Raw genomic sequence first — 57,671 nt, 5'->3', positions numbered from 1 at the left:
CTCAACAAGGCGCAGGCGGCCTATGAAAACTATAAAACGCCTACAGAGCGTTTATGTGCCATTATTCAATCATTTGTAAAAGTATTTCATTTATACAAGCCGCATATCACGGTGTTTTACCAAGAAAGCACTTATTTAAAACCGGAGTATTCACAAAAAATCAATGAAAAACGTGATGAGTTTAAGCAGGTGATTTTCCGGGTCATTCGCGAAGGCATTGCCGCAGGCGAGTTTCGTCCAGAGCTTTCTGTAGAAATTACAGGCATGACGATTATTGGTATGGTGAACTGGACGTATAAATGGTATAAACCGGAAGGACCGATGACAATCGAACAAATTGCCGACTATTTTATTGATTTTATTTTGCATGCTGTCCTTACAGAAGAAGCTAAGCAAAAATCGGAAAATATCATTTATTTCATCAAAAACAAGCAAGCTTCACTCCGATCGTTTTAAAAAATGATGCTTACTGAATGTAAGTGTTGCTCGTGAAACAAACCAACTAGTCGGTCTTAAAACCATTCAAAACCGACTAGTCGGTTTTAGAATAATATGTTATAAATGGGGGAGAGAGAATGAATTTTGAACTGACAAAAGAGCAACAGATGATTAAAGAAATGGTAAGGGAGTTTGCCGAGAAGGAAATTGCACCAAACGCGGCGAAATGGGATGAAGAAGCCTATTTTTCTGTCGGAATATTCAAAAAGATGGGAGAATTAGGGCTATTGGGAATCCCGTTTCCAGAAGAATACGGCGGAGCTGGTGGCGATACGATTTCATATGCCGTCGCTGTTGAGGAAATTGGCCGTGCTTGTGGCGGGACAGGTCTTAGCTATGCTGCTGCTGTCTCACTAGGTGCAAGCCCTATTTACTATTTCGGCACAGAAGAGCAAAAGCAAAAATGGCTTGTTCCGATGGCAAGAGGAGAGGCGTTGGGAGCGTTCGGATTAACCGAACCGAATGCTGGTTCTGATGCTGGGGGAACTCGGACGAGAGCGGTGCTGGACGGAGATGAATATATCATCAATGGAGAAAAATGCTGGATTACGAATGCGGGGCATGCAAGGCAAGTAATTGTGACTGCAGTCACCGGAAAGGATGAGAGAGGAAAAAATATCATCTCTGCTATTATTGTTCCAACAGATACCCCGGGATTTACGATTCGATGCAATTACGACAAAATGGGTGTCCGTGCTTCCAATACGTGCGAGCTTGTGCTAGAAAATGTGCGTGTGCCGAAAGAGAACGTATTAGGGGATCCAGCAAAGGGCTTTAAGCAATTTTTATATACTCTCGATGGCGGCCGCATTTCAATTGCTGCTCTTGCCGTTGGAATCGCTCAAGCTGCGTTTGAGAAAGCGCTTCAATATGCGAAAGAACGCACACAATTTGGCCAATCCATTTCTAAATTTCAAGCGATTCAGTTTAAGCTTGCCGATATGGCGATGGAAATCGAATTAGCCCGCAATATGATGTATAAAGCGGCTTGGCTAAAAGACCAAGGGAAACCGTTTACAAAAGAAGCCTCTTTTGCTAAACTGTTCGCTTCTGAAGCTGGCTTCCGCATATGTAATCAAGCCATTCAGATCCATGGCGGATACGGGTACATGAAAGAATATGGGGTCGAGCGCCATTTGCGCGATATTAAGCTTATGGAAATTGGTGAAGGCACATCTGAAATTCAGCGGCTCGTCATTGCCCGTCAGCTTGGATGTTAAAGGCAGAAAAATGGCGCGGATGAAAATTTCATTCAACCAAAGGAGGCGCATGTTATGGCGGAGATGTTAGAGGTTACAGTTGGCAAGCTATTAGAAGAAAAAGCGAACGCTTACCCAGAGCATGAGGCTGTTGTGTATGCAGATCGCGGACTTAGAATGACATACAGGCAGTTTGATGAATATTGCCGTCTTGTTGCTCGGGGATTCATGAAGCTGGGCATTGAGACAGGAGAGAATGTTGCCATTTGGGCAACGAACACTCCTGAATGGCTGGCGTGCCAGTTTGCTACAGGTAAAATGGGGGCTGTGCTTGTAACGGTCAATACGAACTACCGCACAGCTGAATTAGAATACTTATTGAAGCAATCAGACTCTACCACGCTGATTTTAATAGAACGATATCGCGATTCCTCTTACATTGACACTATTTATGAGATTGCTCCCGAACTGTACGAATGTCAGCCAGGACAGCTGAAGTCGAAACGTCTTCCGCGTCTAAAAAATGTGATTGTTCTGGGGGACCGACGTTACCCAGGCACATACACGTGGAATGACATTTTGGCGATGGCCCATGACATCACCGAAGAGGAACTTGATCAACGAATGAACGCTCTCGACCCTCACGATGTCATCAACATGCAATATACCTCAGGAACGACGGGCTTTCCAAAAGGAGTGATGCTCAGTCATTACAACATTGTCAACAATGCCTACAACATCGCTCAATGCATGAAGCTTACAAAAGAAGACCGTTTATGTATTCCTGTGCCATTTTTCCACTGCTTTGGCTGCGTGCTTGGCGTCTTAGCATGCGTCTCTGTCGGCGCTACGATCGTGCCAATTCAAGAATTCAACGCGAAACAAGTGCTTCAAACGGTTCAAGATGAAAAATGCACAGCTTTACATGGCGTGCCAACCATGTTTATTGCCGAATTGAACGACCCTGATTTTGAAAAATACGATTTGTCTTCCTTGCGAACAGGAATTATGGCAGGATCAAACTGCCCAATCGAAGTGATGAAGGCGGTCATTGAAAAAATGGGAGCCAAGGAAATTACGATTGCTTATGGACAAACTGAATCTTCGCCCGTCATTACTCAGACAAGAACGGATGACCCTATTCATTTGCGTGTCGAGACAGTGGGGCGTGCGCTTCCGAATGTTGAAGTCAAAATTGTCGAACCGGGCACAAACAGGGAAGTGCCACGCGGGGTGCAAGGAGAGTTATGTACAAGAGGCTATCATGTCATGAAAGGATATTATAACAATCCGGAAGCAACGAGAGAAGCGATTGATGACGAAGGATGGCTTCATACAGGCGACTTAGCGATAATGGATGAAAATGGATATTGCCGCATTACTGGAAGGTTAAAGGATATGATTATTCGCGGTGGAGAAAACATTTATCCACGAGAAATTGAAGAATTTTTATATCGGCATCCGAAAATTCTAGATGTTCAAGTGGTTGGAGTGCCTGATGAGAAGTATGGGGAAGAAGTGATGGCGTGGATTATTTTAAAGCCAGGGCAAGCTGCAACAGTTGAGGAAATTCGTGAATTTTGCCGCGGAAAAATATCGCGTCATAAAATTCCTCGTTATATTGAATTTACGGATTCATATCCGATGACAGCGTCTGGAAAAATCCAAAAGTTTAAGTTGCGTGAACAGGCTAAACAAATTCTTCGTGCCAAGACAACCAATGAATAGGAGGAGTTGCATGTTTAAAAAAGTGTTAGTGGCGAATCGGGGAGAAATTGCAGCACGAGTCATTCGAACATGCCGGCGGTTAGGAATTCAGACGGTAGCGATATACTCAGAAGCAGATGCTGCTTCTCTCCATGTCAAATGGGCAGACGAAGCTTATTTAATCGGAAAGCCGCGTGTCAGTGAAAGTTATTTGAATATTGAAAAAATTATTGAAATCGCCAAAACGACGAAAGCGGAAGCGATTCATCCAGGATATGGTCTATTGTCGGAAAATCCGGCGTTTGCGCGTCGTTGTGAAGAGGAAGGAATCGTATTTATCGGGCCGAATGCGGATGTAATTGCGAAAATGGGAAGCAAGATTGAGTCGCGGAAAACGATGGCAGAGGCAGGTGTGCCGATCGTTCCAGGCATTTCGTTTCCGCTGCAAAATGTTGAAGAAGCAATGAGCACGGCAGCGACAATCGGTTATCCCATTATGTTAAAGGCATCTGCCGGTGGTGGCGGCATCGGCATGCAAATCGTCCATAATGAGGAGGAATTGCGCAAAGCGTTTGAAGGCAACCAAAAGCGGGCGACTTCTTTCTTTGGCGATGGGGCGATGTATTTGGAAAAGTATATTCAGAACCCTCGCCATATTGAAGTTCAGCTTCTTGCGGACCGCCACGGGAATTATGTGTATTTATGGGAGCGTGAATGTTCGATTCAGCGGCGCCATCAAAAGGTGATTGAAGAAGCTCCTTCCTTGTTTTTAGATGAGCAAACAAGAAAAAAAATGGGAGAGACAGCGATTCAAGCTGCCAAATATATCGGTTATACAAATGCAGGAACAATTGAATTTCTTGTTGACGAACAGAAAAATTTCTACTTTCTTGAAATGAATACGCGGCTTCAGGTAGAGCATCCAGTAACAGAGGAAATCACCGGTTTGGATCTTGTCGAAGAGCAGCTGCGCGTCGCTGCCGGAGAAAAGCTTGGCTATAGCCAAGAGCATATCCAGCGCCGAGGGCATGCCATTGAGGTGCGGATTTACGCGGAAGATCCAAAAACCTTTTTTCCATCCCCAGGAGCCATTACGGCCTTTCAATTGCCAGAAGGAGAGCATATTCGCAACGAAACAGCTGTTCAAAGCGGAATGGTGGTAACGCCATTTTATGATCCTATGATTGCGAAATTAATTGTGAAAGGCGAAAACCGAAAGGAAGCAATTGATCGCATGTTGCAAGCGCTCGACAGCTATCAAATTGAAGGAATTAAAACAAACATTCCAATGCTAAAAGAAGTATTAACGCACCCGGAATTTCAAGCGGGGCATACGACAACAGATTTTGTCAATCGTCATTTAAGCAATATTTCGATCAAAAAATAAGAGGCTCATGAAGTCTTCCACTTTTCTTCATTAAGAAAGTGGAAGACCTTCGATCATCAAGATTAGGAAATGGAGGAATAAAAAGATGAATCAAATTGTGGCAACAATGGCAGGAAATGTATGGAAAATTGTTGTTTCTGTTGGCGAAAAAATTGAGGAAGGGCAAGATGTCGTAATTTTAGAATCAATGAAAATGGAAATTCCCATTGCTGCAGAAGCAAGCGGAGTCGTTAAAGAAATTCATGTGCAAGAAGGCGATTTTGTCAATGAAGGCGACATTTTGCTTGAATTGGAATAAGAGGTGAGGAGCGTGGGCAACTGGCCGAAACACGTAACAATTAAAGAGGTAGGTCCTCGTGATGGACTGCAAAACGAAAAGACAGCCATTGCGACTGAAGATAAAATTGCTTGGATCAATCAGCTTTCCAAAACAGGGTTGACGTACATTGAAATCACATCATTTGTTCATCCAAAATGGATTCCGCAGCTCGCTGATGCCTTCGATGTTGCAACAGGAATTGAGAGAGTTCCTAGTGTTACATACGCTGCACTTGTTCCGAATCAAAAAGGGCTCGAAAAAGCTTTGGCGGCTCAAGTGGATGAAATCTCAGTATTTATGTCGGCAAGTGAGACACACAATCAAAGAAATATTAATAAATCCATCTCCGACACCATTCCTGTCCTAACCGCTGTTGTTCAGGAAGCAAAGCGTGCTCAAAAAACCGTTCGCGGCTATCTTTCAACGGTTTTTGGTTGCCCATATGAGGGGGAAGTTTCCGTTGAACAGGTAGCCGCTATATCAGAGCGGTTGTTTGAAATGGGGGTGGATGAGCTTTCGTTAGGCGATACGATCGGTGTTGCTACCCCGCGCCAAGTGGAAGCTGTACTCAACTCACTTTTAAAGAGATTTCCAAAAGAAAAACTAGCCATGCATTTTCACGATACGAGAGGAACCGCTTTAGCCAATGTACTGATTTCATTAGAAATGGGCATTACAACCTTTGATAGCTCACTCGGCGGATTGGGCGGCTGCCCATATGCTCCAGGAGCTTCCGGAAATGTCGCAACGGATGATTTATTATATATGCTTCATGGCATGGATATTGCTACAGGCATTGACGCCGCGCGGCTAACGGAAGCGGCGCTATTCATTCAAAACAAGATCGGTCGAGCGCTCAGTAGCCATCAGTTACAAACCATCGATTCGTGTTTGTCCTAATGAAGGAGAGTGATTGAATGGAACCTTCTATTCTCTATGAGGCGGCGAATGGAGTGGCGGTGCTGACCTTGCATCGCCCGCAAGCAGCCAACGCTTTGTCCACTGCGATGTTAAACGAGCTGAAGCAAAAGCTTGAGCAATTAAAATTTGATCGCTCGATCCGATGTGTAATTGTAACAGGAAGTGGAAGAAAAGCGTTTTGCGCTGGTGCCGACTTAAAGGAACGCGCCAGTATGACTGAAACAGAGGTGAGAAAAACGGTGGCGCTGATTCGCGATACGATCAATGAAGTTGAACAGCTTCCAGCACCGACGATTTGTGCCATGAATGGCGTTGCTTTTGGCGGTGGCCTGGAATTGGCGTTAGCCTGTGACATCCGCATTGCCTCTGATCATGTCCAGCTTGGATTAACCGAGACATCGCTTGGCATTATTCCGGGAGCCGGCGGAACTCAGCGGCTTCCGCGTTTAATTGGAAAAGGCAAAGCAAAAGAGCTCATTTTTACGGCCAAGCGGCTAACAGCGGCGGAAGCGGCCCAGCTTGGAATAGTAGAGTATGTTGTGCCTGATGAGCAGTTAATGGAAAAGGCGAATAAACTTGCCGAACAAATTATCCAAAATGCGCCGATCGCTGTTTCCCAAGCTAAAATAGCCATTAATCGAGGTCTGGAAGTCGATTTATATACAGGCTTGAAGCTGGAACAGATGGCTTACGAGATGACCATTCCAACAAAGGACCGTTTAGAAGGGCTGCAGGCCTTTAAAGAAAAACGGAAGCCTGTTTATAAAGGAGAGTAAAGGAGGAAGTGCGAGTGATCAACGAGCAAGCAAAAACGTTAACTGAGAAATTGGCGGAACAAATTGAAAAAATTGAACAAGGTGGTGCCATAAAGTACCATCAAAAAAATGCGGAGCAAGGCAAGCTATTTGTACGGGATCGTCTAAAGCTGTTATTTGATGATGGGATGCAATTTGAGGATGCTTTATTTGCCAATTGTCTTGCTGACGGCCTGCCGGCTGACGGGGTGGTAACGGGGATCGGCAAAATCAATGGGCAAACCGTATGTGTAATGGCCAATGATTCAACGGTAAAGGCCGGGTCTTGGGGATCACGCACCGTAGAAAAAATCATTCGCATCCAAGAAACCGCGGAAAAGCTTCGATGCCCGATGCTGTATTTAGTAGACTCTGCCGGAGCGCGCATTACCGACCAGGTGGAAATGTTTCCTGGCCGCCGCGGGGCAGGGCGCATTTTTTACAATCAGGTGAAGCTGTCTGGAAAAGTGCCGCAAATCTGTTTATTATTTGGTCCATCGGCAGCCGGTGGCGCTTATATTCCTGCTTTTTGTGATATCGTCATTATGGTTGAAGGGAATGCTTCGATGTATTTAGGATCGCCGCGAATGGCCGAAATGGTCATTGGCGAAAAAGTGACGCTCGAAGAAATGGGCGGAGCGCGTATGCACTGCAGTGTTTCAGGATGCGGAGATGTGCTTGTAAAAACAGAAGAAGAAGCGATCCAATTTGCACGCAAGTACTTATCTTATTTTCCGGCCAACTTCGCTGAAAAACCGCCGGTTGCCGAAGCAAAGCCAGCGAAGAGCTTTGAAAAAAACATCGAGGATATTTTGCCGTTGAATCAAAATGCGCCGTTTAATATGTATGATTTGATTGAGCGTTTTGTGGATGAAGACTCTTTTTGCGAAATCAAAAAGCTATTTGCACCTGAATTGATTACAGGACTTGCTCGCTTGAATGGACAGCCAATTGGCATCCTTGCTAACCAACCGCGCGTCAAGGGCGGTGTCTTATTCCATGATTCGGCTGATAAAGCAGCCAAATTTATTACTTTATGTGACGCCTTCAATATTCCGCTTTTATTTTTAGCCGATATTCCAGGATTTATGATCGGCACAAAAGTGGAAAGAGCAGGAATTATCCGACATGGAGCGAAAATGATTTCAGCGATGTCAGAAGCGACGGTTCCAAAAATTTCTGTTATCGTGCGGAAAGCGTATGGGGCCGGTCTTTATGCGATGGCTGGTCCAGCCTTTGAACCGGATTGCTGCTTAGCATTTCCTAATGCGCAAATTGCCGTGATGGGACCGGAGGCAGCTGTTAATGCGGTATATGCCAATAAAATTGCTGAGCTTCCTAAAGAAGAACAAGCGGCTTTTATTGAACAAAAACGGGAGGAATATCGCCGCGATATCGATATTTATCGCTTAGCGTCAGAGATGGTCGTCGATGGCATTATCGCGCCAAATCAGCTGCGGGAAGAATTGACTCGCCGTTTTGATGCCTATATGTCGAAATATATCGTCTTTTCGGAAAGAAAGCATGGAGTGTATCCGGTGTAATAAAAAATCAGGAATAGATACTTGCAAAGTAGCAAAAGATTATGTATGATAATAATCACCTGCTGCGTTGTACGTGACAGAATGAAGTTTCAACCGATGACTGTAAAGAGGGAGTTCCATATCGAAACGGGAATGTCATGCCTCGATAATCGGATGCGGAGGACGACAAGAACGTTTCTGCGAACACCCACCTAGTGGAGTGTGGTTGAGAAACTCCATTCAGAAAACGGCAAATCGCGGCATCTTTATTCGATCATACAAAAGCCGATCTCTTTCAGAGGTCGGCTTTTTGTTATATTGATATAGGTAAATTTTTATCTTTTTTGACAAAATTTTTATTTGTCTGAATGAGATCTTATTACGATAACAGTAGTTTTGCTTGTTTGATAAAGGACATACTAATCTCTGGAATGATAAAGACAAGATAGTTGATTTTTAATAAAAATATGCTATAATCAATTTTCGTATGAGAATAATTCGTATTGAAATTATTTAAATTGAAATGAAAGGAGGGAATCAATGAATCCATTAGGGCGTGACTTGATGTATTCCGTTTTTCGGATTCAAAAAGCGTTGTATCGTCTGGTTCGCGAGGATGCAACGCGAGTGGGGATCACAGAGCTGCAGCTCATTATTCTTTACACGCTGTTTAAACAAGAGAACGTCCGTTTAAATGATCTGGCGGAGAAGTTAAATATGAGCAATAGCACGGTCAGCGGGACAGTGGACCGATTAGTCAGTGCGGATTTGGTAATGCGCGAAACATCTAAAGAAGACAGACGCGCTGTAACCCTATACTTAACCGATAAAGGCCGAAAAAAGCTTAAAGAAGCGTTCAATGACGAGGATTCGGCACTGTTTCGACAGTTAAAACGCTTGACAGATGTAATCAGTAAGGAAGAGTTAGAACATCTCATATCGCTTCATGGCACTATTCGAGACATTTTGCTAGGGGAGGAATAAACGAGTGAATACAAGACGTCTCATTACATTGAATATCATTGTTCTTATTTTACTTGTAGCCGGCGGCTTTGCGGCTTATTATTATGTAAACGAAGCGACGAACTATATTAAAACAGATAACGCTCACGTTGACGGGCAGCAAATTGTGATTGCGTCTCCCGTTTCAGGAAAGCTGACAAATTGGTCTGCCGATATCGGAAAAAACTTTCGCAAAGATGATAAGGTTGGGGAAGTATCCGACGGAGAGCATACAATCTCTGTGACAGCGCCGCAAAATGTTACGATTGTTCAGCAAAGTGCTGTAGCGAATTCTTTTGTGGCTGCCGGGACAGCGTTGGCACGGGGATATGATTTAGATGACTTATGGGTTACTGCGAACATCAATGAAACCGATATAGAGGATGTAAAGGTTGGTCAAGACGTTGATATTTACGTTGATGCTTATCCAGATCGGAAATTTACAGGAACGGTTCAAAAGCTTGGCTATGCGACAGCAAACACATTCAGCTTGCTTCCAAGCTCCAATAATACAGGAAACTATACAAAAGTGACACAAGTTGTCCCTGTTACGATTTCCATTGATAACTACAGCGGAGCGGGACTAGTGCCGGGCATGAATGTCACCGTTCGCATTCATAAGTAGGTGATCAAGCATGTCTAGCTTTTTCATAGCCTATATTGTTTTTTCTGTTTTCGTACTAGCTGCATTGAACTATGCAGTAAAGAGAAAACGGAACGTCGCTACCCGTGTAGTTAGCGATGAAACGGACGTTGCTGTAGCTCCGGCGATGGGGGCAGAAGAACAGCAGCAGCCTCCTTCTGCTTCAGCTCATCAAGAAGAGTTAGGCAGCCGCGGGAAAGTAGTCGTCACCATCATGCTTGGCGCCTTCGTTGCCATTTTAAATCAAACATTAATCAATGTGGCATTGCCGCACATGATGAATGATTTTAATGTAGAAACATCGACAATCCAATGGCTTGTTACCGGATATATGCTAGTTAACGGCGTCCTGATTCCGATCAGCCCATTTCTAATCGCGAAATTTCCAACTAAAAAGCTGTTTCTCTCAGGAATGGCCTTTTTTGCGCTTGGCGCCTTCGTTTGCTCCTTGGCGCCTTCCTTTGGCGTGATTTTAACTGGACGCTTAATTCAAGCGGTTGGCGCGGGAATCATTATGCAGCTCATGATGGTCATTATGCTGAATATTTTCCCTCCTGAAAAACGGGGAATGGCAATGGGAACCGTGGGAATTGCAATGATGTTTGCCCCAGCGGTCGGCCCGACGTTATCAGGATGGATTGTCGAGCATTATTCATGGCGTCTGTTGTTCGATATTGTTCTGCCAATTGCTATAGTGGATATTATTTTAGCGTTTATGTGGCTGAAAAATACGCCGAAAACAGCCAATCCAACGTTGGATGTTCGAGGAGCTATTTATTCCACTCTCGGCTTTGGGGGAGTGCTGTACGGTTTTAGTGAAGCAGGAAGCAATGGCTGGGGGAATACAGAGGTAGCCGTTTCCATTGTCATTGGTGCTATCTTCTTGGTTCTGTTTATATGGCGCTGCTTTACAGTGGAGCATCCTATTTTGAATTTACGGGTATTTAAATATAATATTTTCACCTTAACAACTGTCATTGGCTGTGTCATTAATATGGCTTTATTTGCCGCAATGGTGCTGCTTCCGGTTTATTTGCAAAATCTTCGCGGTTTTACTCCGTTGGACTCCGGTTTGCTTTTACTGCCGGGAGCCATTGTCATGGCGATTATGTCGCCGATTTCCGGAGCCATCTTTGACCGAATTGGCGCTAGATGGCTAGCAATTGTTGGGCTTGTTATTACAGTTGTTACAACATGGGAATTTAGCCGATTGACGATGGACACACCCTATTCGCATATTTTATGGCTGTACATTTTCCGGATGTTTGGCATGTCCATGCTATCGATGCCAATTATGACGGCAGGATTGAATGTGCTGCCGCGTCATTTGTATAGCCATGGAACGGCAACAGCGAATACGCTGCGCCAAGTCGCTTCTTCCTTGGGAACTGCTTTTCTTGTGACGGTTATGTCGAATCGCTCCAAGTTTCACGCTGAAAGCTATCGAAATGAAATGACACTGAATAATCCGACGATAGCAGACCTAGTTGCTCAATTGAAGCATTTCATCCCAAGTGATGAAGCCGTCACTCAACTGTTGTACGGAATGGTGCAGCAACGTTCAGCTGTTGAAGGAATTAACGATGCATTCATAGTAGCAACAGGACTTGCTTTTTTAGCGTTGATTTTATCGTTTTTCTTAAAAGGGAAAAACAAAGATCGCGCCTCATCGGTTTAACAAAAAGGGGAGTGCAGCCGATCTTTGCTTCGGAAAACCACTTCTGTTGCCTTGCTGTGAACAACAAAAAATGCGGAGAAGCGTAAACAGCTTCTCCGCATTTTTTGTTCTATCCTATGTGCGGTGAACATATAGTATAGGAAAAGTTGCGGAAAAGGAAAGGAGAAGTTTTTATGGCCCATTTTGGTTCAAAAGGCTGGCTTGTTCAACAATTAAAGGATATCGGCATTCGCCGCCACCCGATCGGACAGAAGAAGGTAGAAGCGTACAAGGCTTCCGTTTTATATGGTCTGTATCAAAAATATGCTGCCAAACGTGTTGATTCACAAGAAAAAAATGCTTAAAATAGAACTAACAATGACCCTATAATAAAGGAGAGCAATACGAAATGATTCATCAGACATGGCTAAATCGCCCAACGATCAAAAAAGTAACATGTGTACATACAAATGCAGAAAAATATGTTGTGAATCGTGTGTTAACTGAGGGAAAGACGTATGACGTAAAAAATGAAACGGAAGAATTTTACTTTATTGTTGATAACACGGGCCAAGTAGGAGGATTTTATAAAGATTATTTTAAAGAGGCGAATTAATCGCCTCTTTATTTATTAGCAAAATATATCTCATGTTGAGCTTGATGGGAACGATCTGTATAAACGCATTTCACAGATGGAATGAATGATTCTAAAGAGCAGTGGCTAGGCATAAGAACGTATGTTTGATTTAGCCGTCATTCATGCGGCAAAGGCGGCCCATTGTTTAAGAGATGTTCAAGAGGAAGAGGGATTCAAAAATGCTATTTCAGGCTATTTGGTAAACTTCCGTTCTCCTGATGTACTGATGGATAGCTTGACTTTAACATCTTTTAATGTATCTTTCTTTAATGGCAAGGCTTTGTCTACCGTTATTCTTTTCCATGCAGCAGGGTTTTCCCGATACAATATCTCGGACAAATTTAACATGTCAATATCATATTTTCGTCCGAGCTCGTATAAATCTTTGATCTCTTTTTCAATCGTTTTTTGAGCAAGGTCAATAAGCTCTTTTTCGGTTAATGGCTGTAATACTTCAATAATGCTTCCTTGTACTTTGAGTTCAACGGTAAATTCCGGTGTGCCTTTGTTCATTTTGTAAGCGATTTTTGCTTTTGGCCCAAGTACAACAACAGAGGCGACGACTCTTTTGCCTTTTTTTATATAAATGGGCGTTCGAGAGATCTTTTCTTCTACCCAGCGGATTCCCATAATTTTAGACCGGTTAAAGCATTTTTGCACCTCGTGCTGGCGCATAAAGCAGATGCCGGATAAGGTAAGCATCGGCTTTTTTTGATGGTTTTCTTCCCATGTTTTTTCCGAAATTCCCAAATAAGGAACTCTTGCGGTTTTTCCCGGTTCGTTTAGATCGGATTCGAAGCGGTTTAAACGAATGGGCCGGATAAAAGAGCTTTGCTGGAAAATATCCTCCGGATTGCCGAGCAAGGAGAAATAAACAGATGCTTGCAATAATGGAACGGTAGAAAAAAGCTTGTCTAATGGTTCTTTTGTTGCATACACCCATAATGTATGGCGAATTTCATTATATCGATCAATCAAATCTAAAACATCCTTAACAGGCTTTGCCTTTAAAGCACGCTCCGTAAAGACAATTCCTTTGATTTGTCCCCATGATACCATTTGTTGAATGGAAGGATAAATATTATCCGTAACAATATTAAAGGTTTCTCCTGTTGCTTTTCCTACTGCTGTGTCTACTCTTTGCTGTCCGCCGCCAGCATTCGTTTTAGCGAGCCCGGTAAAATTGATGAATTGCACATAGACGATAAATTTATGGTCTTTATAATCCACTCCCATCGCATGCACATAGACAACGTGGTCAATGTCCTTTGTTCCCCAGCATCCGGTTAATAATGTAAGAGAAAGCAGCAAGGGGATGGCACGTTTTAGCATTAGTTGTTCTCCCCTTTTGATGTATTATCCTTTGGATACACTACTTCCGCTCTATTTCTAAATCTTTTCCAAACAATGGTCGTCAATACTTTTAAAATATCGCGTGTAGGAGGCGAGAGCGGTGTTAAATAAGGGATTCCAAATGTTGTAATATTGGCTACATAGGTTAATAACAAAAAGAGAGAAACGATAAATCCGAATAAGCCGAAGAACGCCGAAAAAACAAGAACGATAAACCGCAACAACGTGACGACACCGGATAAGTTTTGGTTGACAAGCGTAAATGTAGCGACGACGGAAATCGCTGTTACGACAAGTGTAGGGGGAGCGGCCAGTCCAGCGTCGATCGCCGCTTGCCCGATAATGAGCCCGCCAACGACAGATAAGGTTTGCCCGATCGCAATCGGCAGCCGCATCCCGGCTTCCTTAAAAATTTCGAACAACCCAAGCATGAGAAACATTTCCAATGTAACTGGAAGAGGAACGCCCTGTCGGGAAAGAACGACTGTAGCAAGCATGGTAAACGGCAGCTCATAAGGATGGAATGCCGTTAAGCAAACCCAAAATCCCGGCAGATAAATCGCTAAAGAAATCCCTAGCAGCCGTAATATCCGTTGGAAAAAAACAAAGATAAAAGCGGTATTGTTATCCTCTGATGTATTTAATAAAAAGGTTAAATTCGCCGGACCGATCGCTGCTGTGGGCGCACCGTCGACAAGGAGGACAAAGCGTCCGTTTAATAAACAGCTGACAGCAAAATCGGCTCTGCCGGTGTAACTGAATGTCGGAAATAAAGAAAAGCGGCGATCCCCAAGCAGTTCTTCAAGCTGATTCGTGCCTGTCATAATATCAATATTGAGATTCAATATTCGTCTTCTTGCTTCATCAATGATTTGCGTATTGGCGATATCTTTAATATATAATAACCCCACTTTTGTTTGGCTTCTTGTCCCGACAATAAACAATTCATAAGATAGTTGATGGGATTTGACGCGTTTGCGGATCAGCGCGACGTTTTTAGAAATTTCTTCGATAAATCCATCCTTTGCCCCTCTGATCGATACTTCTGTATTCGGTTCTTCCGGGTTTCGGTTGGGCGGATTGGCCAGGGTTAACGAATATAAAACGTCCGCTTCTTGAAAATATACGAGCAAATCACCGTTAAATAAAATATAGTTCATATCATCAATCGTTACTTCTTTTCCAAGAAGTTCCATAGGCATCAATTTGTTAGCCTCGATTTCCTCTACCGTTTGACAAGGATAGTCGCGGCACATTTCACGAAACATCGGAAAAATCACTTGCCTAAGCTGCCGTGTATCGCATAATTCTTCACAATACACAAAGACAAGCGTCAGCGATCCACTGCTGCTTTTGGCTGGTTGAATTTTAGATGTCAGAATGGCCACATCTTTACAGTTAGAGTAAAAATAGCGAAGCGATTCTTCGGTAACCAACATTGTTTCTTTACCGCTATGATCATTATTCTTTTGCGCGGATTGTGCGGCTCGTAACGGAATTTGCATTATGATCCTCTCCTTGTTTTTATGTATGAAATGAATGCTAATATCCCGAGCAAGCCAGATAGGCTTAACATGAAATATAAAGAGAATGGTAAAATAAAGTGATTTAATACATATAAAAATTGTGGATCACTTACAGGCAGAAGTGAAAGAGTACAAATGACCACATAGACAAAAATCAAAATCCAGCGCCGTGTTTGTTTGTTTGATACCGCGAACAACTCAGGGATTAAGGCTGTGGCAAATGAAATGCGAATAAATGCCCCTGAGAGCCATTGATAAATGGAAAGGAAATCAATATGTTCAATATAGGTTCCTAAGTTCACTAACCGCCATTGCTCAAAGGCGGGATAACGTAATACTCTTGCATTTCTTGGACCAAATTCAATGATGGCGCCGATTGTCGGGCCAATGCTTAAGCTGGCTGCGAAAATGCCAATAAAAAGAAGTCCAAGAAACGGAAATTTTGGCTGCAAACGGTGCTGCATAAACAAGATCATGATAATTTCCGCATAGCCTGCCCCTGTATAAATCATTCCCTTTAATACCGGATCCCATCCGTTTTCCATAATAGGCTTTAGCAAGGAATAGTCTTTGTGCGGTACCGTAGAAAGCATGACTAAAACTCCAAAAATCACGACGAACGGCAAAACAATGCCGGATGTTTTCGCGATGGAATCAATGCCTAGATAGGCGTTGTAAAAGCAAAGTCCTACTAATAAAAGGATAATGATCCAGCTTGGTGTTGAAGTTAAATACGTTGTTGTTGTGAATGTAACCGTGTCTTTTAACGTGACATAACTGATGATGACTAATAATAACGTGCCGGAAAATGACACAATATATGTGATCACGCTAGAGAATTCGTTTTTAAGCCAGATGAATAAATTGGTTTGTTTGGACTGTTTCATAATGAAATACAAGAGGACCATCCATACAGGCAACAGTCCAAGTGTTAAGATGGCTGAAATCCACGCATCGCGATGGGCGGCATCCAATAAAAGTGGGATGACGATCACGTGGTCCATCAATCCGACGGATAACAGAAAAATAAATAACACCTGTACGATGCTTAACGGATAATGGTTCACAATCGGCCACCTTCTTTCGGAAATCAGAGAATTTAGGATACTAGTTTTTCCCGGTAAAGGAGAATATATTCTTTGCGAAAAATAGGTGTGGAAAAGAAAGAAAAATTTGATACAATGAAACAAAATATAAATTTGGCAGAGGAGGAAGAGGAATGAAAAGAACATTGTTTGAAAACGATCAGCCAGCCGCTTGCTTCTAAGACGGGGCAAGCTGGCGTATAGGTATGCTCCGTCTTGCGTGCAGAGAATGATCTTTAACGAAAGACGGAGGTTGATAAACGATGAAAAAAACATTGATGGGGGCTTTGTATTTATCGGTTGCATCAAGCATTTGGGGAGGAATGTATGTCGTCAGTAAATATGTGCTCGACTATGTTCCGCCGTTTACACTGGTGTGGTTGCGCTATGTGATCGCTTTTACCGTTTTGTTTGGCGTCTTACAGCTGCAAAAAAAGCGAGTTTCTGTGAAAGCAAATGATTGGAAGTGGATTGGCTGGATCGGCGTCATCGGCTATTTTATTTCTATCTCCCTGCAATTTATTGGAACAAAACTGTCGGATGCGCATACGGGAGCGCTCATTACATCCGCTACCCCGGCTTTTATTGTTTTATTTGCTCGCTGGCTGCTGCATGAAGCGATCACTGTAAGAAAAATCGCAGCTCTTGTGTTAGCGACAGCTGGGGTCATTGTTGTCATTGGCCTCAGCGGTGGAAAAGAATCATCGATTTGGGGCAGTGTGATATTGGTCGGAGCAGCGCTTACTTGGGCGCTGCTGTCAGTGTTAGTAAAGATCGCTTCCGCTCGACTTTCAACGTTAGTTATCACAACTTACGCGATTTTTGTGGCACTTATTTGCACCACTCCAATGATGGTATGGGAGCTTGTGAGACAATCTGTTTTTTTGCTTCATCCGCCTATCGTTTTTGGTGTTCTGTATCTTGGTGTGGTGTCTACAGCAGGAGCCTTTTTCCTTTGGAATAAGGGAATGGAAATGATGGATGCGGGAGTCGGTTCCTTATTTTTCTTTTTCCAGCCGCTTGTCGGTTCCCTATTTGGCTGGTTATTTTTACATGAACGGCTGAGTGAAGCATTTTGGTATGGCGGTGCTTTGATCATTGCCGGAGTAGTGATTGCTGTGCTCGACGAAAAGAAGTAGTTCTGGACGACATAGGAGGAGAGAAATGGTGTCGAGTCGTGCCAAAGGATTAATAATGGTTATATCAGGTGCGGCGCTTTGGGGATTGTCTGGAACGGCGGCGCAAGTATTGTTTCAAGAAAAGCAAGTAACGACGGAATGGCTTGTTGCGGTAAGGATGCTGCTGTCAGGGATCGCTTTGCTTGCTATAAGTGCATATAAAAAGTTGCATCCTTTGTCGATTTGGAAAGAAAGAAGCAGCGCCAAGCCATTATTATGGTTTGGCCTAATCGGAATGCTTGGCGTGCAGTATACGTATTTTGCTTCGATTGCTACAGGTAATGCCGCTACCGCGACATTGTTGCAATATTTGGCGCCGATTTATATTGTGCTATATTCCATCATAAAAGAACGACAAAAGCCGTCTAAAACAACGAGCGCAGCCATTTTGCTTGCAATTGCTGGCACATTTTTGCTAATGACGAATGGAGTGGCCAATGAGTTAACCGTCTCATTGGTTTCCGTGATTTGGGGAGTGCTTTCTGGCGTAGCTCTAGCATTTTATACATTGTCATCTGCGCTGCTATTGAAAAAATGGAATTCGCTGATCGTCGTGGGCTGGGGCATGATGATTGGAGGAGCGGCGATGTGCCTTATTCTCCCGTCTATTTTTTCGACGAATATCATTTTTGGAATGGATACATGGCTTTTAATTCTATTTGTTGTTGTTTTTGGCACATTGATTGCTTTTTTGTTATTTGTAGAAAGCATTCGTCATTTATCGCCTACAGAATCAAGCTTGTTATCAAGCGTAGAGCCGCTGTCTGCTGTGGCAGCCTCGTTTGTATTTTTGCATGTTTCTTTTGGAGAATGGCAAATGGTAGGGGCGTTATGCATTATTGGCACGGTAGGGATGCTTTCAGTTAAAAGGGTGCAAAAAAGCATTTCATAGCATCTGCGTGCTTAAGGACGGAAACGTGAGCAAAGAAGCCGCGCGCATGTATTCGACTGCTTCGTATAACTGTGTATATGGAGAAAGATGAAGCATAGGGAGTTTAGTTGCTCCCTATGTTTCTTTTTTTGTTCAAGATGTTTTTTCGATATAAATTCTATATGAAGCAGCAAGAGAATTGGTGATGATGCTTGAAGTTGGTATCGTTTTTTGGCTTTGACCTTATCAGAACATGGATTTTTACACATACCGTTCGATCTTTAAGTTGTTAAATCAGGAGCAAAAGGCTATTGACGTTATCTATCCATTCACGCGGATCAAGCTTTAGGAAACATGATGGTGGTCAATGTTCCGTGGCCGACTTCACTTTGAATCTGCCACGTTCCGTTCATCGTCTCAATTAATTTGACTGCAACCATGGATCCTAATCCCGTTCCTTTTTCCTTTGTACTAAAATAAGGCTCACCAAAACGGCTGATTTGTTCTTTGGTCATGCCGATCCCTGTATCTTGGACGGTAATAATAATCCCGTTCTCTTGAACCGTTGATGAAACAGTGAGTATACCGCCGTTCGGCATCGCTTCAATACTATTTTTCATTAGATTAAGAAAACATTGTCGAAAGTGCTGGGCATTGCCGATGATCGACCCCGGCTGCAGCTTTTCTTCAATTTTGATTCCATTCATTTGTGCGATCGGCTGAAGCATATGAATAACATAGCATAGCTCCTGGTCGACCATTAATGGTTCTGTTTTATTGGTCGATGGCTTGGCAAATGTTAAGTAATCATTAATAATCGTCTCCGCCCGATGAATCTCCTCAAGAGCAATATGCATGTATTCGTCTTGAGTCTCCTTTGGAACAGACTGTGATTTCATTAATTGAATAAAGCCTTTCACGACAGTCAATGGATTGCGCACCTCGTGGGAAATGCTTGCAGCAAGCTGGCTGACGATTTCCATTTTTTCTACTTTAATGAGCTTCGACCGCATGATAATTGCTTCCTTCAATGTTTCCATAATGTAAACAACAAACAACATTCCGAACGGAGGGATGAGAATAAAATCGACAATATAAGATTGAGTCACTTGAAAATCAGAGATGGCTATCGCAATTCCCGTTGTCAAAACAGCGAGAAAAAAGGTCAGGCAGACCGAAGTATATAGCTTGCTCGTCCGGTTTAATCGCTGAAAAGCGGGAGAGACAAGGGCTGCCACGATAAACATCGTTACATAAACGACGACAGTTAAAAATTGAAATCCATAAAAAATAGACCGAACAATCAGCAAAATAAAAAGCAATGCGCCGCCAGCAATTCCTCCCCCATACAGTGTACCAATTAAGAAAGGAATTTGCCGCAAATCGTGGATGCAATTATCTGCAATGTAAATGGGAAATTTCATACATAACAATAGGGAAAAGCCTGTACAAGCTATAAAAAGCCATTGGCTTTGGCGAGAATTTTCCTTCCAAAACTTACCGTGATCATAAATGAAATAATAGACAAAAATGCTGGACAAAATGTAGAATAAGTTGTTTAAAAGGTTTTGGTTGATATATGTCCCCATTATTAGATCCCCTAACTAATGAACTCTAACAATAATAATTATACGAAAAGAAGAAGGAATGAAAATAGCCTTTCCTAGTAAACAAAGAATTTTTGAATCTCTTATTTACAAATGAGCGGTTTGACTTCTCTTGCATTTTCCCGAATTCCACCAGTAGCCTATTCGTTTTGGTAGACAAAGCACTCATCATTGTCTTTGATATAAAGGAAAGGTCTGGGGAGAGCGTTCCAGAAGAGGGATGAGAAAGCCAAAACTTTGCTTCATTTGCTGTATGTATATAAATACAGATGGATGCTTCCATAATAGAATCCCACCCCTTTCATCTTTTTCAGTCGACTTATATGCTTATGTATATCGGGTTATAGATACCATGAGAAGATGAGACGTCAAAGGTAGAATCCTATTTTTTACGGGCAGAGGCAAGTCACGGTTTTTCAACATCCGCAAATCCTTCTCTGCTATTCTTTCTGCTCGTTTTGTGCCGCATGTCGATTATTTAAGTGTTCCTATATGACCGTATGAGGGTCATATGGAGGAGTGAATGATGAAACATCTTTCTTATATCACAGGAAATATCCTCCTGATGATAGGAGAGAAAGGTAGAAGAAGCAAGCCGCTTTTATGAAGTGAAGCAGGCTCGATTTATAATTTGTTAACATTCTATCACATCCGTTGATTTTGGGATATGAGTTGATGAATAAAGTTTTTTATTAAGAAAAGTTGCTTTTTTAGCTCAACTGTACTATGATATATATTACAGTTAGTACAGACGTGAGAAAGGAGGAGGGGAGATGTTTGAACTTGATATTCGCAGTCGTCAGCCAATTTATGAACAATTAGTTGAAAAAATAAAGGAATTCATTATTCATGAAGTGTGGGGCCCAAACGAACAGCTGCCGTCTGTCAGATTATTAGCGAAGGAGCTAACGATTAATCCGAACACGATTCAAAAAGCGTATCGTGAACTTGAGCATCAAGGCTATATTTACTCCATTCCCGGAAAAGGCCATTTTGTCGCTACACAGCCGGAAGAAGTCAGTCGTGAAAAATTAGAGACAGCTAAGCAGCAGTTGCTGAAGCTTTTATGTGAGGCGTTCTATATTGGAATGAAGAAAGATGCCATTTTATCTCTAGTAGATGAAGCGGAACAAATAGCAGGAGGAGGAGATCCGCGATGATTGAAATTCATCATGTCCGCAAAGGATTTGAACAGGTAGAAGCGGTCAAAGATGTAAGTCTGCATGTTCAAAAAGGCTCGATTTATGGACTTCTCGGTTCAAATGGTGCCGGAAAAACAACGTTGTTAAAGATGCTTGCCGGCATTTATAAACCGGACGACGGCGATATTTTTATTGAGGGAGAACCGATTTTTGAAAATGTTAAGCTAAAGAAGAAACTGCTTTTTTTACCTGATAACCCCTATTTTTTTCCACATGCTACAATCCAGCAAATGGCACAATTTTATAGAGACGTTTATCCTGGCTGGAATGAAGAACGATTTTGGCAGCTACAGGAATGGTTTTCGATCGATGTACAGCAAAAAATTCAACGCATGTCGAAAGGAATGCAGCGCCAAGCAGCATTTTGGCTCGCCTTTTCCGTTATGCCGGATGTATTGATTCTTGACGAACCTTTTGACGGGTTGGATGCCGTGATGAGAAAAAAGATGAAAAACTTACTTGTACAGGATGTGGCGGAGCGGAATATGACGGTTTTCATTTCATCGCATAACTTGAGAGAGGTTGAAGATCTTTGTGATCATGTCGGTATTTTGCACAATGGTGAAATGATTATGGAGAGGGAGATTGATGATTTAAAAGCAGATGTTCATAAAATTCAAGTTGCTTTTCGCGACGGTATTCCTTCTTCTTTTCTTACCGGTTTGCAAGTCGTTTATCAAGAGCAGCGAGGCAGTGTCCTTTTATGCATTGTTCGAGGCAATCGTGAAGAAGTGGATGCGTATATTCAGCGATTTGCGCCAGTCATTTTTGATGTACTACCGCTTACTTTAGAAGAAATTTTTGTTTATGAAATGGGGAGGGTCGGGTATGCTATCGAAAGCGTTATGGTTTAACCGTTCTATCTGGCTGCAGCACTTTCGGAATATTGGCTGGATTGCGATTGTCCATTTGCTTCTATTATTAGCAATCGTTCCACTTCCGATTATGATGGCCTATACAAATGGCAAAAATCAATTAGATTATCTCAGAGGTCTTAAAAATGTATTTGATATTTCCGCGCCGTTTCAGGGAATGCTCGTTTTTACGATTCCGGTTTTGTTAGGGATTTTTTTGTTTCGCTATATGCACGTAAAACAGTCGGCTGACTATATGCATAGTTTACCGTTTCGTCGTGAATCATTATTTACACAACATATGATGCTCGGCGGGATGATCCTGCTTGTTCCACTTGTTTTTACCGCTTTAGTAGTGTCTGTTTTATGTTATTGGTTGCCACTTGATCGCATTGCATCGGCTGATATTGTACTATGGATAGCGGAAGTATTTTTGATGGAAATGTTTGTGTTTGCTGTTAGTGTTTTTGTCGGGATGCTGACAGGAATTTCGGTGCTTCAAGGTATATTTGCCTACATTTTATTTTTATTTCCAGCAGGAATTTTTGTTCTCGTATTAACGAATATGAGATATGTATTAGCCGGGTTTGCTGCTGATTATTATTTAAATGCTAATATAGAGAAAATCGTTCCATTTATTCGATTTATAGAGCTGAGTATGCGAGATTTTAGCTTACAAGAAGCGATAGGCTACCTCTTTTTAACAGGATTATGCATCGTCATGGCGTTATGGATGTATAGGAAGCGCCCTAGTGAAGCAGCCAATCAGGCGCTTGCTTTTCCGATATTGCGTCCGGTGTTTTTATTTGGGGTCCCTTTCTGCTTCATGCTTGTTGGGGGGATATACTTTAGAGAAGTAATGAATGGCAGCTTCGGCTGGATTCTATTTGGTTATATGGTCTTCTCCATTATCGGATTTTTGGTTGCGGAGATGGTGATCGAGAAAACATGGCGCGTCTTTCATAAATGGAAAGGATATGTCTACTTTTTGCTGCCTATGCTGCTTGTTGGCACTGTTCTTTATTTTGATCTGACAGGATATGAAAAACGAATGCCAAAGCTCGCCGATATTGAAAAGGTATACTTTGGTGATTCCGTGTCTCGATTTGACATAGATACGCAGCAAAGGGAAAATCATTCATTGATAGAGCAGCCCAATCAATTTTTAAGTAGTAAAGAAAATATTCAAAATGTATATATTTTTCACGAACAACTCATTGCCAATAAGCCGACACTGCCTTCACCGTTTGCCGATACTAAACGTGTCGTCATCGGATATGTTTTGAAAAATGGGGATCGCCTCATTCGAGTATACGATGTGCCTACCGATCCATACATGCCTTTTTATAAACAGATCATTGAATCAAATGAATATAAGCAAAATTACTATTTTATTTTGCGAGAAAAAGAAGTGGCGCCAATCCGTCAAGTAACTATTATGATGGGAGATGAAAGATTCAAAGAAATCGTGCTCAGCGATCCAAAGGAGATAAGCGGATTTATGGAAGGATTAAAAAACGATCTGAGACAGGAAAGTGCGGAATCCATACTGAAAAACCATGAATCATGGGGAACGATTGAGTTACTCCAAAGCGATGGAGATATTATTTATGTTACGTGGAAAAAAACATATGCCAATATCGAGAAGTGGCTGTCCCGGCAAAAATTACTTCCCAATCACAGGTAGCAACAAAAACGATTGGCTAAACTGAGAAGAGCAAAGAAATAAGGATCGACGGGTGTAGGTTTATGAACGGATCTGGAAGCGGCATGGCTCAAACTCTCGTCACACGTTTGTAAAACGAAGGCAAGTCTGCGGATTGGCCTTCGTTTTATTTTCTTCAAATGGGCGGATTGGCTTGTTATCCGCATAGTCGCTTAGGGCAAGCAGAAGCAATGATTTTCAGTGATCAGCGCGTCATCTAGCTATGAATGCGCTTAATCTTTGTTCAATGAGCAAAAAACAAACAAGGCCATAGCGCCTTGTTTTTATTGATTTTTGTTTAACATATCCACTAAGAAGTTTTCCACTTTGAAACGCCATGTAAGCGGGAGAGAAATAAAAAGCAAAATGAATGGACCGATTGTTTGCCTATTATATATACTATATTCAAATGAACATTTGAATGAGAGGATAAAATGGTTCGCGACATATGTGAAGTGTTTTGCTTTGATGAGAAAAAAGTAGCAGCTGTAAAGGGACAAGATTGAAGGAGTCGAACAGCTGTTTAAAGCTTTATCGGATGCCACTCGTTTAAAAATTGCTTATGCGCTTACATTGGAGAAAGAATTATGTGTTTGCGATGTTGTTCCTATAATTGACGCGACCGTAGCAACAGCCTCGCATCATTTGCGCGTTCTTCGTGATATGGGGCTTGCTAAGCATCGAAAAGAAGGAAAGCTTGTGTTTTATTCGTTAGGCTATGTTTAAACCACATTAGTTACCACAGCCGCTTGAAGAAATGGATGGACCGCTTTAATGGGTGTTGCAACTTAAGTATTTGCAGCATTACCTGGCTTGGTTTCGTTATTTAGACAGTAAGGAAAATGAAAACACAACGTCAAACAGGAAGAACATGTTGGTCAATTCTTGCCTGTTTACTGTAAAAGAAACAAATTCCAAACTAAGACAGAGATCATTTTCTTCGTGAAAAACGACTACATTGCTGATAGGGAGCGAATACGTTGATAAAACTGTTTTATTATAACTGGATGGTAAGAGATGAATGGTTTGAACTATGCAAGCAAGTCCCAAATGAAGAATTGTTGCGTAATCGAATTGGTGGAGTAGGCAGCATTCTTTATACACTTTTCCATATTTCAGACGTAGAATATAGCTGGATTCGTGGAATACAAGGTAAACCAGATATCCAGGTCCAATATGAGAACTATAAAACACTGGAACAAGTAAAGAAACTTTCAGATTCTTGGGTGCAAGAGACAAAGTCGTTCCTTGATGCTTGGTCAAATGATTTAGAAAACGAAATTGTGACTGTTCCATGGACTGAAGGGCGTTATACAAAAGGTGAAATATTACGCCATGTAATTGCACATGAAATTCATCATATGGGTCAGCTATCCATATGGGCAAGAGAGATTGGGATTCAACCAATATCAGCAAATGTAATTGGTAGAGGGTTGTTTACAATGTGAATCAAGGGCAAGTAATCGGTTTGAATTAGCCGCTTTTTTAGTGAGCAGTTTTATTCTGGTCAAAAATCAACATTAAAAGAAAACAGAGCCATTCGTTAAAGGTGAGCACCTTTATCAATTGGTATCGATGGCTCTTATGCATGTAGGAGAGGAGGAAGGAGATGGGAAATAGACATGTATATCGTCTTCAAGGACTTTCCTGTGTGAATTGTGCAGCAAAATTTGAACAAAACGTCAAAGCAATTGCGACGGTAAAAGAGGCACATGTGAATTTTGGAGCCGCCAAACTGACCGTTATTGGCGAGGCCTCGATTGGAGAGTTGGAGAAAGCGGGAGCCTTTGACGGAATTCGTCTCATTCCAGAGCACGCCCAAACGCAGTTATCGGCGCCAAAATTTTGGCAAACACGGGCTACTGTGTTGGCTTTGATTTCTGCATGCTTTCTTATGGTGGGATATGCAGCTTCTTTATGGATGAAAGAAAGCGAATGGCTTGCGGTTGGAGCATTTGCCTTAGCAATTGCTGTGGGCGGTTATGATTTGCTTCGAGTGGGATTGCTAAATTTATGGCATTTCCGCTTTGATATGAAAACACTGATGACAATTGCGATCATCGGGGCAGCTTTTATCGGAGAGTGGAAAGAAGGAGCCGTTGTTGTACTTTTGTTTGCTATCAGTGAAGCGCTGGAGCGCTATGCAATGGATCGGTCTCGTCGTTCAATTCAGTACTTGATTGATGCTGCACCAAAAAAGGCGATGGTTCGCAAAGGGAATCAGGAATATGAAGTCGATGTTGATGAATTGGAGATTGATGATATTATGATTGTCAAGCCAGGACAAAAGATTGCGGCAGACGGCATTGTTGTGCACGGGGCCTCAGCCGTTAATGAAGCGACCATTACAGGAGAATCAATGCCTGTTTATAAAAGTGTGAATGACGAGGTGTATGCTGGAACTATTAATGAGGAAGGGGCATTAGAGGTCAAAGTTACGAAAAAACGCAGCGAATCTATGCTGGCGAAAATGATTGATCTTGTCGAAGAAGCTCAAGCCGAGCGGGCTCCTGCTCAACAATTGGTCGATCGCTTCGCCCGCTATTATACTCCGCTGATTATGCTGATCGCTTTTATTGTTGCTGTGATGCCGCCTCTTCTGTTCGAAGAAAGTTGGGAAGCATGGGTTTATCGTGGATTAGCTGTATTGGTGGTCGGTTGTCCATGTGCGCTTGTCATCAGTACTCCTGTCGCTATTGTCACAGCTATCGGTCATGCCGCACGGCGCGGGATTCTTATTAAAGGCGGAATTTATTTGGAAGAAATGGGAAAAATCGCAGCTATCGCTTTTGATAAAACGGGAACTTTGACAAAAGGAACGCCAGAAGTCGAAGCTATTCGTTTATTTTCTAATCATGTCACGGAAGAAGAATGGCTTCAGATTGCGGCTGCGATTGAAAAATATTCTCAGCACCCTATTGCTTCAGCCATTGTGCGAAAAGCACAAGAGCGAGGTGTTGTATTCACTGAGCGTCAAGTGACGAATTTTTATTCGATTACAGGAAAGGGAGCTTCTGCATCCGTCGACGGAATCACCTATTATATTGGAAGCCCGGCTTTGTTTTCAGAATACCTGTTATCGAAGGAAGTTCACGCTACCATTCAGCAGCTTCAACAGCCAGGAAATACGGTGGTCGTGCTGGGAAGTGAGCATCAGTTGCTAGGGGTGGCGGCTGTTTCTGACCAAGTTCGTGAATATGCAGCCGATACCATTCAAGAGCTTTGCAAAGAAAAAATAAAACAGCTGACAGTAGTCACAGGAGATCATCGGGTGACGGCTGAATATGTTGGCCGCTCAATTGGCCTCACAGAAATACAAGCAGAATTGCTTCCTGAAGATAAGCTTCGCGTGATGAAAGAAATGAGAGAGAAATATGGTCGAGTGGCGATGATCGGTGATGGAGTTAATGATGCCCCAGCATTAGCAGCAGCCAATGTTGGAGTGGCGATGGGAACAGGGGGAACCGATGTGGCTCTGGAAACGGCGGATATTGTGTTAATGGGAGATGATCTTCGCCAACTACCTTATGTCATTCGCCTAAGCCGTAAAGCGCTGCGAATGATTAAAGAAAATATTGTTTTAGCTTTATCTTTAAAGCTTTTAGCCTTAATTTTGATCGTTCCTGGATGGCTTACATTGTGGATGGCGATTTTTGCAGATATGGGAGCAACATTCATCGTGCTTTTCAATTCAATGCGCTTAATGCGAATATAGCGTGCAATCTCTCTGGACCTCATAGGGACAGAGGGTTTTTATTGATTTGGTGTTCAAAGGCAAGTCCTTAGACTTGCCTTTTGAGATGTCCATTTTTTCCGCCCGAATTCTATAGATCATATTGGGTGATCCTCTTATCATTTTGATTTTATATATTTTTTAGAAGGAAACAACAAGAAATTTGTAGAATGAATAAAATAACGCTTTATCTAAAAATTATAGAAAAGGGCGGATTTTAAATGAAAAAAGAACATGTATATGTGTCGAAAAGTGAAGAAATTTTTCATAGGCAGGAAGGAATCATCATTACCAATCGTGATGCTAGAATTGTTGCTGTGAATGAAATACTGCTAGCCTCCATTGGCTACCGCCAGCAGCAATTGATTGGCCAGCCTGTTCATCTATTGTTTACGCAAAGTTATAGTATTTCCACCTATCATCTCATTTGGGAGAATGTTTTAAAGGAGGGCTATTGGGACGGAAATGTTCATTCGCATCAATTGCAAGACGGGCTCCTTTTAAGACGTTTAACCGTCTATGGTTTAGCAGATCATCATGGCCAAAACAATTTATTCATATGGAAGTTTTCTGACATATTGGAAATCGAGAACGTACTGAACGCTATTTATAAAATACCAATGATGGCTGTTGTTACATTGTATAAGGATATGACGATCAAGCACTGGAGCGAAGCAGCAGAATTATTATTCGGATGGAAAAAAGAAGAGATCATTGGCCGGCCTTTACTTTCATTATTTTCATACCATTTGTTTGATCTGGCTAAAATGATTCGTCAGACAGGGAGTGAGGGGCTTTTAGATTTGGAATGCGAAGCAAGAAAAAGAGATACAACGATGATGAATGTTGTTTTTTCAGTCGTTCCAGTCACGGACTCAGTTGGAGCAACGACAGGATATGTTATGACGATCAGGGATGTAACAAAGGTCAAACAAAAAGAACGAGAGCAGCAAAAGAATTCAGAGCTGATCAAAAACATTCAGCAAAGCATATTCACTTCTCCGATTCAAACGAAGGATATAACGATGGATGCGGTTTATATTCCATCGGAGGAATTATCTGGGGATATGTATGCTTGCTATCGAATTGATGAGGTTCGCTTTGGGGTTATAATAATCGACATTATGTGCCGCGGACTTTCCTCTTCTCTAATCATTATGTTATTGCGCTCACAATTAAGAGAGCTCATTCTTCGTGTTACTGATCCCGCTTGTGTAGCGACGGAGCTTGAAAAATATGTACAAACCCTATTCCCCGAGAGCTCTAGAGAAATGTCCTCACTGTTTTCAATGATTTATGCTGTAATCGATACAAAAAAGCAACAAATTGAATATATAAATGCAGGCCATCCTTCCGGGTTTTTATTAACCAATAATGAAATTATTGAGATGGATCAAGGAGGATGGGCGATCGGCAGTCCATTTTCTGTTCCGTTTAAAAAAGAAGTGATTCATTATAATCAACAGGTAAGGCTTTTTTTATATACAGATGGAATTTTAGGGGAAATTGACCAGTCCCCATTATCCAGTATGATTCACATTCTTCATGATTTGAAAGAACATCGTTCTTTATCTGATCAACAATTTTTGCGACTGCTTGTTGATAAGCATATATGCGAGAACCGCCCGGCAAATGACGTGTGTATGCTTTCCATGACGATTGGCGAAGCCTCGACGGATTGATTAATAGATGTTGCTGCACACGGCGAAATCACTGAAAAGCAAGGATAAAAAAAGATTGCATAAATGATAAGTTTGTCCTGTTTTTTGTTGTCATTCCTTATTTTTGAATAGCTGCCGCTGCTTTTTTAATTGTTGTGGCGCTGTTAGATAAGCGTTGCATGAGTTTCATACTTTTTGTTGAAACTTTTTTTTTGTCTAAATTATATTTACTGGATGATGATTGTTGTACGTCTCACTGCTGGAACATTGCCTCATAAATCGTTTACTGCCGCTATTTCTCTCTGCTTCTTTTCACTTCTCTTCTGATATGTTCATCATAAGATTATTAATGAGGGACATGTATTCGTAAAAATGGTTTTATGGTTAGTAATTTCTAAAAAGTGAAGAATGCTATGGATCAAGATCAGCCCATAATGTTAGATACAATGTTTTATATACTGGATAAATATAGAAGAAAGATGAAACGCATGGGAGCTGTAAGAACTACGGTCGAAGACTATTGATTGACCTCGTACACGTCAAAGCGCGACCGAGCGCCGAACAACAAATTGAAAACCTATTTATAAGACTAGTTGTGGCGACCTTCAGAATTTCACATTCACTCCCATCACGAAGAGAAACCATTTTTTTATGTCATAGGAATTTTTCCTCCATGTCTGAGATTCGTCTTATATATATTTTTTATAAAGAGGTCGCGGATCTGGAAGTTTTTTAGTTTGGGAGGATAAGTGGTGAAATGTTTACTCTTGAATGGATAGTCAGTCGATTGATACACCGACATATCAAAAAAATTGTAAAACCTCCACCATGCAAGTTAAAATAAAAGACACAACGAAGGGTGGGGAAAAACAATGCGCTATGTATTATCCTATTTAAAATCATACAGAAAATGGATGATAATAGCCTGGATGCTCATGTTGATTGAATTGTTTGTGGAACTGTGGCATCCGTTATTAATGGAAAAAATTATTGATAATGGAGTGATGAAAAATGACTTGCATATCATTTGGAAATGGGGCGCTGTGATGGTTGTGACCTCTCTTCTTGCTTTTCTGTCTGGTATTGCCAATTCGTTTGCTGCCGCTTACGTTGGACAACAGTACGGATTTGCGTTGCGAAATGCGCTCTTTCAAAAGGTTCAGTCGTTTTCGTTATTTCATTTTTCCCAATTTCCAACGGCTTCTTTAATTACGAGGATGACGAATGATGTATCTCAAATGCAAAATATGGTATTTATGAGCTTGCGAGTGATGCTTAGGGCGCCACTCTTGATTATTTTTGGTGTAGTCATGGCGCTGTTTGTCCATGTGAAGCTTGCTCTTATTTTGCTCATTGTCGTACCGGCGTCGCTCGCTTTTTTACTTTTTATGATGAACAAAGCCGCTCAATTTTTTACAAAGGTGCAGCACATATTGGACCGCGTCAACAGCATTATGAGCGAAAATATCGCCGGTATAAGACTGATTAAGGCATGGGGGCGCAGCCTTTATGAGAAAAGAAGATTTACCGAAACGAATCAAGCGCTTATGACGCGGACCATGACCGTTTTGCGACTTATAGAAACCATCACTCCTGTTTTGCTGTTGGTGATGAATGTGGCAATCGTTATCATTTTACTCATCGGACGAGTGGAAATTCATACAGGCAGTGCAACAGCAGGGGAAGTCGTAGCGGTGATTAATTACACGACACGTATGACGGCTGCTTTATCGATCTTTACTTTTGTAACGACAGCGTTTTCTCGTGCCAAGGCATCAGGGCAGCGTATTGCCAATATACTGACAGCGCCTGTTGATATGCTCGATAAGGACAAACGAGACGAACAGCCTGTTGAAACAGGAAGCATTCAATTCGAGAACGTTTCGTTTCGATATCCGGAAACCGATGTCGATGTATTGCGCGACATTTCGTTTTCTATCGGTGCACATGAAACGGTAGCGATTTTGGGAGAGACTGGTTCTGGCAAGTCTTCGTTGCTTCAGCTGATTCCTCGGCTATATGATGCTACGGACGGAACCATTAAAATGGACGGAATCGACATTCGGCAAATAAGACAAGAACGCTTGCGCACAGCTATCGGCTTTGTACCGCAGGATATTTTGTTATTTTCGGGAACGATTCGCGATAACATTTGCTTTGGAATGGACAATGTGACAGAAGAAGAGATGATACAAGCCGCGAAAAACGCCCAAATTCATGATACTATTATGAGTTTTCCCGAAGGGTATGATACAATGGTCGGACAAAAAGGGGTGACTCTGTCGGGAGGACAAAAACAGCGTATTTCTATCGCTCGAGCACTTGTACGCCATCCCAAAATTCTTTTGTTAGATGACAGTACAAGCGCATTGGATGTTCAAACAGAAGCTCAGTTGTTACAGGGATTAAAATCCTATTCATGCACAACTCTCATTGTCACTCAAAAAATATCAACCGCCATGGAGGCAGATACGATTATTTTGCTTAAAGACGGAAAATTGCTGGCGCATGGAACGCATGAATATTTGTTACGAACGAATGGGTTATACTCTAAGCTTGTTGAATCACAGCTTGGAAAGAAGGGAATTAGCGATGTTAAGAGCACCACATAGAATGATGGGAGTCAAAGAAAATAAACGGAGCGTGAAAGAAAATGCTCAAACGCTGCGGCGCATATGGGGCTTTCTTGAGCATCAAAAGGGACGCCTAGCAGTTGTCATCGTAATGGTGATGATTAGCTCTGGTCTCAGTCTTCTTGGCCCATATATCGTGGGGAGAGCTGTCGATACATATATTATCGCCAAGCGTACAGATGGCTTTTGGATGGTTGTTGTTGCTCTTTTGCTTATTTATCTCGCTTTGTCGTTATCAAGCTTTTTACAAAGCTACTGGATGATTGGGATTGCGCAAAAGACGATTTACGCAATTCGCACTGAATTATTTGGACAATTTCATCAGCTTCCTATCTCTTTTTTCAATCAAAGGCAATCGGGGGAGCTAATGAGCCGATTGACGAACGATATTGACAATATGAGCCAAACGTTCAACAGTACGGTTATCCAAGTGATTTCAAGTACTCTTACGCTTATCGGAGCGGTGGTGGTGATGCTCCTGTTAAGTCCTCTCTTGACAGCGGTAACGCTGTTGATTGTGCCGATTATGTATGGATCTATGAAATGGATTACGAATCGAACACAAAAGAGGTTTAAAGAGCAGCAGAGAAATTTAGGAGAGTTGAACGGATTTATTGAAGAAGTGATTTCTGGACAAAAAGTCGTTAAGTTATTTTCCCAAGAAAAAAAGATGATTGCTCAGTTTTTAGAAAAAAGTGAACAGCTCAAGCAATCGGGATTTTGGGCGCAAACCTATTCAGGTTTTATTCCCAAACTTATGAACGTGCTAAATAATATGAGTTTTGCCTTAATTGCGGGTGTCGGAGGAATTTTCGCATTTAAAGGAATGATTTCAATCGGAACGATTGTGATTTTTTCAGAATATGCCAGACAATTTACACGTCCGCTCAATGATCTTGCCAATCAATGGAATACATTTCTATCTGCATTGGCTGGTGCTGAGCGGGTGTTTGAAATTATTGACCAAGACAAGGAAGAGGATGATGAAGCAGAAGCGATTGATTTGCCTGCTGTGCGCGGAAATGTTGAATTTCGCAATGTGTCTTTTTCATATGATCAAAAACGAAAAGCGATTCAAAATGTCAATTTTTCAGTAACAGAAGGCGAGACGGTAGCGCTTGTTGGACCGACGGGTGTCGGAAAAACCACGATTATTCAGCTTCTTATGCGATTTTATGATCCGGATCATGGACAAATTTTGATTGATGGGATAGATACTCGGCGAGTGAAACGGTCCAGTCTTCGCAGCCAGATGGCGTTTGTATTGCAAGACCCTTTTTTGTTTCAAGGAACGATTCGCGAGAATATTCGTTATGGCAAACTGGAGGCAACAGATGAAGAAGTGGTGGAAGCGGCTAAGTGGGCGAATGCGCATTCGTTTATTACAAAATTGCCAAAAGGCTATGATACCGTTTTACAGCCGGACGGCAGCGGTATTAGTCAAGGACAAAAGCAATTGCTGGCAATTGCTAGGGCAATGATCGCGAAACCGTCTATTTTAATTTTGGATGAAGCGACAAGCAATATTGACACAATGACGGAACTGATGATTCAAGAGGCGCTTGAGCGTTTGATGGAGAAGCGAACCTGCTTTGTTATCGCCCATCGGCTCAATACGATTCAACAAGCTGATCGCATTCTTGTTTTGCGTGAAGGAACCGTGGTGGAACAAGGAACGCATGATTCCCTTCTGAAGGAAAAAGGATTTTACAGTAAGCTGTATTATCGACAATTTAAAAAGGACGCCATATAAAAGTCTTGCACGGCATATCCGTGCAAGACTTTTATCACCTCTCCATTCGTTTGATGAATGATTGGCGCCAATCTTCCGATAAGGCAGGCTCGGCAACAATGGTTTTCATAGCCGCTACATTCCTTTTATCAATATAATAAATAGTATTCACATCATGAATAGAGAGAGCAAGCGGGCTCCGATCGATTAATGTGAGAGGATCACCTTTCTGTATGGAACCTTCTTGAAGCACGCGAAAATAAAAGCCTGTGTAGCCGGTTTCTTGAACTTTGAGCGGCAGATCCTTTAACCCGTGGCGTTTAGCTAATTTAAAACACGGCTGACGCGGCTGTGAAACTTGGATGACCGCTGTACCGACCTCATATACATCGCCGATGCAGACTTGGTTTTCCGTCAATCCAAAGAGAGTCAAATTTTCCCCAAATGCACCTGGGGTGAATGAGCGATGATAGACTTGCTCCCAAAACGAAAAATGTTCAGACGCATAAGCACAAATCGCTTTATCCGGCCCCCCATGGTGAATAAGATCCGCTTGTCCATCGCCAATGCAATGGGTTTTTGTGACAGTGATGGGCCCATTCACTGGCTTTTTATAAATTCCGGTAGTCAGAGGCTTTTCGTCAATTGTCACCATTTGCGGCATCCCGATATTAATTGAAACAATGTGCATCATTTTTTCCTCCTTGTCTGTCAAGCTATGATATAGACGTCCATGACAAAAAATGAGATCATCATCGGAAAGGCGAAAACCCCTTTTGTCGAAATGGCTTTCTTTATTTGCGCTGACGAAAGGAATTTTTTCAGGATAGATGAAACGGAGTCTTGTTCATTGTTTGTGCCTTTCGGTAGAGTTCGTGCTATCTTTTGAGTTTTGTCTGGACGGCACTGCTTTCCGATCAACAAACCAATTTGTAAAGCAACTCGCTATTCTTCTGTCGCGTGAGCGCGTGAATCGCTACCTTTGTCAATTGGAAATATTTTGTATCTGCTCCGTTCTTTGTTCTGTATGTATATCAACAATTTCTATGTTTAACCGCGTTTGTTTCAGTTTTCTGCATTTTCTATTATGCTTGTTTGCTGATAGAAAGTCTACTTGTTTTGATGACAAACGCATGGTGTTTTTCTATGAAAAAAGATCCTTTGCTGAATGCAAAGGATCACATGTGCATGAGCTCTTTTTCGGAGGTCTCGGTTTGGCTTGGCTGTTGAGAATTTCTCGTGAATATGGATGAAATCGTCTGCTTAATGGTTTCCACGATATGTGTGCATCGCTCAAAAATAATCTCTTTGATAGTATCGAGCTGTCTCATTATTTTATATTGCGATGCTTCTTGGGCTTCTAATCGTTTGATGACCGTGTCATGAAACACACCTTGAAGCTCCAGCTTTTCTGCTAACTTTTGATATAGCTTTTCTTGTCCCTCCAAGCGTGCGCTCAATCCTTGATACAGCTCGTCTTGAAAGGCGATTTGTTGAGCCAGTCTTTTCATTGTGTTTTCCTGAACAGAAAGGGAATCAAGAATCGCTTTCTTTACGGTTTGATCGTTTTCGCTCATTTCTTGCCATTGGGCATATAAATGTTCATACTGTTGCTGTTGCAAGGAAAAAGAGTGCTGAAGCTGCTCCATGGAAGCGGACAAATGCTCATGAAATTGCTGCTGTTCATTCAACAACTCTTCGGTTTGAGGACGCCGATGATGAAAAACAGGAAAGGTAGCAGAGCTGCTTGGATCAGCAGGCGGCGTGGCTTTTTTATGCAAATAAATAAACGACATGCTTCTCCTCCTTTCTAATAAAAATGAAGTGCATCCATAGTATATGCATGTGCTTGTTTATGCGTTTATAGAGATTTCGCTTGACATGTTAGCATTTGTTGGTGCTATTTATAGGGGGGGACAATGTTGCTGCACAGAATCGGGAATGGGTCTGAAAGGGGTGTGTTCCTTTTTTGTTTCGCATCCGTATGGCCGAAAGGCAAATCACATGGTTCTTCCAACTGTGGATGTTTTTATAGGCACAGGATTTGTAAGGAAAAAAGAAGTCTGTTATAATCGAAGAAAAATACGACATTGCAGAGAGGATGTGGAAATATGCCTGCGGTTGAATCAGCAATGTTTCCATTAGGAAAGCAAGCGCCGTCTTTTGCTCTTGTCAATGCGATTGATGGCAAGATCGTGCGGTTGGAGGATGTGAAATCTGATGTGGCGACTGTCATCATGTTTATTTGCAACCATTGCCCGTTTGTTAAGCATGTGCAGCATGAATTGATCCGTCTCGCTCACGATTATCAGCCAAAAGGGGTGTCGTTTGTTGCCATCAACTCGAATGACGCCGAGAAATATCCGGATGATTCTCCGGAAAATATGAAAAAAGTCGCTGAAGAGTTAGGATATCCGTTCCCTTACTTGTTTGATGAAACGCAAGAGGTAGCGAAAGCATATCAAGCGGCATGCACGCCAGATTTTTATATTTTTGATAAAGAATTAAAATGTGTGTATCGCGGCCAATTGGATGACTCAAGACCGAATAATGGCATTCCTGTTACCGGTGCTTCTATTCGGGCGGCCTTGGATGCCCTCCTAGCTAATCAGCCCGTGTCTGAACAGCAAAAGCCAAGCATCGGCTGCAGCATAAAATGGAAGGAGTAAAGCTGGCTCGAGCGGCCAGCTCTTTTTTATTTTAGCCGTTTACTTTGATAATAAGGCAGGGAGAGAGGAATGACGGAACAAACGTGTCGAGTGTTTGTATACGGAACGTTATTAACAGGTGAAGTGAATCATGAAATTGCGGCTCCTTATTTGCAAAACGTGAAGCCTGGAAAAGTAAAGGGAAAATTGTATGATGTCGGATCATATCCGGCCCTTGTACTGGATCAGGAGGGGGAAGTAGTTGGTGAATGGCTGACTATAACGATAGATGGAATTAGAAGGATGGATGAGCTGGAGGATTACGAGGAAGGAAGAAATGATAACGAATACGAGCGCGTATGGATTAGAGACTGTACTCAGGAGATAGAGGGATATGTGTATGTCTACCATCCTGACAAGGCCCTCCACCTTCCTTTGATTGAATCGGGTTCATGGCGCCAGTATCGTCCAAAAAAGAGGAATGCGTAAAGGGAAAAGTGACTCTTGCTACATCAACGGGTGATTAAAACATTCGTAAGCTCATGAAACGAGGCCATCCATTTAAGAATAATGCGGAAAACGTAGGAGCAGTGCTGTATAAACGATATAGATACAACTGGATGTATCAACAGTTGTTTAGACTATAACTGATTTCGACGGTAAGGTGATCGAACAACTCCGCTTCCTGATAACTAAAATCATCTGAAAATGGCTGGTTGTTCGTTTTTTGTCGTGCAAATGTGTGGTGAAAGCCAATCCACAGATTGTCCCCTGATCTGTCCACTCCTCAAAAGGTGGCCGCTCCATCTTTAAGGTGTATTTCATTAGATGCAAGTGATTCAGCGAGCATATAGAATGAAGCGGAAGACGAAATCGTATGGAGAAGATAAAAAATGAATGATAAAACACACTTGACAAGTAGGAATACTTGGTATTAATGTATTAAATAATGAAAAAATTCAAACAGGTAAATGCTGATCAGACAAACTGAAGGCACTTTATGGTTGGGGAATGCATATCCGACAATAAAGTGTCTTTTTTGTCTATCAAAGGGAGGGATGCAGGAAAACTTAAGAACGCTTTTCTGAGCAAAAGATAAACATCGACACATGAAATAAATGATTTTGCAAAGATTAGGGGAGGTTGAAGATCATGAAAAAGCTGATTGTATTTATCATTGTTGGGTTTATCGCCCAACTGATTGATGGCTCACTTGGGATGGCTTATGGGGTGACTTCGACGACACTGCTTCTTGCTTTTGGGATTGCGCCTGCTGTTGCTTCGGCATCTGTACATTTAGCTGAGGTGGTGACAACCGCCGCTTCTGGAGCTTCTCATTTAAAATTTGGAAACGTAGACCGCGATATGGTGTTAAAGCTGATTATTCCGGGATCGATTGGTGCATTTGTTGGCGCCTGCTTTTTAAGTAATCTGCCTGGAGATTTAATTAAACCGTACATTTCTACTTTTTTATTAATTCTTGGACTTTATATTATCTATCGCTTTTTATTTCTTCAATCGTCTCAAGAAACGGAACGAGTGCAAAAGATGTCAAATAAACAGCTGGTTCCGCTCGGACTGTTAGCTGGTTTTTTTGACGCAACCGGCGGCGGAGGATGGGGACCGATCGCAACACCTGTCCTTTTAGCGAAAAAAGGAGTAGAAGCCCGCAAAGTCGTGGGAACTGTTGATACATCAGAGTTTGCGGTAGCCGTGTCTGCTACGCTTGGATTTTTCATTTCTTTAGGATGGGAGGAAGTGAACTGGTTTTGGGTCGGTACGCTCATGCTAGGAGGAATTATCGCTGCACCGATTGCTGCTTGGATTGTTAGAATCATGCCTTCCCATTTGCTTGGCGTGCTTGTCGGAGGATTAATTGTGTTAACGAATGCACGCACATTGCTTCACTCTTGGAATGTAGCGGAAAATTTGTATATGGTGGTTTATAGCATCATTATTGCCGGCTGGGTGTTTTCGGTTTGGTGGGCCATCCGCAATCATAAAAAGAGACTAATATCGGATCATTTGGCTTCGTAGCCTGTGATGGATAAATGTTGGAGATAAATTCATTCCTCTGTTTGGGGAAAGCCTATGTATAGCGAAGGGAGTGCCTTCCCATTTTAGCGGCGTCATTCAATGTAACGATCTTAATCCAATGGAATGTGTCAATATTTCCCCGCATATGAGCGGACAAGGAACTCACTGCAACAGTCGTCTTTCTGACCAAGTGATGTGTCTGAAAACGGTTGATTGTTTGATTCTCGGTCATGCTTGGGTGTGACCGAGACACCTGATCGTCGAAAAAAAGGAGATCTTCTGTTTATCTTCAAAGCCAACCTTTTACTCAAAAGGTTGGCTTTTATAATAGGAAGAATGAATGAATATACAAAAAAATGAAAGGTTATTGCACTTGGCTACAATCTTTCAAGCATATAAAAACAGATGATCAAGAAAACGCTTTCTTAAAAAATTATAAAAATACAGAAAGATTTATAAAAAAAGTGATTGTCAAAACGGGAATGTTTCAATATAATAAAATCATGTTAGAAAACTATACGCACGAATGTGAGGTTATGTAACATGTCTAAGGTGTTAGTTTCGCAAGTGAACAATGATACGGCAGTTCTTGAACAAATTAAAGAGACGATTCAACAAAAACATGTAGAGCTTTTACATTTGCAATTTGTAGATATTGAAGGAATTTTAAAGCATGTGACGGTTACGGTTGAGCAATTGGATGATGTGGTCAATGGAAAAATCATGTTTGACGGCTCCTCCATTAAAGGATTTTCGCCTATAAACAAATCAGATTTGTATCTTCTTCCAGATCTTAACACATTTGCTGTTTTGCCTTGGACGGTAGAAGAGGGATATTCGGAGGCACGTTTTCTTTGCTCTGTAATGAACCCAGATGCAACGCGATTTGAAGGAGATCCTCGTAACGTATTAAAGAAAACAGTCGAACGTGCGGCGCAGCAAGGGTATACGATTTCTGTCGGTCCGGAATTAGAATTTTTCTTATTCAAAACGGATGAACACGGAAATCCAACGACACAAACACAAGATAATGGCGGTTATTTTGAACCATCGCCAAAAGATCTTGGGGAACGCGTTCGTCTTGAGATTTATCGAGCATTAAAAGCGATGGGCTTCAAAATCGAAGCCTCACATCATGAGGTGGCCGAAGGACAGCATGAAATTAACTTTAAATACGCGGATGCATTAGGCTCTGCTGACAATGCTACAACTTATAAATGGGTAGTGAAAACGATTGCAAGCAAATATGGATTGCATGCTACTTTCATGCCAAAGCCTGTCTTCGGCATTAACGGATCAGGAATGCACGTCAATATGTCATTATTTAAAGATGGAGAAAATGCATTCTTTGATCCGAGTGATGAAAATCAGCTTTCAGAAACAGCATATCAATTTATCGCTGGTTTATTAAAAAATGTGAAAAGTTTTGCAGCGGTCACAAACCCACTTGTCAATTCCTATAAACGTCTTGTTCCGGGATATGAGGCACCATGCTATATTGCGTGGTCAGCATCCAACCGTTCGGCGCTTATCCGGATCCCGGCTAAACGCGGTGTAGCGACACGTGTAGAGCTTCGCTGTCCAGATCCAGCGGCCAACCCTTATTTAGCGTTTGCTGTGATTGCGGCAGCTGGACTTGATGGTATTGAAAAAGCGCTGAAAGCGCCAGCTCCGATTGATGAGGACATTTTCCATATGACAGAAGAGCGTCGGGAAGAGCTTGGTATTGAAAATCTTCCAGCAAGCTTAGGAGACGCTGTGTCTGAATTTGTAAATGGTACGATTGGACGCCAAACGCTAGGTAATCACGTATTTGATGAATATGTAGCCATGAAAAATGAGGAATGGAATAGCTACCGCACAGCTGTGCATGCATGGGAGCTTGAACAATATCAAGGAAAGTTTTAAGAGTGCATAAATTATGGAAAAAAGCAGGCGATTTTTGCCTGCTTTTTTATTTTTAAAAAGGAATAAGAGAGAGCAGGGAAATGGCTGAAATCTTAGCTTGTCTTTCATAAAAAGTCTAAAAATTTTAAAAATTACTTGAGAAAACGCTTACGTAAATGTTATAATTCTTGTAAACCGATTTACAAAACCGATTTACAAGCCTTAAACGAAGAGGAGACGTTTGAAAGCGAGAAAAGTTTCAATTTTTTCGGGGGGTGGCTCTCTTTCATGATGACACACGAGCTATAAATATAAGGGATGGATATGGAATTCAATGGCCCGCGTTCAAACAACAGCAGTATTTGGACTCTTATCACATGTCTGCATGATGAAAGCAAACTTATAAGATTTGTCTCTGACTGATCATCGATTTTTCAGCGATCTTTTCTTCAATTTTCAAGCTGCCTTTATATGGCTTGGACGGATCTTTAACAAAAATACGAAAATCGCAGAATCAAGAGGATGAGAAAGGGGAGAGAGGATGGATGTTGTCACGTTTGGAGAAGCGATGGTGATGTTTGTTGCGGAGGAGCCTGGATCGCTTCAGCAGGTGAGCCGCTTTCAGCGAGCGCTTGCCGGGGCGGAGGTCAATACGGCCATCGGGTTTGCTCGATTAGGACTAAAAAGCGGGTGGGTCAGCAAAGTCGGAAATGATGTGTTTGGGAACTATATTCTCGAGCAGCTACGTCAGGAACAGGTGAACATTGAGCAGGTCCACATCTCTGCTTCTTTTGCGACAGGCTTTCAGCTAAAAGCAAAAGTAAGTGAGGGAGATCCAGAAGTACAATATTTTCGAAAACATTCAGCCGCCAGTCATTTAAGCGTGGCTGATTTTGACGAAGCCTATTTCCGTTCCGCTAAACATCTGCATATGACAGGGATTCCTTTAGCCCTTTCCAGCTCCATGCGAGAATTTGCCAAGCACGCGCAATCATTTATGAGAAAAGAAGGAAAAACGATATCGTTCGATCCTAATCTAAGACCTGCATTATGGACAACAAAAGGCGAGATGATTCGAGTGGTTAATGAATATGCTTTTAAAAGTGATTACGTTCTTCCGGGAATCGAAGAGGGAAAATTGCTAACGGGCTATACAAAGCCGAGCGATATCGCTGATTTTTATTTAAAAAGAGGAGTGAAGCTGGTTGTTATAAAATTAGGAAGCAAAGGGGCGTTTTATAAATCTTGCGATGAGGAGGGGTATGTTCCGGGATATCGAGTATCGAAAGTAGTAGATACTGTTGGGGCCGGAGATGGTTTTGCTGTAGGACTTATCAGCGGGATTTTAGAAGGAATGCCCGTTTTCCAAGCGGTGATGCGAGGAAACGCGATCGGAGCTTTAGCTGTTCAATCAATAGGTGACAGCGACGGCTATCCTAATCGAAAAGAGTTAGACAGCTTCATGCAAAAATATAATGGGGAGGATGCGGCATGCAGCGTACAATAGCGAAATCGCGCTGGTATCGTTTAATTCCGATTGTTTTTATTACGTACAGTCTAGCTTATTTGGATCGTGCCAACTATGGATTTGGCGCGGCGGGAGGATTGGCCGAGGATTTGCATATTTCCGCAGCGACATCTTCACTGCTCGGCTCGCTATTTTTTCTTGGTTATTTTTTCTTTCAGGTTCCCGGTGCCCATTATGCCGAAAATAAAAGCGCGAAAAAGCTGATTTTTTGGTCGCTCATTCTTTGGGGAGGACTTGCGAGTGCCACTGGCATCGTCAGTAATATCCAGTGGCTTATGGTCATTCGCTTTTTATTAGGAGTGGTAGAAAGCGCTGTCATGCCTTCCATGCTTGTATTTTTAAGCCACTGGTTTACGAAGGAGGAGCGTTCGCGAGCAAACACCTTTTTGATTTTAGGGAATCCTGCAACAGTGCTATGGATGTCTATCTTATCAGGGTATTTAATTGAAGCAGTAGGCTGGCGCTGGATGTTTATTGCTGAAGGCGTCCCGGCCATCATATGGGCTTTTATTTGGTGGAAGCTTGTCAATGATGAACCAAAAGAGGCCAAATGGTTGACGGATGAAGAAAAACAGCAGCTGCAAGCTCAATTGGAGCGCGAACAGCAAGAATTAATGCCTGTAAAAAATTACAGTCAGGCATTCCGTTCAAAAACGGTCATATTATTGAGTTTGCAATATGCGCTTTGGAGCATTGGGGTATACGGATTTGTCATGTGGCTTCCATCTATTATCCATGCCGCGCCTAATATGGATATTGTCAAAACGGGCTGGTTATCATCTGTTCCTTATGTGTTGGCGATTATTTTCATGTTCGCCGCTTCCTACTACTCTGACAAACTGTTAAATCGAACCATATTTGTATGGCCGTTTCTACTTGTTGGAGCGATTACCTTTTATGCTTCCTATATGATTGGCACAAGCCACTTTTGGATCTCCTTTTTTTTACTGGTAGTAGCAGGAGCAGCCATGTATGCCCCGTACGGACCGTTTTTTGCGATTATTCCTGAAATCTTGCCTCGCAATGTTGCTGGAGGAGCGATGGCCTTAATCAATAGTATGGGAGCGCTCGGATCGTTCGTCGGCTCTTATATTGTCGGCTATTTGAATGGGGCCACGGGAGGATTTGGAGCCTCGTATATTTTTATGGCAGGATCTTTGTTCTTCGCCGCGATCTTCACGATGATGGCGGTGAAAGGACAACAATCCCTAAAAAAGAAACGTGTGCCTGAGCAATGGGAGGTCCATCAAGCACACAAATGAAAGGCTATCATTATTATACGATAAAAATTGCATATTTGCACGATGACGGCACAATAACCAGAAATAGACGGTTGAAAGGCTAGCGAGGAAAAGAGAATTTGCTTTTCTTCCCATGTGCTGGATAGGCCAGTTTATTCTTGTTAAAATGGAAATAATCGAAATTTAGCGAAGTTTATAAAAAGGAAGAGGGGTTATGAAAAGAATAACAATGGCAGATGTAGCCAAAGCGGCAGGGGTATCAAAAAGCACGGTATCGCAATTTTTAAATAAACGATATGAGCATATGGGAGAAGAGACAAAAGAAAAGATTCGTGAGGCCATTGAACGGCTTGGCTATCATCCGAATTATATTGCCAGAAGTTTAAAGCAAAAACGGACAGCCATGATCGGAATTATTGTTGCTAATATTACGCATAGCTTTTCGACGGAAATTAGCAGAGCCATCGAAGATTTTTGTCATGAGCATGATATGCATGCCATTGTTTGTAATGCAGACGACGATCCGGTTAAAGAACGGAAATATATTGAGATGCTGCGAGCAAGACAAGTGGATGGGTTAATCCTTTTTCCGACTGGCGGCAATCTTGAGTTGTACAAACAAATGGAGCAGGAACGTTATCCAGTCGTATTTGTAGACCGCAAGATTTCAGAAGTCAATATCCGTACCATTGTTGTGAATAATAAGGAGGCAACCTATCAGGCGGTGGCCCATTTGATTGAAAAGGGGCATCGAGACATTGCCATAATTACGCCACCGCTAACGATTTATCCGCGCATTGAGAGAATGAACGGTTATAAGCAGGCGCTAAACGACTATCGCATTCCCATCAAACAAGAATATATGATTTCAACAGAAATCCAGCGAATGATTTCCGAATTAAGCCGTTTATTTGCATTGCCGGACAAACCAACTGCATTAGTAGCGGGGAATGATTTATCCTTTTTTGAAGTCATGAAATTTTTAAAAGAAAACGGTCTTCGCGTTCCAAATAATGTGGCCGTCGTTGTATTTGACAATATTCCTTTTGCTAGTTTTTCTGAACCGACAATGACCACGATTGCTCAACCGGCATATGCGATGGGGAAAAAAGCGGCCGAGTTGCTGCTGCAGCAAATTCATCATCACGAGGAATTACCCGATTCAAACTTATACACTTTCCCGTGTACATTGATGATTCGTGAATCTTCTAGCAGAGCGCTTATATAGGATACAACTTGGCATATATTGTCTGGGAGAAAAAGCCGCCTTGATGGGGAAAGGAGAAGGAGGATGTACATTCAGCTTGCGCTTGATCGAATGACGATGGATGAAGCGATTCATGTAACAGAGGAGGTGTATCATGAAATTGATTGGATTGAAGTTGGCACCTCTTTAATTAAAGAATACGGTGTTCAAAGTATTGAAAGGCTGAAAAAAGAGTTTCCAAATAAACTGCTTGTAGCGGATATGAAAACAATGGATAACGCGGCATATGAATGCCAGATGTGCTTTGAAGCGGGAGCTGACATAATGACAGCGATGGGAGTCGCGCCGAATATTACCGTGAAGACATGCTTGGATGAAGCAAAAAAGAGAAAGAAAAGAGTCATGATTGATTTATTGAATGTCCATGAAACGCTTCTGCCGTCATTGCTAGAATATAAGGAAGCGATTTTTTGCCTTCATGTAAGCAAGGATGAACAAGAGCTTTTTGGTTTCAACGCAGCACGGTTCCCTATGTTTTTGGAGGAGATGCAAGGACGGACATGGGCGATTGCTGGAGGAATTTCCCTTGATTCTCTTGATATGGTGAAGCAGCTGCAGCCCTATGTCGTGATTATCGGTTCTGCCATCACAAAGGCAGAGAATAAACAGAAGGCGGCCCAAACACTGAAACAAGCGATTTTTGCAAGGAGGAGTCATGGATGAACGATCCCCTTCAATTAATCATGAAAGAGATCGAACAGGTGCTTTGTGATTTTCAAACGACTAGCATGGAACGGGTGGTAACGATTCTTTCCTCTGCGACACGAGTTTTTGTGGCAGGAGAAGGACGTTCTGGATTGATGGCCAAAGCGTTTGCGATGCGCCTTATGCATCTTGGCGCCGATGTTTATGTAGTTGGGGAGACGATCACGCCGTCGATACAGAATGGAGATGTATTAATCGCAGTGTCTGGTTCAGGTGTAACTAAAAGTACCGTTTGGATGGCGGAAAAAGCGAGGCAGCTTGGCTGTCCAGTGATGGCTTTTACGACTGATGTAGCCTCCCCGCTTGCTCAAAAGGCTTCCTGCATAGTTTATGTTCCTGCAGCGACTAAATATCGCCGCGATCATGAAAAAGCAAGCATACAGCCGTTAAGCTCTCTATTTGACCAGTGCATCCATATTATTTTAGATGCCATTTGCCTGCAATATGCAGAAGTGAAACAGGTTGAACACAAACAAGCCTTTAGCCAGCATAGCAATCTAGATTGAACACTCCCCCCACCTCTGATTCGCTTAGAGGTGGGGATTTCTTGATCAGAGAATGATGAATGTGCCATTGAATGCCGTTTTATATCTTTTTATAGAGATTCTTCACTTATTTTGATAAAATATTTAGAAAGCTTCAATAGGGAATGGGAGATGAATGTATGCAGACGATCATGGATTTAGGAAATGGAATTTCGCTAATTGATGTATTCGATGTCGGCTGGGCTGAGCGTACCGGTACATATGTGCTTCATGAAGAAGAGCTGACGATTATCGAAACGAGCGCCAGCCCATCGATTCCGCATTTATTAAAAGGTCTAGAAGCTTTAGGATTGCATACCGCTGATGTGCGCAATATTATTGTGACGCATATTCATTTGGATCATGCTGGCGGTGCGGGACTGTTGCTAGAAAAATGCCCCCATGCAAACATTATCGTTCATCCGAAAGGAAAGCGCCATTTGGCCGATCCTACGCGATTAATTCAAGGGGCAAGAGCGGTGTATGGAGAAAAATTTGCCGAATTGTTTGAGCCGATCATCCCGATTCCGGAAGAGCGCATTGTAGTAAAAGAAGACGGGGACACACTTCAGCTGAGCGAGCATCGCACTTTAACGTTTTTCAACACTCCTGGACATGCGAACCACCATTTTTCCATCTATGATTCTCGGAGCAAGGGAATTTTTACAGGGGATACGTTAGGGGTATTTTACCACCAGCTGCTGGAATACGGACTGGAGTTGTATTTGCCTTCCACTTCACCAAACCAGTTTGATCCCCATGCGATGCTTGCCTCGGCAGAACGGCTCGAAGCCTTAGAACTCGATTATGTTTATTTTGGTCATTTTGGCATGTCTAAAAATCCGAAGGCTGTATTTGAGCAGCTGCGCTATTGGCTGCCAAAATTTATTGAAATAGGAGAACACGTGATGGAGAAACAGTCCACCCGTGATTTTGAAGAAAAAGCGAAGGCGGTGACTCAAGGTCTGTTGGGGCTTGTACAGCCGCTTTTAGCCGCACATCATGTGCCGCAGCAGGCTCATGTACACTCTGTGCTGGAGCTGGATGCTAGTGTTTGTGCGATGGGAATTATTGATTATTTGCAAAAACGATTGGGTCAATAAAAGCGGCTGCTTGATGCGCCGCTTTTTTTCCATTATGCAGCATTCTATTTTATAATGAATGATAGTACAGTGTGCTGCGAAAGGATGATCGTGGGAAAATGAATATGGTAAAAGTGATTGCGGTTCTTTCTATCATTGCAGGAGGCTGCTGGCTTTTTGGGCTTGGCTTGACCGTTTACGACCAATTTTTTCAGCCAACTGCTTCGCTGTCGATCCATTATCGTGCAGAAGAAACGACTGATGAGGACCACCGTTTGCAGATTGTGGCGATTGGTGACTCATTAACCCGGGGAACAGGTGATGAAACAGGAAAGGGGTATGTTGGCTACGTTTTGGACGAGCTGCGGACGAAAACGAAGCAACCGATTCAGCTGACAAATTTGGCGATCAAAGGACAGGTGTCGGAGCAACTGCTGCAACAACTCCAGCAAAATGAAGTACAGCGCCAATTGAAGCAAGCGGACTTTGTATTTATGACGATCGGTGGCAATGATTTGTTTCAAGGAGGAGAGACGCTACAGAATCTCTCGGCTGAGTACATCAACCGAATAAAAAGCGTTTATTTGCGTCATTTAGATGCCATTTTTCGAACGATTCGATCGGTGAATCCACACGCGGTTGTTTTTTATATTGGGCTTTACAATCCGTTTAACCAGCTGGATCATGCGGAAACTACTTCAGCGATTGTGCGCCAGTGGAATTATGATTCAGCCGAAGTAGCGGCACGTTATCCTCATATTATTGCTGTTCCAACGTACGATTTATTTGAATTGCATGTCAATGATTATCTTTATAGCGATCAATTTCATCCAAATAAGGAAGGGTACAAGCTGATCGGCGAACGGCTGTCTTCGCTGATTACATTTACAAAGGAGGGGAAAAAATGACGCAGCCGCTCGTTGTTGAAGATTTACGAAAAAAGATCGGAAGAAAAACGATTATTAAAGGTCTCTCGTTTTCGCTGAAAAAAGGGGAAGTGTTTGGTTTTTTAGGTCCTAATGGAGCGGGAAAAACGACGACGATTCGTATGCTTGTCGGCTTGATTAAACCGTCAGCAGGCCGAATTACGATTTGTGGATATGATCTTCAGCGTCAATTTACGAAGGCCATCCGTCATATTGGCTGTATTGTAGAAAACCCTGAACTTTACCCTTATTTAACTGGATGGGAAAATTTAGAACATTTTGCTCGCATGCTACCGGATATTTCGAAAGAACGAATAACGGAAGTAGTCAAGCTTGTAGGATTGCAGAACCGTATTCATGACCGCGTTCGCACCTATTCATTAGGGATGAGACAGCGTTTAGGTATTGCTCAAGCGTTGTTAGGAAAGCCATCTGTGCTGATTTTAGATGAACCGACAAATGGACTGGATCCGATCGGCATTCGCGAGATGAGGGAGTTTATTCGTTTTTTAGCCGAAAAAGAAGGGTTAAGTGTGCTTGTTTCTTCTCATTTATTGAGTGAAATTCAGCTGATGTGTGATCGGGTAGCGATTCTGTCAAAAGGAAGCATCATTCGCATCGATACAGTAGACCGTTTATTAAAGGAACAAGCGCGGGTCGTTTGGAAGGTAGAGCCGCTGGAACAAGCAAAAAAACAATTAGAAAGCGAAACGGTGATTTTATCAGCACAGGCTGATACATTGATTACATATTATGAAAAAGAGAAATTGGCAGCATGGAATGAAAGATTAGTGCAAGCAGGTGTTAAGGTGAGCCAAATGGAACCGAAGTTGCCGACACTAGAGGATTTATTCATTGAGCTGACAGGAGGAGAGACGATTGACTGATCTTGTCTATAATGAAATGTTAAAAATTATCCGTAAAAAGCGGTTATTTATTATTGCTGCCATTACCGCTGTTCTTGTGGCTTTATTTACATATGCGCAATTTAAGCATGTACAGGATGTGCAAAAACGGCTCGGCACGGCCGATTGGCGAACACAGCTTCAGCAGCAAATTATTGATACGCAAAATCGCTTGAATTCAAGCGGCATTGATGAAGAATGGCGTAAGTTTTTACAAATTCGCCTTCAGCAGCAACAATATTATTTAGACCACAACATTAATCCGTCGGCGCCAGGGGCTCCGACTTTTATGCGCACCTTTGTTGAAAACGCTATTGATCTGTTTCTTCCATTGATGGTAATGGTCGTAGTGGCTGATTTAGTTTCTTCAGAAGCAAGCGGAGGAACGATCAAATTATTGCTCACAAGGCCAATAAAGAGATGGAAAATCCTATTAAGCAAATATATCGCGATGCTATTGTCGATCTCCTTTATTGTCCTATCACTTGTATGTCTCTCATGGCTGATTTCCGGCGCTGTATTCGGATATGGCGGATGGAATTTGCCGCTGTTGACAGGGTTTACAATTCAAGGAGAAGAATTGAATACAGCCAATGTCCACTTAATTTCTCAATGGAAATATTTGTTGATGGAGCTGGGACTTGCTTGGTTTGTAGCTGTTGTTGTAGGAACATTGACATTTATGTTATCGGTATTAATAAGAAGCACGGCAGCCGTGATGGGAGTCATGCTGGCTGCCTTGATTTCTGGCGCTATTTTAGCGAACATGGTTTCTTCGTGGGAATCCGCCAAATATTTTTTTATGGTCAATTTGCGTCTGACAGACTATATTAGTGGAACAGCGCCGCCGATTAATGGAATGACGCTCGGATTTTCGATGAGTGTTCTAGCGGTATGGGGAATCGCTGCCTTGCTTGTTGCTTTTTTTGTTTTTGTTAAGCGTGATGTTTATTAATCCATTTTTTTATAAACACAGCTTGAGATGGAACGAATCTTCTTAAACAAGCCGGCTGTCAAAAATAAAAGAAAGTTCCAAACATTTTTTATTTATAATAGGATAAAAGGGAGGGATGAGAATGGATGGAAAGATCAAAAAGCTGCAGCAGCGAACTCCGTCACTGCTCGGTATCGAGCAGTTCGCCAAATTTGCCATTCTGCTGCCGCTGATAAAAAAAGAGAAAGAAACTCATCTGTTATTTGAGGTTCGCTCACTTCAGCTTCGGCGACAGCCTGGGGAAATTTGTTTTCCAGGGGGCAAGGTCGATCATGACGATGAGAATGAACAAGCGGCCGCTATCCGTGAAACGTGCGAGGAGCTGGGAATCGAAAAAGATGCTATTCATGATGTATTTCCGCTTGATTATATGGTTTCCCCATTTGGGATGGTCCTTTATCCGTTTGTCGCTACTCTTGCTTCTCCTCGTTTAATAAAGCCGAATGAATCGGAAGTGGACGAAATCTTCACGGTGCCGTTGTCGTTTTTTTATGAGACGCAGCCAGAGATTTATCATGTGCAGCTTCAAGCGTGTCCCGATGCCGATTTTCCTTTTGATAAAATTCCAGGAGGGAAAAACTATCGTTGGCGTCCGCGGCAAATTGATGAATACTTTTATTATTATGAAGATAAGGTCATTTGGGGACTGACGGCAAAAATTGTTCATCATTTTATTGAGCTTCTTCGGTCAACGGAATAGCCATAGAAACGTTTGGGCAGCAAAAACCCAAACGTTTTTTGTTTACATCTCCATCGCTTTTCTTGCCGCTATGCTTTGTCGCTTTTGCTTTCCACTTTGAACTTGAGCATAAATAACACCAAACAGGACGAGTGCAGCTCCAAAGTATCCTTTAAGCGGCAAAACCTCTCCTAAAAAGATGTAGCCGAATAAAGCAGCAAAAACAGGTTCAAGTGAAAAAATTAAGCCAGTATAAGTGGCTGTCGTATATTTTTGAGCAACTGTTTGTACGACAAATCCAATTGCGCTGCAAAATATGCTTAAGGAGAAAATGGCGATCCATGATTCTATTTGAGTTGGAATACTTGGCGATTCAAACAAAAGCGAGCATAAGGCTCCAAGACCTCCGCAAAAGCCAAGCTGCAGGACGCCAAGGGCAATGGAGTCAACGTTTTTGGTCAGCTGCCCGGTCATCATAATATGAGCCGCATACGATACAGCTGTCATTAGGCAGAATATATCCCCTTGGCTTATCGCGAAGCCGTGGTTTAATGTTAACAGTCCGATTCCGCACATGGCAGCGCCTGCGCCGATGATGACTCGTTTTTCTGGTTTTTTCTTTAAAAAGATAGCAGAAAACAGCGGAACTAATACAACGGTGAATCCTACTAAAAAGCCCGCATGTGAAGTAGAGGTGGATTTTACGCCCACTGTAACGAACGCAAATACGAAAAATAAGATGGTTCCTAGAAGGGCTGCTCTTTTTACAATTTTTCGGTCAAGCTGAAGCAGCCGTCGATAAAAAATAAGGGACGATAAGCAAAAAGCAATGCCGAATCTCCAAGCAATCAAGCTAAATGGTTGAATGGAATTTAGTCCCATCTTCATAAATAAGTAAGAAGAACCCCAAAATATCGTAATTAAAAATAGCATGACATTTGCTTTCGTTTGACTCATTGGTTGACCCTCTCCCTAAATTGTTGAATGGATTGTTTGGTGAATAGTATACATGTACAATGAATATAAGAAAATTGAATCTTTATCATATTTTTTATGAAAAAAATTCATGAAAAAGGAGCAAAATGGATGTCGTTGACTAAGTTTGAAATATTCCATGCAGTGGTAGAGTTTGGCAGTCTTTCGAAAGCAGCGGAGGTTCTTCGTTTAACTCAATCGGCCATAAGCCATGCCATCGCGAGCTTGGAAGCGGAGTGGGGATTTTTGCTTTTACAGCGAGACCGATCGGGTGTGCGTTTAACAAGCAATGGAGAGCAAGTATTGAAATTAGTGCGAGAAATACTAAACTGGAATGAAAAATTAAAACAGCAGGTCGCTGCTATTAACGGATTAGAGGTTGGTATGGTGCGAATCGGCACTTTTACTAGTGTTTCAGCGCGATGGCTTCCCGGGGTCATTCGCATGTTTCATATGCACCATCCTTTGATCGAGATTAAACTGTTAGAAGGGGATTATGACGAGATTCGCCATTGGATTTCCAGTGGAGAGGTAGATTTTGGTTTTTTATCTTTAACAGCTGCGAAATCTTTAGAAACGATCCCTTTAAAGAAGGATCGAATGGTGTGCATGGTTCCACGGCAACACCATTTATCTGGAAAAACATCGATTCCACTCGAGCAGCTCGAAGAAGAGGAGTTTATTATGCCAAAATGGGGATACGACCATGATGTGAGAACTATATTAAAGGAAAATCGCGTGTTTCCGAAAGTGAAGTATGAGGTGGTAGAGGATCAAGCGATTATAGCTATGGTACAGAATGGGCTTGGCATCAGTATTTTGCCAGAAATGGCGCTTTTTCGAATGCCAGATGATCTTTGTACCATCCATTTAGAGGGAGATTATTACCGGACGATTGGCATCGCAGCGTCATCTTTCTATCACCTTTCTCCTGCCGCCAAAACATTCATTCATTGCGTTCAATCATGGCTTCGTTCACAAAGCTTGCTAGATTTTTAGAAAAATTGACATGAAACTAAATGGTTTCGTATAATCAAAATGAAACTATTTGGTTTCGAAAAATAAAGCTGGAGGACATGAAAATGAACATTGGAAATCGTTCTTCGTCAACGGATATTCGCCGAACAGTGAGATTAAATGCCCCTATTGATCAAGCATGGAAAGCGGTAGCTACCTCCGAAGGTCTTGCAGCTTGGTTTATGCCGAATGATTTTCAACCGATTGTCGGCCATCGATTTCATCTCAACGCTGGTCCGTTTGGAATGTCACCGTGCGAAGTAACCGAAATAAATCCGTCGCACCGACTTTCATTTCGCTGGGGAAAGGACTGGGTTTTGACGTTTGAATTAAAGGAGATAGCCAACCAGACAGACCTTACATTGATCCATTCTGGATGGGATATGGACAAGGAGACAGAATTTGGAGAACGTCACACCATCGTACGCGACCGAATGGATCAGGGCTGGGGGAAGCTGCTTGCATCATTAAAGGACTATTTAGAGGTATAAAATGTCAGCTTTATCAAAAAAGCATGATGTGTTCCAAGCCATCGCTGATCCTACTCGGCGAAAGCTATTAAACTTGCTGGCGGATGAGGAATTATCTGTTACCCTTATCAGCAAACATTTTCCGATTAGCCGTACCGCTGTTTCGAAGCATTTGCGTATTTTGGCGGAAGCAGGTCTTGTTCAAAAGAGGAAAGTCGGGCGGGAAACGCGGTATCGTTTAGAACCGACTCCGCTTCTTGAACTGAAGAACTGGCTTGCTTTTTACGAACGATTTTGGGATAACAAACTTGTAATGCTTCAACATTATATAGAACACGATCGAAAAACAGATGTATAATAGTAGAAAAAGAGCGAAAAATAGAGCCAAGTCGAACCACACTGGCTCTATTTTCAGGAAAGCAAAAAACTCGCGATGGCGACTTTTTCCTGACCGCTACCTTTTAGCCGCACATTTAGTGTACTAATTGGTGGACATCCATCCGGTGTCGTGACGTTTGTGGTTTTTGAATTTACTGCTGCTGGTTTAAGGCGCGTCTGATGTGCATATGTTTAATCATTTTTTACATGGAAAAATGACAGGACGTGAGTTCAATGAATCAGAAAAAAGGAAGGATCATTTTTCACGTTGACTGTAACTCGTTTTTTGCCAGTTGTGAAATCGCTCGCCAACCCGAATTAAAAGAAAAAGCAGTCGTGGTGGCTGGAGATCCGAAAGAACGGAAAGGAATTGTTCTGGCTGCTAATTATGTTGCTAAGCAGCGTTATGGCATTTATACGACAATGACGCTTTGGGAAGCGAGAAAAAAGTGTCCGGAGCTGGTTGTCTTGTCCCCTGATTTTAGTTTCTATCGCAAAATGAGCCAGGAAGTATTTCGCTTTTTAGCCTCTTTTTCTTCCGTTCTAGAACTTGCTTCGATCGATGAAGGCTATTTGGATATGACAGCATGTGAATGGCCTAGGCCGCCGCTCGAAATAGCGGAACGGATTCAAAAAGGATTGCTGCAGACGCTGCAAATTCCTGTCAGCATTGGGATTGCGCCTAATAAATTTTTAGCTAAAATGGCGAGTGAAATGAAAAAGCCACTGGGAATTACTGTGCTGCGGAAGCGGGAAGTCCCAGTGAGGCTTTGGCCTCTTCCGGTCCAAGCGATGCATGGAATCGGTGAACGAACGGCGCAAAGACTGAATCACATGGGCATTTTTACAATTGGCGAGCTGGCAAAAGCAGAGATGCCTCTCCTTCAGCAGTCCTTCGGAGTAAACGGTATTCGCCTTAAGGAGCGGGCGAACGGAATCGATGATCGTCCGGTGGATCCCGAAGCCCGGACGAAAGGGAAATCAGTTGGAAATTCTACCACTCTTTCGCAAGATGTGACGGAGGAACGAGTCCTTTTCGATGTTCTGCGCCGTTTAGCACAATTGGTTAGTCAGCGGATGAAGCAAAAAGGTGTGGTTTCTGCGACTGTTCAAATTATGGTCCGTTACCGTGATTTTCAGACGATTACACGCAGCAAAACATGGGAATGTCCGTTTCAAGAGGTAGATGAAATTTTTCAATATGCCGCATATCTGTTCAAAAAGCATTGGAATGGAAGCGCTGTAAGACTTCTTAGAGTTACGGCGTTGGATGTATTTGATCAAAAAGAGGCGGTTAAGCAGCTGGATTTATTCCATTTTGAAGAGGATGCGAGGGACGAAGCGTTGTTGAATACAGTGAAGCATCTTCAGAAGAAGTTTGGTCAAAACATTATTCTTCGTGGCTCTGAACTGCTTCATAAGCCTGACAAATAGAAACGGGTTAGAGAAGAGGAGATGCGTCTCTTTTCACATCGTAGGCAAAGTCCATTTTGGCTTTGTCTACCATCATTTTCAGCATCTTTCATGCAGGGCGAAGGCATTGATCAAAGTAAGTATGAGAGGAGCAGAGATGCATCTTCTTTCATTTTGGGTCAAGCCATAATCATTTATTTCGTTAATGAATAACAAGTAGACACATGGGATGAGTCTCTCTCACCTACCCTCCGTATAAGAGGGGGAGGCTTTTCGGTAGATGATGTTAAAAGGAGCGAGCAAAGGAAGCGGGGGTCATCACATTTTCACCTTGGAGAAAAAATAGAACTCTTCTTTTGCATCTTATACCCATTACGGGTATAATGTAATTGGAGAAGTTGCTGAATATGAAAGAAGGGATGACAATGGAGCATCATGATCATAAAAAGACGATGCGCACCGAGCAGGAAATAGACGATTTGCTAAAGCGGCTCAGGCGCATCGAAGGACAAGTGCGCGGGGTACAAAAAATGATTGAAGACCATCGCTATTGCGTGGATATTTTAGTGCAAATTTCCGCTATTACGGCTGCGCTAAACAAAGTGGGATTGAACCTGTTAGAAAGACATGTCAGCCATTGCGTGGCCAAAGCGATTCGCGATGGCAACGGAGAAGAATCAATCCGAGAGCTCATGGATGTTTTTAAGCAATTTGCGAAATAAGGGAGGAAGGGCCATGAGTCAACAAAAGCATGTAACAATGAAAATTACAGGGATGACATGTGCCGCTTGCTCTAATCGAATTGAGAAAAGGCTAAATAAGATGGATGGGGTACAAGCTACGGTGAATTTGGCGATGGAAACGGCAGCGGTTCAATATGATTCCTCCAAGCAAACCCTTGCAGATATTTCCGGCCAAATTCAGAAGCTTGGATACGGTATTGCTTCCAAAAAAGCGACATTCGATATTGAAGGAATGACATGTGCCGCTTGTGCAGCAAGAATTGAAAAAGGATTGCAGCGAATGGATGGCATCGCTGATGTCGCGGTCAACTTGGCGACGAATCGTGCTGTTGTCGAGTATTATGAAGGAATGGTGACAATCGAACATATCGTAGAGAAGATGAACAAGCTTGGCTATAAAGCGCAAATTCAAGATAGCAAGCACAAGTCTAAGCAAAAGCAGCACCAAAAACAACCGCTGCTTTTTGTCTCTATTGCCTTATCGTTGCCGCTTCTTTATACGATGATGGCGCATCTGCCGATCAGCACAGGCTTGCCGATGCCATCATTATTGATGAACCCATGGTTTCAACTTTTTTTAGCTACTCCAGTGCAATTTTATATCGGAGCTCCTTTCTATATGGGGGCGTATCGGGCGCTGCGCAACAAGAGTGCGAATATGGATGTACTGGTCGCTCTCGGCACGTCAGCGGCCTACTTTTATAGCTTGTATGAAGCGGTACAAGCCTTTATACATCCTGGGTACGTGCCAAGTCTCTATTTTGAAACAAGCGCGGTATTAATTACGCTTGTACTTGTCGGCAAATACTTTGAAGCGTTGGCAAAAGGAAGAACGACAGAAGCGATTACTAAACTATTGAGCTTGCAGGCAAAGGAAGCAATTGTGCTCCAAGATGGTCAAGAAAAGAGAGTGCCGATTGAGAAGGTGCAGGTTGGTGATCTTCTCCTTGTCAAGCCTGGAGAGAAAATTCCCGTGGATGGACTTGTCGTTTCTGGATCATCGTCTGTCGATGAGTCAATGATTACCGGAGAATCGATTCCTGTTGATAAAAAAGAAGGAGATGTTGTCATCGGAGCTACTATTAATCAACAAGGGGCACTAACGATTCGGGCAGAAAAGGTCGGAAAAGATACGGCACTTGCCAATATTATACGAATTGTTGAAGAAGCGCAAGGCTCCAAAGCACCCATCCAGCGCCTTGCGGATGTGATTTCGGGAATCTTTGTTCCCATTGTGGTCGGCATTGCTTTAGTAGCGTTTGTCATCTGGTATGCTTGGGTGATGCCGGGAGATTTGCCAAAAGCGCTTGAAGTAGCGATTTCTGTACTTGTCATTGCGTGTCCATGCGCTCTCGGTCTTGCTACTCCGACGTCCATCATGGTCGGGACAGGTAAGGGAGCAGAGCAAGGCATTCTTTTTAGAGCGGGAAAATCATTAGAAATGGCTCATAAGATCCATACCATTTTGTTGGACAAAACAGGAACCGTGACAAAGGGAAAACCGGAGGTAACCGATATCCTTGTGCTGCAAAACGAAATGCTCAGCTATGCCGCTTCTGCTGAAGGTGTTTCTGAGCATCCATTAGCACATGCTATTGTCGAATATGCGAAGCAGCAACAGATTCCGCTGAAGCCTGTGGACTCTTTTTCCGCTATTGTCGGCCATGGTCTGAAGGCGTTGGTCGAGGGGAAAGAGGTAATCGTCGGAACGCGCAAACTGATGAAGGAATATGGAATTGCGTTTTCCATGTATGAAGAAAAGCTAGTTGAATTTGAAAAGCATGGAAAAACAACAGTGATGGTTGCCATCGAGGGACAGTTGGCTGGTGTAATTGCCGTCGCTGATACTGTAAAAGCAAGCTCAAATGAAGCGATTCAAGCACTAAAGCAGCTCGGTCTGGAAGTATGCATGGTGACAGGAGATAATCAACGGACAGCAGAATTCATTGCTCACCAAGTGCAGATCGATCATGTATACGCAGAAGTGCTTCCAGAAGAGAAGGCGGATCTTGTCGCGAAACTGCAAAAACAAGGGAAGCAGGTGGCGATGGTCGGTGACGGCATCAATGATGCGCCGGCTCTGGCGAGAGCGGATATTGGCATAGCGATTGGCACCGGTACCGATGTTGCCATTGAAACAGCGGATATCACATTAGTTGGTGGAGATTTGCGCCATATTCCGAAAATGATCCAGCTGAGCCGCAAAACAATGAAAAATATTCGTCAAAACTTATTTTGGGCTTTATTCTACAATTCAATCGGCATTCCGATTGCGGCGTCCGGTCTATTGGAGCCATGGATTGCCGGCGCCGCCATGGCATTCAGCTCCGTTTCAGTTGTGGCGAACGCGCTTCGCTTGAAGCGTGTGAACATATAAAAATAAAAGGGAGGAATTCATCATGACCGTTACATTGCAAGTAAAGGGAATGACATGCGCACATTGCAAAGCCGCTGTGACGAATGCTTTGCGCGAGCTTGAGGGCGTGCAGCGCGTGGAGGTACACCTTGAGAAAGGAACAGTGGATGTTGAATATGATGAAGCAACAGTGAAGCTTGAAGCGTTAAAAGAAGTGATTGAAGAACAAGGATATGATGTAGAATCATAATTTTGCGCGGCATCTTCTCATTTGAGAAGATGCTTTTTTATGCTATTATTAGGACATTTTTCTTTTTCTTTTTTTGTTTTTCTATTATGATACAGTAGCGTTGCATAAAAAATAAAAATATTTTATACAGAATTTTCTGGATAAAATATTTTATGATAAACGAAAAACAAGGCAGTAACCAACTAAAGGTGATCACTATCCATTTGGTAATAAATGTAT

The 57,671-nt window shown here is 42.4% G+C and carries 51 protein-coding genes, 1 other RNA gene and 2 pseudogenes (1 of these 54 running past the window's edge); 47 read left to right on the top strand and 7 right to left on the bottom strand.

Annotated elements, in window-relative coordinates:
* From AT864_RS11480 to AT864_RS11420, 14 genes are all read left to right on the top strand, one after another.
* On the top strand, nucleotides 1-456 hold the 3' portion of the coding sequence (locus AT864_RS11480) for a TetR/AcrR family transcriptional regulator (RefSeq protein WP_066149047.1). 192 nt of this gene lie to the left of the window's left edge; the window shows 456 of its 648 coding nt (coding positions 193-648); the start codon falls outside the window, past its left edge; the stop codon is at nucleotides 454-456.
* Nucleotides 457-575: 119 nt separating this feature from the next.
* Nucleotides 576-1,718: an acyl-CoA dehydrogenase gene (locus tag AT864_RS11475; protein WP_066149046.1), complete on the top strand. Its 1,143-nt coding sequence runs from the start codon at nucleotides 576-578 to the stop codon at nucleotides 1,716-1,718.
* Between the two features lie 54 nt (nucleotides 1,719-1,772).
* Nucleotides 1,773-3,425, top strand: coding sequence for an AMP-binding protein (locus AT864_RS11470; RefSeq protein WP_255357505.1), 1,653 nt, complete (start codon nucleotides 1,773-1,775; stop codon nucleotides 3,423-3,425).
* Between the two features lie 10 nt (nucleotides 3,426-3,435).
* Nucleotides 3,436-4,791, top strand: coding sequence for an acetyl-CoA carboxylase biotin carboxylase subunit (locus AT864_RS11465; protein WP_066149045.1), 1,356 nt, complete (start codon nucleotides 3,436-3,438; stop codon nucleotides 4,789-4,791).
* An 85-nt stretch (nucleotides 4,792-4,876) separates the two neighbouring features.
* Nucleotides 4,877-5,089 (top strand): acetyl-CoA carboxylase biotin carboxyl carrier protein subunit, encoded by a 213-nt coding sequence (locus tag AT864_RS11460; RefSeq protein WP_066149044.1) that lies wholly within the window; start codon nucleotides 4,877-4,879, stop codon nucleotides 5,087-5,089.
* 12 nt (nucleotides 5,090-5,101) lie between these two features.
* Nucleotides 5,102-6,010, top strand: coding sequence for a hydroxymethylglutaryl-CoA lyase (locus AT864_RS11455; RefSeq protein ID WP_066149043.1), 909 nt, complete (start codon nucleotides 5,102-5,104; stop codon nucleotides 6,008-6,010).
* A gap of 17 nt (nucleotides 6,011-6,027) precedes the next feature.
* Nucleotides 6,028-6,807 (top strand): enoyl-CoA hydratase, encoded by a 780-nt coding sequence (locus AT864_RS11450; protein ID WP_066149042.1) that lies wholly within the window; start codon nucleotides 6,028-6,030, stop codon nucleotides 6,805-6,807.
* Nucleotides 6,808-6,821: 14 nt separating this feature from the next.
* On the top strand, nucleotides 6,822-8,369 hold the full coding sequence (locus AT864_RS11445) for an acyl-CoA carboxylase subunit beta (protein WP_066149041.1): 1,548 nt from the start codon (nucleotides 6,822-6,824) through the stop codon (nucleotides 8,367-8,369).
* 56 nt (nucleotides 8,370-8,425) lie between these two features.
* Nucleotides 8,426-8,616: non-coding RNA, 6S RNA (gene ssrS, locus AT864_RS11440), on the top strand.
* A 272-nt stretch (nucleotides 8,617-8,888) separates the two neighbouring features.
* Nucleotides 8,889-9,332 (top strand): MarR family winged helix-turn-helix transcriptional regulator, encoded by a 444-nt coding sequence (locus AT864_RS11435; RefSeq protein WP_066149040.1) that lies wholly within the window; start codon nucleotides 8,889-8,891, stop codon nucleotides 9,330-9,332.
* A gap of 4 nt (nucleotides 9,333-9,336) precedes the next feature.
* A complete protein-coding gene (locus tag AT864_RS11430; RefSeq protein WP_044741643.1) occupies nucleotides 9,337-9,975 on the top strand; it encodes an HlyD family secretion protein in 639 nt (212 codons plus the stop codon).
* Nucleotides 9,976-10,120: 145 nt separating this feature from the next.
* On the top strand, nucleotides 10,121-11,671 hold the full coding sequence (locus tag AT864_RS11425; RefSeq protein WP_369815544.1) for a DHA2 family efflux MFS transporter permease subunit: 1,551 nt from the start codon (nucleotides 10,121-10,123) through the stop codon (nucleotides 11,669-11,671).
* 173 nt (nucleotides 11,672-11,844) lie between these two features.
* The gene (locus AT864_RS17605) at nucleotides 11,845-12,015 is read left to right on the top strand and encodes a DUF2639 domain-containing protein (RefSeq protein WP_082741684.1); all 171 of its coding nucleotides are present in this window, start codon (nucleotides 11,845-11,847) and stop codon (nucleotides 12,013-12,015) included.
* A gap of 44 nt (nucleotides 12,016-12,059) precedes the next feature.
* Nucleotides 12,060-12,266, top strand: a complete 207-nt coding sequence (locus AT864_RS11420; protein WP_066149038.1) for a DUF6501 family protein — start codon at nucleotides 12,060-12,062, stop codon at nucleotides 12,264-12,266.
* A gap of 213 nt (nucleotides 12,267-12,479) precedes the next feature.
* Here AT864_RS11420 and AT864_RS11415 read toward each other — a convergent pair whose 3' ends face one another.
* From AT864_RS11415 to AT864_RS11405, 3 genes are read right to left on the bottom strand one after another with little or no spacing between them, the layout of a single operon-like run.
* The gene (locus tag AT864_RS11415) at nucleotides 12,480-13,619 is read right to left on the bottom strand and encodes a Ger(x)C family spore germination protein (protein WP_066149037.1); all 1,140 of its coding nucleotides are present in this window, start codon (nucleotides 13,617-13,619) and stop codon (nucleotides 12,480-12,482) included.
* A complete protein-coding gene (locus tag AT864_RS11410) occupies nucleotides 13,619-15,145 on the bottom strand; it encodes a spore germination protein (protein WP_066149036.1) in 1,527 nt (508 codons plus the stop codon). Before AT864_RS11410 ends, AT864_RS11415 begins: the two co-directional genes overlap by 1 nt.
* Complete coding sequence (locus tag AT864_RS11405) at nucleotides 15,145-16,233, bottom strand: endospore germination permease (protein ID WP_066149035.1); 1,089 nt, start codon at nucleotides 16,231-16,233, stop codon at nucleotides 15,145-15,147. Before AT864_RS11405 ends, AT864_RS11410 begins: the two co-directional genes overlap by 1 nt.
* Before the next feature lie 281 nt (nucleotides 16,234-16,514).
* Between AT864_RS11405 and AT864_RS11400 the strand changes: the two genes are divergently transcribed.
* Together AT864_RS11400 and AT864_RS11395 are read left to right on the top strand one after the other, a co-directional pair.
* Complete coding sequence (locus AT864_RS11400) at nucleotides 16,515-17,390, top strand: DMT family transporter (RefSeq protein WP_066149034.1); 876 nt, start codon at nucleotides 16,515-16,517, stop codon at nucleotides 17,388-17,390.
* A gap of 25 nt (nucleotides 17,391-17,415) precedes the next feature.
* Nucleotides 17,416-18,321: a DMT family transporter gene (locus tag AT864_RS11395; protein ID WP_066149033.1), complete on the top strand. Its 906-nt coding sequence runs from the start codon at nucleotides 17,416-17,418 to the stop codon at nucleotides 18,319-18,321.
* 317 nt (nucleotides 18,322-18,638) lie between these two features.
* Here AT864_RS11395 and AT864_RS11390 read toward each other — a convergent pair whose 3' ends face one another.
* Nucleotides 18,639-19,889: a HAMP domain-containing sensor histidine kinase gene (locus AT864_RS11390; RefSeq protein WP_044741632.1), complete on the bottom strand. Its 1,251-nt coding sequence runs from the start codon at nucleotides 19,887-19,889 to the stop codon at nucleotides 18,639-18,641.
* A 791-nt stretch (nucleotides 19,890-20,680) separates the two neighbouring features.
* Here AT864_RS11390 and AT864_RS11385 point away from each other — a divergent pair.
* From AT864_RS11385 to AT864_RS11345, 10 genes and pseudogenes are all read left to right on the top strand, one after another.
* Nucleotides 20,681-21,067, top strand: a complete 387-nt coding sequence (locus AT864_RS11385) for a GntR family transcriptional regulator (protein WP_044741631.1) — start codon at nucleotides 20,681-20,683, stop codon at nucleotides 21,065-21,067.
* Nucleotides 21,064-21,963: an ABC transporter ATP-binding protein gene (locus AT864_RS11380; RefSeq protein ID WP_044741630.1), complete on the top strand. Its 900-nt coding sequence runs from the start codon at nucleotides 21,064-21,066 to the stop codon at nucleotides 21,961-21,963. The genes AT864_RS11385 and AT864_RS11380 overlap by 4 nt, the downstream gene beginning before the upstream one ends.
* Nucleotides 21,938-23,650 carry a DUF6449 domain-containing protein gene (locus AT864_RS11375; protein WP_066149032.1) on the top strand — a complete coding sequence of 571 codons (1,713 nt, stop codon included), beginning with the start codon at nucleotides 21,938-21,940 and terminating at the stop codon, nucleotides 23,648-23,650. Before AT864_RS11380 ends, AT864_RS11375 begins: the two co-directional genes overlap by 26 nt.
* A gap of 452 nt (nucleotides 23,651-24,102) precedes the next feature.
* Nucleotides 24,103-24,394: pseudogene (locus AT864_RS11370) on the top strand (ArsR/SmtB family transcription factor).
* A gap of 8 nt (nucleotides 24,395-24,402) precedes the next feature.
* Nucleotides 24,403-24,614, top strand: a pseudogene (locus AT864_RS18710) (IS1595 family transposase); the annotation flags it as partial.
* Nucleotides 24,615-24,648: 34 nt separating this feature from the next.
* The gene (locus AT864_RS11365) at nucleotides 24,649-25,116 is read left to right on the top strand and encodes a DinB family protein (RefSeq protein WP_044741627.1); all 468 of its coding nucleotides are present in this window, start codon (nucleotides 24,649-24,651) and stop codon (nucleotides 25,114-25,116) included.
* Between the two features lie 161 nt (nucleotides 25,117-25,277).
* Nucleotides 25,278-27,383: a heavy metal translocating P-type ATPase gene (locus tag AT864_RS11360; RefSeq protein ID WP_066149031.1), complete on the top strand. Its 2,106-nt coding sequence runs from the start codon at nucleotides 25,278-25,280 to the stop codon at nucleotides 27,381-27,383.
* Nucleotides 27,384-27,622: 239 nt separating this feature from the next.
* Nucleotides 27,623-29,083, top strand: coding sequence for a SpoIIE family protein phosphatase (locus tag AT864_RS11355; protein WP_066149030.1), 1,461 nt, complete (start codon nucleotides 27,623-27,625; stop codon nucleotides 29,081-29,083).
* Between the two features lie 851 nt (nucleotides 29,084-29,934).
* Nucleotides 29,935-31,674 (top strand): ABC transporter ATP-binding protein, encoded by a 1,740-nt coding sequence (locus AT864_RS11350; RefSeq protein WP_066149029.1) that lies wholly within the window; start codon nucleotides 29,935-29,937, stop codon nucleotides 31,672-31,674.
* Between the two features lies 1 nt (nucleotide 31,675).
* Nucleotides 31,676-33,448: an ABC transporter ATP-binding protein gene (locus AT864_RS11345; RefSeq protein ID WP_231734640.1), complete on the top strand. Its 1,773-nt coding sequence runs from the start codon at nucleotides 31,676-31,678 to the stop codon at nucleotides 33,446-33,448.
* A gap of 34 nt (nucleotides 33,449-33,482) precedes the next feature.
* On the opposite strand, the gene AT864_RS11340 is transcribed toward AT864_RS11345, so the two are convergent.
* Both AT864_RS11340 and AT864_RS11335 read right to left on the bottom strand, forming a co-directional pair.
* Nucleotides 33,483-34,118 carry an MOSC domain-containing protein gene (locus AT864_RS11340; RefSeq protein ID WP_066149027.1) on the bottom strand — a complete coding sequence of 212 codons (636 nt, stop codon included), beginning with the start codon at nucleotides 34,116-34,118 and terminating at the stop codon, nucleotides 33,483-33,485.
* Between the two features lie 487 nt (nucleotides 34,119-34,605).
* Nucleotides 34,606-35,223, bottom strand: coding sequence for a hypothetical protein (locus AT864_RS11335; protein ID WP_066149026.1), 618 nt, complete (start codon nucleotides 35,221-35,223; stop codon nucleotides 34,606-34,608).
* Nucleotides 35,224-35,538: 315 nt separating this feature from the next.
* Between AT864_RS11335 and AT864_RS11330 the strand changes: the two genes are divergently transcribed.
* The 14 genes from AT864_RS11330 (at nucleotide 35,539) to AT864_RS11260 (ending at nucleotide 49,871) form a co-directional block, all read left to right on the top strand.
* Nucleotides 35,539-36,096, top strand: coding sequence for a thioredoxin family protein (locus AT864_RS11330; protein ID WP_066149025.1), 558 nt, complete (start codon nucleotides 35,539-35,541; stop codon nucleotides 36,094-36,096).
* Between the two features lie 69 nt (nucleotides 36,097-36,165).
* Nucleotides 36,166-36,564, top strand: a complete 399-nt coding sequence (locus tag AT864_RS11325) for a gamma-glutamylcyclotransferase (protein WP_066149024.1) — start codon at nucleotides 36,166-36,168, stop codon at nucleotides 36,562-36,564.
* Between the two features lie 663 nt (nucleotides 36,565-37,227).
* Nucleotides 37,228-38,112, top strand: a complete 885-nt coding sequence (locus tag AT864_RS11320) for a sulfite exporter TauE/SafE family protein (protein WP_066149023.1) — start codon at nucleotides 37,228-37,230, stop codon at nucleotides 38,110-38,112.
* 543 nt (nucleotides 38,113-38,655) lie between these two features.
* Nucleotides 38,656-40,020: a type I glutamate--ammonia ligase gene (gene glnA, locus AT864_RS11310; protein WP_066149021.1), complete on the top strand. Its 1,365-nt coding sequence runs from the start codon at nucleotides 38,656-38,658 to the stop codon at nucleotides 40,018-40,020.
* Between the two features lie 520 nt (nucleotides 40,021-40,540).
* Nucleotides 40,541-41,506, top strand: a complete 966-nt coding sequence (locus tag AT864_RS11305) for a sugar kinase (RefSeq protein ID WP_066149020.1) — start codon at nucleotides 40,541-40,543, stop codon at nucleotides 41,504-41,506.
* Nucleotides 41,491-42,789: an MFS transporter gene (locus AT864_RS11300; protein WP_066149019.1), complete on the top strand. Its 1,299-nt coding sequence runs from the start codon at nucleotides 41,491-41,493 to the stop codon at nucleotides 42,787-42,789. The genes AT864_RS11305 and AT864_RS11300 overlap by 16 nt, the downstream gene beginning before the upstream one ends.
* 193 nt (nucleotides 42,790-42,982) lie before the next feature.
* Entirely contained in the window at nucleotides 42,983-43,996 is a 1,014-nt protein-coding gene (locus tag AT864_RS11295) for a LacI family DNA-binding transcriptional regulator (RefSeq protein ID WP_066149018.1), read from the top strand.
* Nucleotides 43,997-44,059: 63 nt separating this feature from the next.
* Nucleotides 44,060-44,698, top strand: coding sequence for a 3-hexulose-6-phosphate synthase (gene hxlA / locus AT864_RS11290; RefSeq protein WP_066149017.1), 639 nt, complete (start codon nucleotides 44,060-44,062; stop codon nucleotides 44,696-44,698).
* The gene (gene hxlB / locus AT864_RS11285; protein WP_066149016.1) at nucleotides 44,695-45,246 is read left to right on the top strand and encodes a 6-phospho-3-hexuloisomerase; all 552 of its coding nucleotides are present in this window, start codon (nucleotides 44,695-44,697) and stop codon (nucleotides 45,244-45,246) included. Before hxlA ends, hxlB begins: the two co-directional genes overlap by 4 nt.
* Nucleotides 45,247-45,404: 158 nt before the next feature.
* The gene (locus AT864_RS11280; protein WP_066149015.1) at nucleotides 45,405-46,367 is read left to right on the top strand and encodes an MBL fold metallo-hydrolase; all 963 of its coding nucleotides are present in this window, start codon (nucleotides 45,405-45,407) and stop codon (nucleotides 46,365-46,367) included.
* A 98-nt stretch (nucleotides 46,368-46,465) separates the two neighbouring features.
* Nucleotides 46,466-47,254 (top strand): SGNH/GDSL hydrolase family protein, encoded by a 789-nt coding sequence (locus tag AT864_RS11275; protein WP_066149014.1) that lies wholly within the window; start codon nucleotides 46,466-46,468, stop codon nucleotides 47,252-47,254.
* Entirely contained in the window at nucleotides 47,251-48,159 is a 909-nt protein-coding gene (locus AT864_RS11270; protein ID WP_066149013.1) for an ABC transporter ATP-binding protein, read from the top strand. Before AT864_RS11275 ends, AT864_RS11270 begins: the two co-directional genes overlap by 4 nt.
* Entirely contained in the window at nucleotides 48,152-49,132 is a 981-nt protein-coding gene (locus tag AT864_RS11265; protein WP_066149012.1) for an ABC transporter permease, read from the top strand. The genes AT864_RS11270 and AT864_RS11265 overlap by 8 nt, the downstream gene beginning before the upstream one ends.
* A gap of 115 nt (nucleotides 49,133-49,247) precedes the next feature.
* On the top strand, nucleotides 49,248-49,871 hold the full coding sequence (locus AT864_RS11260; protein ID WP_369815536.1) for a CoA pyrophosphatase: 624 nt from the start codon (nucleotides 49,248-49,250) through the stop codon (nucleotides 49,869-49,871).
* Between the two features lie 42 nt (nucleotides 49,872-49,913).
* On the opposite strand, the gene AT864_RS11255 is transcribed toward AT864_RS11260, so the two are convergent.
* Nucleotides 49,914-50,807, bottom strand: coding sequence for a DMT family transporter (locus AT864_RS11255; protein WP_066149010.1), 894 nt, complete (start codon nucleotides 50,805-50,807; stop codon nucleotides 49,914-49,916).
* Nucleotides 50,808-50,936: 129 nt separating this feature from the next.
* Between AT864_RS11255 and AT864_RS11250 the strand changes: the two genes are divergently transcribed.
* From AT864_RS11250 to copZ, 7 genes are all read left to right on the top strand, one after another.
* On the top strand, nucleotides 50,937-51,824 hold the full coding sequence (locus AT864_RS11250; protein ID WP_066149009.1) for a LysR family transcriptional regulator: 888 nt from the start codon (nucleotides 50,937-50,939) through the stop codon (nucleotides 51,822-51,824).
* An 83-nt stretch (nucleotides 51,825-51,907) separates the two neighbouring features.
* The gene (locus AT864_RS11245; protein ID WP_066149008.1) at nucleotides 51,908-52,333 is read left to right on the top strand and encodes an SRPBCC domain-containing protein; all 426 of its coding nucleotides are present in this window, start codon (nucleotides 51,908-51,910) and stop codon (nucleotides 52,331-52,333) included.
* Nucleotide 52,334: 1 nt separating this feature from the next.
* Nucleotides 52,335-52,670 (top strand): helix-turn-helix transcriptional regulator, encoded by a 336-nt coding sequence (locus AT864_RS11240; RefSeq protein ID WP_066149007.1) that lies wholly within the window; start codon nucleotides 52,335-52,337, stop codon nucleotides 52,668-52,670.
* A 254-nt stretch (nucleotides 52,671-52,924) separates the two neighbouring features.
* On the top strand, nucleotides 52,925-54,124 hold the full coding sequence (locus AT864_RS11235) for a DNA polymerase IV (RefSeq protein ID WP_066149006.1): 1,200 nt from the start codon (nucleotides 52,925-52,927) through the stop codon (nucleotides 54,122-54,124).
* 398 nt (nucleotides 54,125-54,522) lie between these two features.
* On the top strand, nucleotides 54,523-54,825 hold the full coding sequence (locus tag AT864_RS11230) for a metal-sensing transcriptional repressor (protein ID WP_066149121.1): 303 nt from the start codon (nucleotides 54,523-54,525) through the stop codon (nucleotides 54,823-54,825).
* A gap of 13 nt (nucleotides 54,826-54,838) precedes the next feature.
* Nucleotides 54,839-57,223 carry a heavy metal translocating P-type ATPase gene (locus AT864_RS11225; RefSeq protein ID WP_066149005.1) on the top strand — a complete coding sequence of 795 codons (2,385 nt, stop codon included), beginning with the start codon at nucleotides 54,839-54,841 and terminating at the stop codon, nucleotides 57,221-57,223.
* 22 nt (nucleotides 57,224-57,245) lie between these two features.
* Nucleotides 57,246-57,452, top strand: coding sequence for a copper chaperone CopZ (gene copZ, locus AT864_RS11220; protein ID WP_066149004.1), 207 nt, complete (start codon nucleotides 57,246-57,248; stop codon nucleotides 57,450-57,452).
* The last annotated feature ends 219 nt before the right edge of the window (nucleotides 57,453-57,671 follow it).

It is taken from the genome of Anoxybacillus sp. P3H1B, assembly GCF_001560855.1.
In the GTDB taxonomy this organism is placed as follows: Bacteria; Bacillota; Bacilli; order Bacillales; family Anoxybacillaceae; genus Anoxybacteroides; species Anoxybacteroides rupiense.
The sequence above is the reverse complement of the archived record's forward strand: the minus strand, read 5'-3'. Positions and strand labels throughout refer to the sequence as shown.

Coding starts and splice junctions, on each gene's coding strand:
- AT864_RS11250 (WP_066149009.1), top strand. CDS start 50,937: ATGTCGTTGACTAAGTTTGAAATATTCCATGCAGTGGTAGAGTTTGGC.
- AT864_RS17605 (WP_082741684.1), top strand. CDS start 11,845: ATGGCCCATTTTGGTTCAAAAGGCTGGCTTGTTCAACAATTAAAGGAT.
- AT864_RS11355 (WP_066149030.1), top strand. CDS start 27,623: ATGAAAAAAGAACATGTATATGTGTCGAAAAGTGAAGAAATTTTTCAT.
- AT864_RS11225 (WP_066149005.1), top strand. CDS start 54,839: ATGAGTCAACAAAAGCATGTAACAATGAAAATTACAGGGATGACATGT.
- AT864_RS11420 (WP_066149038.1), top strand. CDS start 12,060: ATGATTCATCAGACATGGCTAAATCGCCCAACGATCAAAAAAGTAACA.
- AT864_RS11235 (WP_066149006.1), top strand. CDS start 52,925: ATGAATCAGAAAAAAGGAAGGATCATTTTTCACGTTGACTGTAACTCG.
- AT864_RS11255 (WP_066149010.1), bottom strand. CDS start 50,807: ATGAGTCAAACGAAAGCAAATGTCATGCTATTTTTAATTACGATATTT.
- AT864_RS11395 (WP_066149033.1), top strand. CDS start 17,416: ATGGTGTCGAGTCGTGCCAAAGGATTAATAATGGTTATATCAGGTGCG.
- AT864_RS11335 (WP_066149026.1), bottom strand. CDS start 35,223: ATGTCGTTTATTTATTTGCATAAAAAAGCCACGCCGCCTGCTGATCCA.
- AT864_RS11470 (WP_255357505.1), top strand. CDS start 1,773: ATGGCGGAGATGTTAGAGGTTACAGTTGGCAAGCTATTAGAAGAAAAA.
- hxlA (WP_066149017.1), top strand. CDS start 44,060: ATGTACATTCAGCTTGCGCTTGATCGAATGACGATGGATGAAGCGATT.
- hxlB (WP_066149016.1), top strand. CDS start 44,695: ATGAACGATCCCCTTCAATTAATCATGAAAGAGATCGAACAGGTGCTT.
- AT864_RS11450 (WP_066149042.1), top strand. CDS start 6,028: ATGGAACCTTCTATTCTCTATGAGGCGGCGAATGGAGTGGCGGTGCTG.
- AT864_RS11360 (WP_066149031.1), top strand. CDS start 25,278: ATGGGAAATAGACATGTATATCGTCTTCAAGGACTTTCCTGTGTGAAT.
- AT864_RS11280 (WP_066149015.1), top strand. CDS start 45,405: ATGCAGACGATCATGGATTTAGGAAATGGAATTTCGCTAATTGATGTA.
- AT864_RS11230 (WP_066149121.1), top strand. CDS start 54,523: ATGACAATGGAGCATCATGATCATAAAAAGACGATGCGCACCGAGCAG.
- copZ (WP_066149004.1), top strand. CDS start 57,246: ATGACCGTTACATTGCAAGTAAAGGGAATGACATGCGCACATTGCAAA.
- AT864_RS11260 (WP_369815536.1), top strand. CDS start 49,248: ATGAGAATGGATGGAAAGATCAAAAAGCTGCAGCAGCGAACTCCGTCA.
- AT864_RS11300 (WP_066149019.1), top strand. CDS start 41,491: ATGCAGCGTACAATAGCGAAATCGCGCTGGTATCGTTTAATTCCGATT.
- AT864_RS11340 (WP_066149027.1), bottom strand. CDS start 34,118: ATGCACATTGTTTCAATTAATATCGGGATGCCGCAAATGGTGACAATT.
- AT864_RS11465 (WP_066149045.1), top strand. CDS start 3,436: ATGTTTAAAAAAGTGTTAGTGGCGAATCGGGGAGAAATTGCAGCACGA.
- AT864_RS11385 (WP_044741631.1), top strand. CDS start 20,681: ATGTTTGAACTTGATATTCGCAGTCGTCAGCCAATTTATGAACAATTA.
- AT864_RS11325 (WP_066149024.1), top strand. CDS start 36,166: ATGACGGAACAAACGTGTCGAGTGTTTGTATACGGAACGTTATTAACA.
- AT864_RS11390 (WP_044741632.1), bottom strand. CDS start 19,889: ATGGGGACATATATCAACCAAAACCTTTTAAACAACTTATTCTACATT.
- AT864_RS11245 (WP_066149008.1), top strand. CDS start 51,908: ATGAACATTGGAAATCGTTCTTCGTCAACGGATATTCGCCGAACAGTG.
- AT864_RS11460 (WP_066149044.1), top strand. CDS start 4,877: ATGAATCAAATTGTGGCAACAATGGCAGGAAATGTATGGAAAATTGTT.
- AT864_RS11295 (WP_066149018.1), top strand. CDS start 42,983: ATGAAAAGAATAACAATGGCAGATGTAGCCAAAGCGGCAGGGGTATCA.
- AT864_RS11475 (WP_066149046.1), top strand. CDS start 576: ATGAATTTTGAACTGACAAAAGAGCAACAGATGATTAAAGAAATGGTA.
- AT864_RS11350 (WP_066149029.1), top strand. CDS start 29,935: ATGCGCTATGTATTATCCTATTTAAAATCATACAGAAAATGGATGATA.
- AT864_RS11415 (WP_066149037.1), bottom strand. CDS start 13,619: ATGCTAAAACGTGCCATCCCCTTGCTGCTTTCTCTTACATTATTAACC.
- AT864_RS11400 (WP_066149034.1), top strand. CDS start 16,515: ATGAAAAAAACATTGATGGGGGCTTTGTATTTATCGGTTGCATCAAGC.
- AT864_RS11270 (WP_066149013.1), top strand. CDS start 47,251: ATGACGCAGCCGCTCGTTGTTGAAGATTTACGAAAAAAGATCGGAAGA.
- AT864_RS11425 (WP_369815544.1), top strand. CDS start 10,121: ATGGGGGCAGAAGAACAGCAGCAGCCTCCTTCTGCTTCAGCTCATCAA.
- AT864_RS11435 (WP_066149040.1), top strand. CDS start 8,889: ATGAATCCATTAGGGCGTGACTTGATGTATTCCGTTTTTCGGATTCAA.
- AT864_RS11410 (WP_066149036.1), bottom strand. CDS start 15,145: ATGCAAATTCCGTTACGAGCCGCACAATCCGCGCAAAAGAATAATGAT.
- AT864_RS11240 (WP_066149007.1), top strand. CDS start 52,335: ATGTCAGCTTTATCAAAAAAGCATGATGTGTTCCAAGCCATCGCTGAT.
- AT864_RS11305 (WP_066149020.1), top strand. CDS start 40,541: ATGGATGTTGTCACGTTTGGAGAAGCGATGGTGATGTTTGTTGCGGAG.
- AT864_RS11275 (WP_066149014.1), top strand. CDS start 46,466: ATGAATATGGTAAAAGTGATTGCGGTTCTTTCTATCATTGCAGGAGGC.
- AT864_RS11320 (WP_066149023.1), top strand. CDS start 37,228: ATGAAAAAGCTGATTGTATTTATCATTGTTGGGTTTATCGCCCAACTG.
- AT864_RS11330 (WP_066149025.1), top strand. CDS start 35,539: ATGCCTGCGGTTGAATCAGCAATGTTTCCATTAGGAAAGCAAGCGCCG.
- AT864_RS11345 (WP_231734640.1), top strand. CDS start 31,676: ATGATGGGAGTCAAAGAAAATAAACGGAGCGTGAAAGAAAATGCTCAA.
- AT864_RS11380 (WP_044741630.1), top strand. CDS start 21,064: ATGATTGAAATTCATCATGTCCGCAAAGGATTTGAACAGGTAGAAGCG.
- glnA (WP_066149021.1), top strand. CDS start 38,656: ATGTCTAAGGTGTTAGTTTCGCAAGTGAACAATGATACGGCAGTTCTT.
- AT864_RS11375 (WP_066149032.1), top strand. CDS start 21,938: ATGCTATCGAAAGCGTTATGGTTTAACCGTTCTATCTGGCTGCAGCAC.